We start from the raw sequence: 55,614 nt of genomic DNA, 5'->3' as shown, positions 1-55,614 counted from the left end.
TGACTCGTAGAATGTTCTGCCATTACGAGAAACTTCAATCAGATCCACAAAGGCATCTGCTTTTCCAGACATGGCACTTACCTCACAGATACTAAAAGTGGCGGGCTTCAAGCCCGCCACCTTAGATTACTCGGCCGATTTCAAGCCATCAGCCGATACGGCTTTAACGCCTTTGATATTTTTTGCTTTCTCAACAGCCAGCTCACGCTGAGCGTCTGTCGCAACGGTACCTGAAAGGGAGACTACACCTTTGTTGGTCTCGACCTTGATATCGGTCCCTTTGATATGATCATCAGCAAGGAAAGAAGATTTCACCTTTCCAGTGATCCATGTGTCGGAAACTGTTTCCTCTGCCTTCTCCACGTTGTCATTAGCGGCCAACGTCATCGTTTGATGGTTTGTGGCAGCAAACGCACCTCCGGCAAGCGGCATGCTTAGAGCGGTAACAGCGGCGGCGGCAAGAGCGAAATGGCTGAAAGTCTTCTTCATGGTGTGACTCCTGTTTTGAGTGTACGCCGTATCCTGGCGCTAGCACTAATCATGATCGCAATCAGCATGCCAAGTCGGCCTCATAAAAAAATCATTAAATATCAATAAGTTAACAATTTGGCTTTTTAATAAACCGTTGCACATTGCAATAAATCGTTCATGCAATACATGCAAGTTGCATGAACAACGGACATAAAAAAGCCCAGCCAAGGCTGGGCTTTCAACTTACTAACTATCAGGCGCCAGAAGCTTCAGCTGCTGCGACATCCTTGATAGAGAGCTTGATACGGCCGCGGTTATCCACGTCCAATACCAATACCTTCACTTCCTGTCCTTCTTTCAGTACATCGGAAACCTTCTCGATGCGCTGATCGCTGATCTGAGAAATGTGTACCAGACCATCTTTACCAGGCAGGATATTTACGAACGCACCGAAATCGACAATGCGCTCGACCTTACCAACGTAAATCTTGCCGATTTCAGCTTCTGCAGTAATACCCAGAACGCGCTGTTTGGCGGCCTCGGCAGCTTCACGGGTTTCGCCGTAAATCTTGACGCTGCCATCATCTTCGATGTCGATCGACGCCTTGGTTTCTTCACAGATTCCACGAATAACAGCGCCGCCTTTACCGATGACGTCGCGGATCTTGTCCGGCTCGATCTTCATAGCAATCATGGTCGGTGCATTGGCAGACAGCTCTGCACGCGGCTTGGCGATTACCTGATTCATTTGGGATAGGATATTGAGGCGAGCCTCTAGAGCCTGAGCCAAAGCGACTTCCATGATCTCTTCGGTAATACCGTTGATCTTGATGTCCATCTGCAGAGCGGTAACGCCCTTGTCAGTACCGGCCACCTTGAAGTCCATATCGCCAAGGTGATCTTCATCACCTAGAATATCGGTCAGAACAGCAAATCTGTCGCCTTCCTTTACCAGGCCCATCGCAACGCCAGCAACCGGAGCGCGAACTGGAACACCAGCATCCATCAATGCCAACGAGGCACCGCAGACAGAAGCCATGGAGCTTGAGCCGTTTGACTCAGTGATCTCTGAAACAACACGAATGCTGTAAGGAAACTCTTCCTGAGAAGGCAGCATAGCCTGCACACCACGGCGTGCCAGACGGCCATGACCGATTTCACGGCGGCCTGGGCTACCCATACGTCCGCACTCACCGACCGAGAAAGGCGGGAAGTTGTAGTGCAGCATAAAGGTGTCACGGCGCTCGCCTTCCAGCATGTCGAGGATCTGAGCATCGCGGGCAGTACCCAGGGTAGTCGCTACCAGCGCCTGAGTTTCACCACGCGTAAACAATGCGGAGCCGTGAGTCTTGGGCAGCACACCCACTTCAATATTCAGCGGACGAACAGTACGGGTATCACGACCATCGATACGCGGCTTACCGCCTACGATGTTCTCACGTACAGTGCGATATTCCAGCAGGCCAAAAATTTCCTTGACCTCGGCGGTACTGTACTGACCCTCTTCCTCACCCGCAAACTTGGCCACAGCCTGATCGCGCAGCTCACCCAGAGCCGCATAACGGTCCTGCTTGATGGTAATGGTATAAGCCTGAGAAATTGCCTCACCAAATTCGGCACGCAGCTGGTTAACCAAAGCTGTGTTCTCGACCGGAGCTTGCCAGTCCCACGTAGGCTTGCCTGCTTCAGCAGCAAATGCCTTGATTGCCTCGATGACAACCTGGAACTCTTCATGGGCAAACAGTACAGCGCCCAGCATCTGGTCTTCAGTCAGCTCGTCCGCTTCGGACTCAACCATTAGAACCGCGTCAGAGGTACCTGCGACAACCATGTCCAGGCTGGAACTCTGAAGCTGCTCATAGCTTGGGTTGATGATATAGCCCAGCTCTGGGTGGAACCCTACGCGTGCAGCACCAATCGGGCCTGCGAACGGAATGCCGGAAATAGCCAGAGCGGCAGACGTACCGATCATGGCAGCAATATCCGGATCAGACTTCTTGTTGGTAGAAACTACAGTACAGACAACCTGTACTTCGTTCATGAAGCCTTCGGGGAATAGAGGACGAATCGGGCGATCGATCAGGCGGGAGGTCAATGTTTCCTTTTCGCTTGGACGACCTTCACGCTTGAAATAGCCACCGGGGATACGACCTGCCGCATACGTCTTTTCCTGATAGTGGACAGACAGCGGGAAGAAGTCACGGCCTTCTGCTGGAGACTTGGCACCCACAACAGTGACCAGAACGCTAACGTCTTCAGTACTGACAAGTACTGCACCACTGGCCTGACGCGCAATACGGCCCGTCTCCAGGGTTACGGTCTGCTGACCGAATTTGAATGTCTTGATTACTGGATTCACAGTATTTCCTTCTTGTATTGCCCTTGGGGAAATCTTGAGAGCGGCGGGGTATCGGACCCGGCGCGATCTCAGGGGACGCATGAAGCAAAAAAGCTGGAAACCGGCATAGCCGACCCCCAGCTTTTAAGCGACTAGCGTCCAGCTTGCATCGTGATCAACGACGCAGGCCCAGACGGCTGATCAGGTCACTGTAACGAGTAGTGTCCTTGGCCTTCAGGTAGTCCAGCAGCTTACGACGCTGGTTAACCATACGGATCAGACCACGACGGCTGTGGTGGTCCTTGCTGTTGGCCTTGAAGTGACCCTGCAGCTTGTCGATATTGGCAGACAGCAGAGCAACCTGCACTTCCGGAGAACCGGTATCGCCTTCGCCGCGCTTGTAGTCGCTAACGATCTGGGCTTTTTCTTCAACGCTAAGTGCCATGATAGGGCTCCTAGATATAACAGGCCGAGGGAACTACCCCCGTGTTCAGAGAAGAGGAATGACCATGCCTGTTAACAGCCACCCTCATATCAGTCTTACGACCGAACCAAACGACGCGGCGCAATACGCCCGTCGTCAGTCACCTCACCGATACCGATGAAGCGACCTTCATTATCCTGTACTCGCATCCAGCCAAATTTGGGCGCGTTCGCCGCTCGCACTGGCTGACCATGCAACCAATAGTAGGCTGTGTGCTCGGTCAGTTGTAGCAGCGGCCAGTGCTCCAGACCACTATCAACCGGGAGCAGGAAGGCATCCAACGCTTCTGCACCACCTTCTTCGTGCGCTTTTTCAAGCACCTCAAGGCTTACAGACTGAGCCAGAGCGAAGGGGCCTGCCTGGGTTCTGCGTAGTTCCGCTACATGAGCTCCGCAACCAAGCGTCTGGCCTAAGTCTTCGACCAGGGACCGAATGTAGGTGCCCTTGCTACAGTGCACATCGAGTGTAGCGCGATCCGTTGTCAGCGCCAGCAGCTCGAGACGGCTAATAGTAACAGAACGCGGTTCACGCTCCACCACCTCGCCTGCACGAGCCAGCTTATAGAGCGGCTGACCGTCTCGCTTCAGCGCCGAATACATAGGCGGAACCTGTAGGATATCACCTCGAAACACTGGCAGGGCTGCTTCTACGGCCGAGGCGTAAAGGTTCACCTCTCGACGGTCAACGATTTCTCCCTCGGCATCACCTGTCGTTGTAGTGACACCTAGCTGCATAACCGTTTCATACCCTTTATCCGCATCAAGCAGATACTGGGAGAACTTTGTTGCCTCACCAAAGCACAACGGCAAAACACCTGTTGCCAATGGATCAAGGCTACCGGTATGCCCCGCTTTTTCAGCATTAAGCAACCAGCGTACCTTCTGCAGGGCCGCATTAGAGGTCAGGCCTCTCGGCTTGTCGAGTACCAGAATACCGTTAACCGATCGACGGATTCGTTTCACTTGCGCCACGCTTACTCTCCATCCTCGTGACGACGATCTTCAGATACTGCACGCTCGATCAACGCAGACAGTTCCGCTCCGCGACGGATGCTCTCATCATAATGAAAGCGCATTTGCGGGATCGTCCTAAGCTTCATTGCGCGTCCTAACTGCTGACGCAAAAAGCCAGAGGCTTCATTCAGAATCCCTAAATTCTGGGCAATATCCTCAGACGAATCTTTACCCAAAACAGTAATAAATACTTTGGCGTGGGAAAGATCACGCGCCACATTGACGTCAGTAATCGTTACCAGGCCCAGACGAGGATCTTTAATTTCCCGCTGAATCAAAAGCGCTAACTCACGCTGCATCTGATCACCGATGCGCTGAGTACGAGTGTATTCTTTAGCCATCTTCGCTCTCTCTTAAAGCCAGGTGCTGTTAAAAAGACGAAGCTGGAAGCTGCCTTGCGGCACCTTCCAGCTCCTGGCTTTTCGCTTGCGTGAATTACAGCGAGCGTGCTACTTCGACCTTCTCGAAAACTTCGATCTTATCGCCGACCTTAACGTCGTTATAGCTCTTCACACCGATACCGCATTCCATGCCGGCACGAACTTCAGCCACGTCATCTTTGAAGCGACGCAGAGATTCAAGTTCACCTTCAAAGATCACAATATCTTCACGTAGAACACGAATCGGACGATTGCGATGGACCATGCCTTCAACAACCATACAGCCTGCAACAGCGCCAAACTTCGGCGAGCGGAAGACGTCACGAACTTCTGCAATGCCCAGAATGTTCTCGCGAACATCGCTGCCCAGCATACCCGTTAGCGCTTTCTTAACATCTTCGATAATGTCGTAGATCACGTTGTAATAACGTAGATCCAAACCTTCCTGCTCAATGATCTTACGAGCACCAGCATCGGCACGAACGTTAAAGCCGAAGAGAACCGCATTAGAAGCCAGCGCTAGGTTCGCATCACTTTCAGTGATACCCCCTACACCACCAGCAACAACACGCACCTGAACTTCATCGTTACCCAGACCACTTAGCGAGCTTTGTAGAGCCTCTAGAGAACCGCGCACATCGGACTTGAGAACGATGTTAAGCGTCTTTTTCTCGTCCTGGCCCATGTTTTCGAAAATATTTTCGAGCTTGCCTGCCTGAGCACGTGCCAGCTTGACCTCACGGAACTTACCCTGACGGAACAAGGCAACTTCACGCGCTTTTTTCTCATCGGTCAGAACAGTCAGCTCATCACCGGCATCCGGCGTGCCATCCAAGCCAAGAATTTCGACGGGGATGGATGGACCTGCCTCTTTGATCGGCTTGCCGTTCTCATCGAGCATGGCACGGATACGACCGAAGTTAACACCGACCAGGGCCATATCACCCTGACGCAGAGTACCGTTTTGCACCAGAACAGTAGCAACCGGTCCGCGACCCTTATCAAGGCGCGACTCAATTACTACACCACGACCTGGAGCCGAAGGTGTTGCAGTCAATTCAAGAACTTCAGCCTGCAGAAGAATGGCTTCTAACAGCTCATCAACGCCAGTACCTGCTTTGGCAGATACATGAACAAACTGAGTATCACCGCCCCACTCTTCTGGGATGACATCACGCCCAGCCAGATCATGTTTAACACGGTCCGGATCTGCATCAGGCTTGTCGATCTTGTTTACTGCAACAACAATCGGTACACCAGCAGCCTTAGCGTGCTGGATAGCTTCTTCTGTCTGTGGCATGACACCGTCATCGGCAGCGACAACCAGAATTACAATGTCGGTTGCCTGAGCACCACGAGCACGCATGGCGGTAAATGCTGCGTGACCAGGGGTATCCAGGAACGTCACCATGCCACGATCAGTGTTTACATGGTAGGCGCCGATATGCTGGGTAATGCCACCCGCTTCGCCTGCTGCAACCTTGGCGCGACGGATGTAGTCCAGCAAGGAAGTCTTACCATGGTCAACGTGACCCATGACCGTAACCACCGGCGCACGGTGAACCTGCTCGCCCTCGAACTTGAGGGACTCAGCCAGCTGCTCTTCCAACGCATTTTCGCTAACCAGCTTAACCTTGTGACCAAGCTCCTCAGCAACCAGCTGAGCGGTTTCACGATCCAGCACCTGGTTGATCGTGGCAGGCGAGCCCATCTTAAACATGAACTTGATGACTTCAGCTGCCTTGACAGACATCTGCTGGGCCAGCTCGGCAACAGTAATTGTTTCGCCTAAAGCGACTTCACGAACAACCGGCCCTGTAGGGTTCTGGAAGCCATGCTGGTTACGCTTTTTGAGCTTGGACTTGTTTCGGCCGCCACGGCGACCGCCAAAACCATCATCTTCATCATCGCCGGCGCTACGAACAACGCGCGGACTACTAACCTTATCCTTCTCCTTCAAGGAAGGACGGTGCTGTGCATGCTTGCGATCGCGACGCTCATCCTCATCCCGCTTGCCTGCTACAGGCGGCGCTACGGGACGACGCGGTTCTTCGCGCTTACGCTCATCAGATGCAGCTGCCGGCGCTGCCGGTGCTGCTTTATTTGCAACCACTTCTTCCACTACTTCCTCGGGCTTGGTTTCTGTAGCGGCTTTCGCAGCCGCTTCTGCCACTTCTTGAGCGGCCTTGGCAGCAGCCTGCTGGCGAGCTTCTTCTTCAGCTTTAAGGCGAGCTTCCTCTTCGGCCTTCAAGCGAATCTCTTCTTCTGCTCGCTGGCGAGCTTCTTCTTCGGCCTTCAAGCGAGCAGCCTCTTCGGCCTCGCGCTGCGCCTCAAGCTCACGCTGCTGTTCGGTCGCCAACTCATCGGGACTTTGCTTGACGTAGGTCTTCTTTTTACGGACTTCGACATTAACCGTCTTGCTTCCAGACACCTTCAATGTCGTTTGAGTCTTGCGCTGGAGCGTTATTTTACGCGGTTCGTCCAGCTTGGTGTTTCCTTTCAGATGAGACAGCAGTTTTTGCTTTTCAGTGTCGGTCACAACCTGGTCTGCACTGCTATGGGACAGACCCGCTTCCCGCATTTGCTGCAGCAGGCGTTCAACCGGTGTATTGACCGTTTGGGCCAGTTCTTTCACCGTGACTTGCGTCATGCACTCTTCTCCTCAGGCAGCACCGCTCACTCAAACCAATGGGCACGGGCAGCCATGATCAACTTGCCGGCACGCTCTTCATTCATGCCGTTAATATCGAGCAGGTCATCAATGGACTGCTCGGCAAGATCTTCGCGATTGGCAACGCCTCGCTGCGCCAGCTCAAGCGCGAGTTCCTCAGTCATGCCTTCGAGACTAAGCAAATCTTCTTCCGGCTTCTTGTCAGCCAGTTGTTCTTCCGTCGCGATGGCACGGGTTAACAGGCGGTCCTTAGCCCTATTACGAAGCTCATTGACGATGTCTTCATCGAAACCATCAATATTGAGCATTTCCTCCATGGGAACGTAGGCGATTTCTTCGAGCGTGGTGAAACCTTCTTCAACCAACACCTGAGCCAACTCTTCATCTACGTCCAGTTCGTCTACAAACTGCTGAAGAATATCGCCCGTCTCTGCCTGCTGCTTGGCCATGATGTCCTCTTCGGTCATCACGTTCAGCGTCCAGCCTGTCAATTGACTTGCAAGGCGAACGTTTTGGCCACTACGACCAATAGCCTGAGCTAAATTATCAGCGGCAACTGCGATATCCATGGTGTGGGTATCTTCATCAACAATGATTGACGCAACCTCAGCAGGCGCCATGGCATTGATAACGAACTGAGCAGGGTTGTCATCCCACAAAACGATGTCTACTCGCTCACCGCCCAATTCGCCAGACACGGCCTGGACACGCGATCCCCGCATGCCGATACAGGCACCCTGCGGATCGATACGCTTGTCTTTCGAGCGCACGGCAATTTTTGCACGCGAGCCTGGATCCCGAGCAGCGGCCATAACATCAATCAGCTGCTCAGATATTTCCGGTACTTCAATCCGGAACAGCTCAATCAACATTTCAGGCGCTGTGCGCGACAGGATTAGCTGAGGGCCACGATTTTCCGTACGGATTTCCTTGAGCAGTGCACGAACCCGAACGCCAACACGGAAGTTTTCCCGTGGGATGATCTGATCACGGGCCAGTAAGGCTTCTGCATTGTTGCCCAAGTCGACGATTACATTGTCTCGCGTAACTTTTTTGACTGTACCAGAAATGATCTCACCCACTTTCTCGCGGTAAGCATCAACAATCTGAGCACGCTCAGCTTCACGCACTTTCTGGACAATAACTTGCTTGGCTGTTTGAGCCGCAATGCGGCCGAACTCTATGGATTCGATCTTTTCTTCAATCAGATCGCCAATTTTGGCATCTGGATTGATTTCCTGAGCCTCATCGAGCGTCAGGTTTGCTGCTGGATTATCAAAGTCTTCATCTTTGACAACTGTCCAGCAGCGAAACGTTTCATAACTACCGTTGTGGCGATTAATAGCCACACGCAGCTCTACATCTTCTTCGTAGCGTTTCTTTGTGGCAGTGGCCAGGGCTAGCTCCAATGCCTCGAAAATGACACCGGGCGGAACACCTTTTTCATTGGAAACCGATTCCACTACCAGTAGAACTTCTTTACTCATCGTACGCCTCGCCTGTCGCAATCCTTTGGGATCCGCGGATTTGCGCTTATTCAAATCGGGGAATGACATTAGCCTTATCGATCATCTCGACGGGAAGCAGATATTCATGGTCATCAACCTGAACCACGACATCCTGTTCTTCCACACCGCGCAAAAGGCCTTGAAAATTGCGGCGGCCTTCATAAGGCGAACGAAGCCTTATTTTTACTTGCTCACCGACAAAAGCGTTGAATTGCTCAAGAGTGAATAAAGGTCTATCCATACCTGGAGATGAAACCTCCAAGGTGTATTCGCCCGGAATAGGATCTTCTACGTCTAAAATCCCGCTAACTTGACGACTGACTTTTTCACAGTCCTCAACCAGAATTCCGTTTGAATGATCGATATAGACCCTTAGCAGAGAATGCCGGCCCTGGGAAATGTACTCGATGCCCCAGCATTCATAGCCAAGCGCTTCGATGACGGGGGCCAGCATGGCTTGCAACTGTTCTAGCTTGCTCGACACCTGGTTGCCTCACGCATGCTGTGCAAATAAAAAATGGGCGATAACGCCCATCCCTTGTGGTCGCTGCAAGAACGCACGACCTGATTGTTTAGCTAACAAAAAGCCCCTATAAAGGGGCCTTTGTTGACTGGTTGCGGGGGCAGGATTTGAACCTACGACCTTCGGGTTATGAGCCCGACGAGCTACCAGACTGCTCCACCCCGCGTCAAAGCTGGAGCGAAAGTATAAGAAAGAGTCTCTTTCAGGTCAATCTACTTACGCTCACGACACTATTTTCAGTGTTTAGATATGGTGCCGAAGATGGGACTCGAACCCATACAGCCGTTGGCCACTACCCCCTCAAGATAGCGTGTCTACCAATTCCACCACTTCGGCAAAAACTTCTTACTATTTCTGATTTCCCGGAACATCACCTTCTGAGGATGTCAAAGGTTTCTGCTGTGACATGGGAACATCATCATTTGCCGCAGGCTTCTGAACTTCAGGCGCCTGCTGCATGGCTGCAGGCTTAGGAAGTCCCACTTCCTGCAACGCGTTGGCTTTTTCCTTAGCGAAATAAGCCAAACCTAAACTAGTAGCAAAAAAAACCGCCGCCAGTATAGCAGTAAAACGACTCAAAAAGGTAGCAGAGCCTTGGCTTCCAAAAACAGTACCCGAAGCACCTGCACCAAAAGAAGCACCAGCGTCCGCACCTTTACCCTGCTGAAGAAGAACCAGGACAACCAGCCCCAGCGCCATTAGCAGATGCACGACAACAACTAGAGTTTCTAACATCATTTACTTCCAGCAGCGTGATAAATCACGCCAAATTCATTCGCATTTAGGGAGGCTCCACCTACAAGCCCACCATCGATATCAGGCATACCGAACAATTCGGCAGCATTACCGCCCTTTACACTTCCACCGTATAGCAGCCGAACTTTATCAGCCACAACACTGCTATAAGAGCGGATAAACTGTCGCAGTTCCTGATGCACCGCCTGAGCTTCATCAGGAGTTGCTGTCAATCCTGTACCTATCGCCCATACAGGCTCATAGGCTACAACCGCAGACTCAAAAGCCTCGATACCCAGCACATCTATTACAGATTTGAGCTGCCCTTTAACAACGTCAAAGGTTTTACCAGCTTCTCGCTGCTCTCGAGTCTCACCAACACAAAGGACCGGCACTATACCCATCTTTTGGGCTGAAGCAAACTTTTTTGCAACCGTATCGTCATCTTCCAGCAAGATCAAACGACGCTCGGAATGCCCTACAAGGACATATCCACAGCCCACATCACGCAACTGAGAAGCTGCTACCTCACCAGTGAGCGCACCTTGCTCAGGCTGCACGGCACAATCTTGTGCGCCGAGGCCTATACTACTATCCGCAAGGCCTACCTCTACCTGATCAATAAACAGAAATGGCGGAAACACTACCATCTCAACTTCATCAGACAAGGCGAGCTTACTCAACCCTTCTATCAGCTCGGCTACATCTGCACGTGTTCCGTGCATTTTCCAGTTACCAGCGACCAAAGGCTTGCGCATGCTAATGCCTCAGTGAGCGAAGTGGGCGCAGATATTATCTAAGTTCTTTTGCTTTGACAAGCCAAATCAAGCACATACCTCACTTACCAGCTTAGCCAAGGCTTCTGCATGCTTGTGAACCTGGCGTTCGTCGCTGCCTTCAACCATTACTCGAACAAGCGGTTCTGTTCCCGACTTACGCAGTAAAACACGCCCTTTACCCGCCATTTGCTCAGTCACTTCTGTACATGCTTTTTGTACGTCAGGATGCGCCAAGGGATCTACGTCTCCGGAGTAGCGCACATTGATAAGCACTTGAGGATACTTTTTGAGGCCCTTACGCGCCTCTGCCAATGTTTGCCCAGCGCGCCTCAATGCCATCAAAACCTGCAAAGCGGAAATAATGGCATCGCCCGTTGTGGTGTACTGGCAACATACAATGTGACCAGAACTCTCGCCACCTAGCGTCCATTTCTTGGACAAGAGCTCAGCCATGACATAGCGGTCGCCGACCTTGGCCCTGGCAAATGGAATTCCCAACTCAGCCAGACCAAGCTCCAACCCCAGATTGCTCATCTGAGTACCCACGACCCCACCATCAAGGCGATTGCGGCCCTTGAGATCCTTCGCAATCAGGAACAAGAGCTCGTCCCCATCAACGATTGCGCCTGTATGATCAACCATCAACACACGATCACCATCGCCATCAAAGGCAATACCAAGATCAGCATGCTGATCCCGCACAGCCTTCTGCAGCTCGCCTAAATGAGTAGAGCCGCAATTTTTGTTGATATTGAGACCATCTGGCTGAGCACCGATAACACTAACCTGAGCACCCAGCTCACGGAAGACACTTGGGGCAATCTTGTAAGTCGCACCGTGAGCACAGTCGACTACGATCCGCATACCAGCAAAACTGGTACCCGCTGGCACGCTACTTTTGCAGAACTCTATATAGCGCCCTGCGGCATCATTGATACGAGACACTTTACCGATGCGAGCAGACTCCACAACAGTCATCGGCTGATCCAGTAACTCCTCAATCATCAGCTCTACCTCATCAGGCAACTTAGTGCCCAACCCGGAAAAGAACTTGATCCCGTTATCGTAGAACGGGTTATGGGAGGCACTGATAACAATGCCGGCATTAGCCTGGAATGTACGTGTAAGATAAGCGATACCTGGCGTTGGCATCGGCCCTAAAAGCATGACATCTGCGCCAGCGGCTGAAAGGCCGGCCTCAAGTGCAGATTCGAACATATAACCAGAGTTACGCGTATCCTTACCTACTAAGACACGACAGATACCCTGACTACGAAACGCAATGCCCGCAGCCCATCCCAACTTCAACATAAAGTCAGGCGTAATGGGATACTCACCTACGCGACCACGAATTCCATCTGTTCCAAAATACTTTCTAGCCATTGCTATCGCCTTGCCTTAAGCCTGCTCTACCGCAGCAATCATTTTTATAACATCAACCGTCTGCTCTACATCATGCACCCGGATAATACTGGCTCCCTTGGCAACCGCGAGTGCAGCTAAAGCGAGACTGCCATATAAACGCTCTTCGACAGGTTTGGTCAGGACCGCCCCGATCATGCTCTTACGTGAAACGCCTACTAACAGCGGCAACGCCAGCTCAAACAACTCTGGCATACGCTTGAACAGAACAAGGTTATGCTCAAGCGTTTTGGCAAACCCGAAGCCAGGATCAAGAATAAGTTGGTCGCGACGAATTCCCTCATTTTCACAAGCAGCAACCCGCTTACTCAAGAAGGCAATCACATCGGTAACCACATCCTCATAATGAGGGTTTTGCTGCATTGTCCCAGGCTCACCCTGCATATGCATCAGACAGACAGGTAGGCCTGTTGCAGCGGCAGCCTCAAGCGCACCGGGACGCTTCAAGGCACGCACGTCATTAATCAGTCCCGCCCCCACCTTTGCACTTTCAAGCATCACCTGAGGTGAAGAGGTATCAACCGAAATGATAACGTCCAATTCTTTGGATATAGCTTCAACTACAGGCACTACCCGACTGAGCTCTTCGTCCTCTGAAACAGCAGGAGCTCCAGGCCTTGTTGACTCGCCGCCAATATCAACAAGGGTGGCACCTGCCAATACCAAAGCACGCGCATGAAACAGCGCGCTATCCAAGGTATTGAACCGGCCGCCATCAGAAAAGGAATCAGGGGTGACATTAAGGATCCCCATAACATGGGGATGTGATAAATCAAGAACCCGACTGCCGCAAAGCAGTCGGGTTTGGATTGAAACAGGAATCATGGAGAAATTAGTGCTCGCCTGCCGGTCCACCTATTGGTGTTTCGGGACGACTATCTCCTTGAGTAGCATTAGTGCCGGTAGGACCTGAACCGTCCTGCCAATCACGCGGCTCCCTCGGTACACGACCTGCCATGATGTCGTCGATCTGATCAGCATCAATTGTCTCGTACTTCATCAAAGCGTCAGACATCATTTCCAGCTTGTCTCGATTCTCATCCAACAGACGCTTGGCTGTGTTGTAACAGTCATTGATGATTCGCCGGATTTCAGAGTCGATCTCTTTGGCTGTCTCACCTGACATGCTGCCGCTACCACCACCCGAACCACGACCCAGGAAGCTTTCACTTTCTTCCTCACCGTAGAGTAGCGGGCCGAGCTTTTCAGACAAGCCCCACTTGGTGACCATATTGCGAGCCAACTGAGTAGCGCGCATGATGTCATTCGAAGCGCCAGTAGTGACACCTTCGAAGCCAAGCGTCATCTCCTCAGCGATTCGTCCTCCAAACAGCGAGCAGATCTGACTCTCCAACGCCCGCTTGGACAGACTGTAACGATCCTCCTCAGGCAGGAACATGGTTACACCTAAAGCGCGTCCACGAGGAATAATCGAGACCTTGTAGACAGGGTCATGCTCAGGCACCAGGCGACCTACGATAGCGTGCCCCGCCTCGTGATAAGCAGTGTTGCGCTTCTCCTTCTCGGACATGACCATTGTCTTGCGCTCTGCGCCCATCATGATCTTGTCTTTGGCCAACTCGAATTCACGCATATCTACAGTGCGCTTATTGGAACGCGCTGCAAATAGAGAGGCTTCGTTTACCAGATTGGCAAGGTCAGCGCCCGAAAACCCCGGGGTGCCACGCGCAATAACAGCGGCATCCACACGATCTCCCATTGGAACTTTCCGCATGTGAACCTTAAGGATTTGCTCACGACCACGAATATCTGGAAGACCTACTACGACCTGACGATCGAAGCGACCCGGGCGTAGTAAAGCAGGGTCAAGTACATCAGGACGGTTGGTAGCAGCTATGACGATAATACCGTCATTCATTTCGAAGCCGTCCATCTCAACCAGCAATTGGTTCAGGGTCTGCTCACGCTCATCATGACCACCGCCCATACCCGCTCCACGGTGGCGGCCAACCGCATCGATCTCGTCGATAAAAATAATGCAGGGCGCATGTTTTTTCGCCTGATCAAACATGTCACGAACGCGGCTAGCACCAACGCCCACGAACATTTCAACGAAGTCGGAACCTGAAATAGTGAAAAAAGGTACCTTGGCCTCACCGGCAACAGCCTTTGCCAACAGGGTCTTGCCTGTACCGGGCGGACCTACCATCAGCACACCACGAGGAATACGTCCACCCAGACGCTGAAACTTACCGGGGTCACGCAGAAACTCTACCAGCTCGGTAACTTCTTCTTTCGCCTCATCACAGCCAGCAACGTCTGCGAACGTTGTTCGCACCTGATCTTCAGATAGTAGTCGAGCCTTGCTCTTGCCGAAGCTCATGGGGCCGCCGCGTCCACCTGCGCCGCCTTGCATCTGCCTCATAAAGAACATGAACACGGCAATGATCACCAGAATCGGGAAGCTCGCTACAAGTAGCTGCGTCCAGATGCTCTGCTGTTCAGGCATTTTGCCTTCAATGACCACATTATTGTTGACCAGATCACCAATCAGACCGTTGTCCTGAATAGCAGGCCGAACCGTCTTGAACGTATCGCCGCCACGATGTTTCCCCGTGATGACGTAACCGTCGACAGTCACACGCTCAACCTGACCGTCCTTCACTTGTTGAATGAAGTCAGAATAATTGAGCGTTTGCGGCTCATTGGGACTGGAGAAATTGTTCATCACCGTGACCAGTACGGCCGCGATGATGAGCCACAGAATCAGATTCTTTGCCATATCGTTCAATTGACTACCCTCTGAGCCGGCTTCGCTTGGAACCGTTCGTATCGAAACCGGCTATTGGCCGGTAAGTTACTACACAACGCTGACGCTGAGCAGCGGCCGTCTGTAACCCTTTATGAGATCCGTCGCTCTTCTCACTTTAGCTGAGACTTTCAGAAGAGTCTGCCGTTGCATCTGACTGCGCGTTACCTTTAAGCCTCGCACCAGCAAATACTGCTCATGCAGACGATCTTGTGACGCAGAAGACGTGCGCATAACAACCTTGTCGAAGTTCTCCCGCTCCAGCTTCAGGTAACTGCCAAACCCCTCGTCTTGAAATATTTTGATTAAGAATTCACCAGCCGGACGCAGTAGACACTGCGCAAGATCAGGCGCCAGCTTACAAAATATTTAGCTTGCAGCTGACTTACTGCACTCAAACCCCACATATTGGGGCCCTATCAGAAATAACAAGGTCTTCGGAAGCTCCACTAGTCGCCTTGCCAATTCGTTCAAAACTTTATGTTGCGCGAAAACACTCTGAACAATGTTACCTGAGCAAAAACACGCTGCTTTTCTGATCGAGCCACGCGTACTTTATCCTGTCCTTCTGGGCTATACCTAGCCGCTAGGGTACAATAGATACCTTTTCTCTGGGGTTTAATTATGGCTCTCAATCAAGAGCAGAAAAAGCAATTCAAATCTATCGGACACCATTTAAAGCCTGTATTGATAGTAGGTGAAAATGGTCTTACTGAAGGTGTACTGGCTGAGCTTGAGCGGGCACTCAACGATCATGAACTCATCAAGGTCAAGTTCAATTTAAGTGAGCGCGAAGATCGGCGAACCCTAATGGAAGAACTTTGCCAGTCCGCCAAATGCGACCTGATTCAGACCATTGGCAAAATGGCACTTATCTATCGCAAGGCTCAGCCGCAGAACCGTTCGCTTTCAAACGTAGTCCGCCACAGCCTGTAATGCCCGGGACGAATCAGGCATACAGATAACTGCATTCTGTCTGATGGGAAGAGAAAGCAGGCCCACCTTGGGCAGACCTCTCACCTTAATGCTTGTTCGGCAAGTCATCTTTTGACAACCTGCCTACCCGCCTCCAATCGCTACCTCAAGGGAAGCGATTGGACAGCTGGCTACCTACATCAGATATGACGCACTTCGACGATTTCGTATTCAACATCGCCACCCGGGGTCTTGACGATCACCGCGTCGCCCTCTTGCTTGCCGATTAATGCGCGAGCAATTGGAGAACTAACCGAGATCTTGCCAGACTTTATATCTGCCTCGTCGTCACCAACGATCTGATACGTCACCGACTCGTCCGTATCAACGTTTATGATCTCAACGGTTGTACCAAAAATCACCTTGCCCGAGCGCGGAATCGTTGTGATATCGATTACCTGGGCATTGGATAAACGCCCTTCGATATCACGAATACGCGCCTCGACCATACCCTGCTGCTCGCGAGCCGCATGATATTCCGCATTTTCTTTCAAATCACCCAGCTCGCGCGCCTCGGCAATCGCCTGTGTAATTTGGGGACGAAGCTCCGTCTTGAGATGCTTGAGCTCTTCCTCCAGGGCGCGAGCGCCCTGGATTGTCATAGGATATTTGTTCATGCCTTGATTCCTGCATGTAAATCTTGAAGCCGGCGCACAGTCTTTTCTGCACCAAACTTCAAAGCTTCACAAATCGCCTGGCCGCCTGCAAGCGTTGTCGTGCAGCAGATCTTGTGTTGAAGCGCATTCCGGCGAATTGAGTAGGAGTCAGCAATAGACTGACGACCTTCGGTTGTATTGATCACCAATGTAATTTCATCATTCTTGATCATGTCGACAACGTGTGGGCGACCTTCAGTCACCTTGTTAACACGGCGAACCGGCAGGCCAGCTTCCTCAATGACACGGGCCGTACCAGCCGTAGCAACAACCTCAAAGCCCAGCTCAACCAGCTCTTTAGCCACTTCAGCGACAAAAGGCTTATCGTCATCCCGAACACTGATAAAGGCACAACCACTATTGGGAAGGATCTCACTCGCACCCAACTGGGCTTTCGAGAATGCCTCGGCGAAGCTGTCGCCTACGCCCATGACCTCTCCGGTAGATTTCATTTCTGGGCCGAGAAGCGGATCGACGCCAGGGAATTTGGCGAAGGGGAACACTGCCTCCTTAACACTGTAATAAGGCGGAATGATCTCCTTGGTAAACCCGATCTCTTCCAGGGTTTTACCCGCCATTACACGTGCCGCTACCTTGGCCAGTGACTCGCCAATGCACTTGGAAACGAATGGCACTGTACGGGAGGCACGCGGGTTTACTTCCAGCACATAAACATCGTTCCCCTGAAGGGCCAACTGCACGTTCATCAGTCCGACCACGCCAAGCTCCAGCGCCATTTTCCGGATCTGCTCACGCATTTCATCCTGTATGTGTGCCGGCAGGGAGTACGGAGGCAATGAGCACGCCGAATCACCCGAGTGGATACCTGCCTGCTCGATGTGCTGCATGATAGCGCCAATGACTACGTCCTTGCCGTCACATACTGCATCCACGTCTACTTCTATCGCGCAGTTCAGGAAGTGATCCAGCAACACTGGGCTATCATTGGACACCTGCACCGCTTCGCGCATGTAGCGCTTGAGCTCTTCTTCTTCGTAAACGATTTCCATGGCACGGCCACCCAACACATATGAAGGGCGAACCACCAACGGATAACCGATACGCTTGGCACCAGCAATCGCTTCTTCTTCGCTGCGAGCAGTAGCATTCGGCGGCTGGCGCAGATTCAAACGCTCGATCATCTGCTGGAAGCGCTCACGATCCTCAGCACGATCGATTGCATCGGGACTGGTACCGATAATCGGAACCCCGGCCTCCTCCAGCGCGCGAGCCAGCTTCAACGGTGTCTGGCCACCGAACTGAACGATTACACCCTTAGGCTGCTCGACACGCACGATTTCCAACACGTCCTCAAGCGTAACCGGCTCAAAATACAGGCGGTCAGACGTGTCGTAATCCGTCGACACGGTTTCGGGGTTGCAGTTGATCATGATGGTTTCGTAACCATCTTCACGCATAGCCAGAGCCGCATGAACACAGCAGTAGTCGAACTCGATACCTTGTCCGATACGGTTGGGGCCACCCCCAATCACCATGATCTTGTCACGGCTGGATGGGTTGGCCTCACACTCCTCCTCATACGTGGAGTACATGTACGCAGTGTCGGTCGCGAACTCTGCGGCGCAGGTATCGACACGCTTGTAGACCGGGAGCACTTCCAGCTTGTAGCGATGGCGACGCAGGCTTTTTTCCGTCACACCGAGCAGCTTGGCCAGACGTGCGTCCGAGAAGCCCTTGCGCTTGAGCTTCCACATGAGATTACGATCGACATCCGCCAACCCCAGGGTTTTGACCTTTTCTTCATCCTTGATCAGGTCCTCGATCTGCACCAGGAACCACGGATCGATCTTGGTCAGCTCAAACACACGCTCAACGCTCAGACCACGACGGAACGCATCTCCGACGTACCAGATACGCTCTGCGCCAGGCACTGTAAGTTCGCGCTTGAGAATGCTATCGGCTTCAGGATCTTCTGGATTGAGCTTGGGATCAAATCCATTTACGCCAACCTCCAGGCCACGCAATGCTTTTTGGACCGATTCCTGGAAGGTACGACCGATCGCCATTACCTCACCCACTGACTTCATCTGGGTAGTCAGGCGAGCATCAGCCTTAGGGAATTTCTCAAAGGCAAAGCGCGGTATCTTGGTTACGACATAATCGATAGCCGGCTCGAACGATGCCGGGGTGCGCCCACCGGTAATGTCGTTCTGCAGCTCGTCCAGCGTGTAGCCAACTGCGAGTTTGGCTGCAATTTTGGCAATCGGGAAACCAGTGGCCTTGGATGCCAGCGCTGAAGAGCGGCTGACACGTGGGTTCATCTCGATGACAACCATGCGACCTGTATCAGGGCAGATACCGAACTGCACGTTGGAGCCACCGGTTTCTACACCAATTTCACGCAGCACCGCCAGGGAGGCGTTACGCATGATCTGGTATTCCTTATCGGTTAGCGTCTGCGCAGGCGCAACGGTGATGGAGTCGCCCGTATGCACCCCCATAGGATCGAAGTTTTCGATGGAGCAGACGATGATGCAGTTGTCCTTTTTGTCGCGGACAACTTCCATTTCGTATTCTTTCCAACCGATCAGAGACTCATCGATCAAAAGCTCGTTGGTTGGTGAAAGGTCCAGACCGCGAGAGCAAATCTCTTCGAATTCTTCACGGTTATAGGCAATACCGCCACCACTGCCACCCATAGTGAAGGATGGGCGGATGATGCAAGGGAAACCAACCTGCTCCAGCACGCCGTACGCCTCTTCCATGCTGTGGGCAATACCCGAGCGCGGACAGGCCAGGCCGATGGCACGCATGGCCTTGTCGAAACGGGAGCGGTCCTCTGCCTTATCAATCGTATCAGCATTGGCACCGATCATTTCGACGCCAAACTTTTCCAGGACGCCATGACGCTCAAGGTCCAGCGCACAGTTCAACGCTGTCTGGCCACCCATGGTAGGCAGCAGCGCGTCAGGGCGCTCTTTCTCAATGATTTTAGCTACCGTCGCCCACTTGATAGGCTCGATGTAGGTCGCATCAGCCATGGATGGGTCAGTCATAATGGTGGCCGGATTGGAGTTCACCAGAATGACGCGGAAACCTTCTTCTTTCAGGGCCTTACAGGCCTGTGCACCGGAGTAATCGAATTCGCAGGCCTGGCCGATAACGATAGGGCCGGCACCGAGGATCAGGATGCTCTTTATGTCTGTACGCTTGGGCATGGGATTCTCGTTGCAGTAATCAAGTCAGAGTTGCGGTCGCCAGCTTCACACCAAAGCCAACGAATAATGCGCCTACACCAGTATTGGCACTGGCGGCGAGCCGCTGCCGCTGGCGGAACCAGGCCGCCAAACGCACACCGGTAAAAATCAGAAAACTGAGGTATATCGCGCTAATCACTTCAAGAATCAGCCCGAGCACCCCGAATGCCAACCCTGGATGAGCGTACCCGGGATCGACAAACTGTATGAAGAAAGACACAAAGAACAAAATGGCCTTTGGATTCGACAAACTCAATAGAAGTGCCTTTCTAAAAGGCTTGTCGATGCCCTCTTCTTGAGTCTGCTGCTCAATGGGCGACAGGGGATAACGCCACTGACGCCAAGCGCCACGTAATATTCCTACACCTAGATACAGTAGATAAGCTGCGCCCAGGTACTTGAGTCCCATGAAAAACAGGGGCTCGGCTTTCAGGAGTGAGGCTACTCCCAACGCGGATAGCGTCATAAGCAACGCATCCCCAAAGAAGACGCCAAAGGCAGCACGATAACCGGCTGCCACGCCTCTTCTTGCAGAGGACGCCAGCACAAAGAGGGAGTTGGGACCGGGCAGCAATACGACGAAAATCACACCCGCTATATATGTCCAAAGGTCAGTGATACCCAACTCCGACCAGGCCATTTATTAACGCCGCCCCGCCATGGCATTGATGAAGCGATCAAACAGTGGCGCCACATCATGCGGCCCCGGACTTGCTTCCGGATGACCCTGGAAGCTGAACGCGACCTTATCAGTACGCTCGATGCCCTGGAGGGTACCGTCGAACAGCGACTTGTGAGTTGCACGAACGTTGCCCGGCAATGTCGCTTCATCTACAGCAAAGCCGTGGTTTTGACTGGTGATCATCACAACACCCGTATCGAGGTCCTGCACCGGGTGGTTTGCACCATGGTGCCCGTTAGGCATTTTCACTGTACGCGCACCAGAGGCCAACGCTAAAAGCTGATGCCCCAAGCAGATACCGAAAACGGGAATGTCTGTTTCGAGCACTTCCTGAATAGCCTGGATTGCATAATCACAAGGCTCAGGATCTCCCGGACCATTGGCTAGGAATATACCATCAGGATTTAACGCCAAGGCTTCGCTGGCTGGGGTTTGCGCGGGCAGAACAGTAATTCGGCAGCCGCGAGCAACCAACATCCTGAGGATGTTGTATTTGACACCGTAGTCAAACGCAACCACATGGTAAGGCAACTGGTCAGCCGGAATCTCTGGAGCACTATCTGTCTCCAGCCCCCAAACAGAGCGGCGCCATTCGTAGGACTGCTTGACGCTCACCTCTTTGGCAAGATCCATTCCCTTGAGGCCTGGGAACGCACGGGCTGCTTCAAGCGCCTGCGCCTCAGTGATGTCATCACCTGCAAGAATGCAGCCGTTTTGAGCGCCCTTTTCACGCAGAATCCGGGTCAGCTTGCGGGTATCAATTCCAGCAATGGCTACGGTCTGATTGGCACGAAGATAGTCAGGAAGTGACTGCTTGTTACGCCAGTTGCTGGCTACCAGGGGAAGATCACGAATAATCAGGCCGGAGGCCCATACCTGATTGGCCTCACTGTCTTCAGGTGTCGTACCGGTGTTGCCAATGTGAGGATAAGTAAGGGTTACGAGTTGCTTGGCATAGGAAGGATCGGTGAGGATTTCCTGATAGCCGGTCATAGCGGTATTAAACACCACCTCACCGACTGTAAGACCGTCGGCACCGATGGATTCTCCGTGGAAAATCGTGCCATCGGCAAGTGCGAGAATGGCTGGCTTAGTCAAGAGACCTCCCAAAATCTAGTCTGAAGAGGCAAACGCAGGTTGTAAAAAAGCGGGATGTGGTATGAACCGCATCCCGCTTTTTTATTAGATCATGCTGCGCTGGCTTTAGTGGACACACTAAAGCTGCATGATACGGAAATTACTTGAGAAAATCCATACTTATTGATGCAGCTCATCGCCTTAGATGCCAAAACGAAACTAGATAATCTAAAGCACCTCTAAGCGCATCCCATAAGTGCCTAGCGAAAAGATAACTCAACGCAGCCCTAAAACATCCTGCATATCGTAAAGGCCAGGCTCTTTCCCCTCCAGCCACAGCGCCGCGCGGACCGCACCCTTTGCAAAGGTCATGCGACTTGACGCCTTGTGGGTAATCTCGACTCGCTCGCCCTCGGCAGCAAACAATACCGTATGGTCTCCAACCACATCTCCCGCCCGCACAGTAGCAAAACCAATTGTCTTGCGGTCACGTGCTCCGGTTTGACCTTCACGACCGTATACAGCCACCTCATTCAGATCTCGGCCCAAGGCCTGCGCAACGACTTCGCCCATACGCAACGCTGTACCGGAAGGAGCATCAACTTTATGCCGGTGGTGAGCCTCAATGACTTCAATGTCAACTTCATCTCCAAGCACACGAGCAGCCGTGTCAAGAAGCTTCAAACACAGGTTGACGCCTACACTGAAATTGGCTGCAAACACGATCGGAACCTGTTTACTCGCCTCCATGAGCATAAGTTTCTGCTCTGCAGTAAAGCCGGTGGTCCCAATGACCATGGCTTTGCCTGCCTGACGGCAATAAGTCAGATTCTGTAGCGTTACGGTTGGATGAGTAAAATCAATCAGCACATCGAACTCATCGGCAACCCGCGCCAGATCGCCAGATAAAGGCACACCGATACGACCAATGCCAGCCAACTCACCGGCATCCGCTCCAACCAAGGTACTGTCAGGACGATCCACCGCTGCCGTCAGTCCCGCCGCGCCACTGGTTTGCTGCACGGCTTCAACCAGCGTCTTACCCATGCGCCCGGCGGCGCCCATTACTGCTATACGTCGCATTGTTATGCTCCATGCCGCTAGCAACAGGCCGACACGCCGCCAGGCCTGTGCCCGCCTAGCTTATAGATCGTCGAAAAACCGCTTCATACCATCGAACCACCCACTGGCACGCGGCGAGTGCGAGCTATTGCCTTGAAGTGTATTACGGAACTCTTCGAGCAGCTCACGCTGGCGCTTGTCCAGATTAACAGGCGTCTCGACCACCACACGGCACATCAGATCACCCGCACCACCCCCGCGCACAGGCACAACACCCTTACCGCGCAAGCGGAACATTTTGCCTGTCTGGGTGGCTTCTGGAATCTTGAGCTTCACGCGGCCGTCGAGCGTTGGCACCTCTAGTTCGCCTCCCAGCGCCGCATCGGCAAAGCTGATCGGCACTTCACAATAGAGATGCTTACCGTCACGTTGGAAGATGGCATGCTCACGAACGTTCACAACCACGTATAGATCGCCGGCCGGGCCACCCATTGTTCCCGCCTCGCCCTCGCCAGAAAGGCGGATGCGGTCACCGGTATCAACACCTGCCGGAACCTTGACCGACAGCGTCTTCTGCTCTTCGATACGCCCCTGACCATGACAGGTCTGGCATGGCTCAGGAATGATCTTGCCAGTGCCATGACACCGCGGACAGGTCTGTTGAACCGAAAAGAAGCCTTGCTGCATGCGAACCTGACCAATACCACCACAGGTCGTACAGGTAGTTGGCGACGTGCCGGGCTTTGCACCGCTGCCATCACAGGTCTTACACCCGACCAGTGTTGGGACACGGATCGTGACATTAGTGCCACGTACAGCCTCTTCAAGGTCTAGATCCAGCGTATAACGCAGGTCTGCGCCACGCTGCGGACCACCACGTCCGCCTCCACGAGCGTTACCAAAGAAATCACTAAACACATCGCCAAATATGTCGGAGAAGCTGGCGCCTGCTGCTCCGGCGCCGAAGCCACCAGCCCCCATGCTGGGATCAACCCCTGCATGCCCATATTGGTCGTATGCAGAGCGCTTACCCGCATCAGACAGCACTTCATAGGCCTCATTGGCCTCTTTGAATTTTTCCTCAGCGGCCTTATCGCCCGGATTACGGTCCGGGTGATATTTCATCGCAAGGCGCCTGTAAGCCTTTTTCAGGTCAGCATCACTAGCGCCACGCTCGACACCAAGAATCTCGTAATAATCACGCTTGGCCATAAGTTTCCTGCACCTTCATTTTTCAACCCTCCAGACACGCCAACGCGGGAGGCAGGCTCCCGCGCAGCGGATCAGGCAGGTCAAGTGACCTGCCGGGGCTCAAGCAAGCGCGAGGCTTACTTATTGTCCTTGACCTCTTCGAACTCGGCATCCACAACGTCATCGCCGGCAGGCTTGTCGCTGTTGGTATCTGCCTTGGCTGCGCCTTCTGCATTTGGAGCAGGCTGCTCAGCATACATCTTCTGAGCCAACGGAGCAGAAGCCTGAGACAAAGCGTTCATCTTGGCCTCGATGGCCTCTTTGTCATCACCCTTCACCGCTGCTTCAAGCTCACCAAGCGCTTTTTCGATGGCCGCTTTTTCGTCAGCGCTCGCCTTGTCACCCGCTTCGGTAAGCATCTTGCGAGTGCCGTGCGCCAGCGCATCGCCCTGGTTACGTGCAGTTACCAGCTCTTCGAACTTACGGTCCTCATCAGCATTGGCCTCGGCATCACGAACCATCTGCTGGATCTCTTCTTCGGAAAGACCAGAAGACGCCTTGATGACAATGGACTGCTGCTTACCAGTGGCCTTGTCCTTGGCAGACACATGCAGAATGCCGTTGGCATCAATATCGAATGTGACCTCGATCTGCGGTACGCCGCGGGGTGCTGGCGGAATCTCAGCCAGGTCAAACTTACCCAGGGACTTGTTCTGTGCAGCCTGCTTACGCTCACCCTGCAGCACATGAATAGTCACAGCGCTCTGGTTATCATCTGCCGTCGAGAACACCTGCGACTTTTTGGTTGGAATCGTAGTGTTTTTCTCGATCAGCGGAGTCATCACGCCGCCCATGGTTTCGATGCCCAGCGTCAGCGGACTTACGTCCAGCAGCAGAACATCTTTAACGTCACCTGCCAGTACGGCACCCTGAATCGCAGCGCCGATAGCTACCGCTTCGTCAGGATTGACATCTTTACGTGCTTCTTTGCCAAAGAACTCAGCTACACGCTTCTGAACCAGAGGCATACGCGTCTGACCACCAACCAGGATCACCTCATCGATGCTGGACACATCGATACCGGCATCCTTCAGTGCCGTACGGCAGGGCTCGATGGTGCGCTCGACCAAGTCCTCAACCAGCGACTCCAGCTTGGCACGGGAGATCTTCACGTTCAGGTGCTTGGGACCTGTTGCGTCTGCGGTAATGTACGGCAGGTTCACATCAGTCTGTTGAGCAGAAGAAAGCTCGATCTTGGCTTTCTCAGCAGCTTCTTTCAGACGCTGCATAGCTAGCGGATCACCCTTGAGGTTGATGCCGCTTTCTTTTTTGAATTCGTCTACCAGATAGTCGATCAGACGAATATCGAAGTCTTCACCACCCAGGAAGGTATCACCATTGGTCGCCAGTACTTCGAACTGGTGTTCCCCATCCACTTCCGCGATTTCAATCACGGACACGTCGAAGGTACCGCCACCCAGATCGTACACGATAACGGTGTGGTCGCCCTTGGCCTTGTCCAGGCCATACGCCAGCGCAGCAGCCGTCGGCTCGTTGATGATTCGCTTAACATCCAAGCCTGCGATACGACCGGCATCCTTGGTAGCCTGACGCTGGCTATCATTGAAGTAGGCCGGAACGGTAATTACCGCTTCGCTTACTGTCTCGCCCAGGTAATCCTCGGCGGTTTTCTTCATCTTCTTCAGCACTTCGGCAGAAATCTGCGGAGGAGCCATCTTCTGGCCCTTCACTTCTACCCACGCATCACCATTGTCTGCCTTGACGATGCTGTAAGGCACCATCTGGATATCTTTCTGTACCACATTCTCTTCGAAGCGGCGGCCGATCAGACGCTTGACGGCGTACAGCGTGTTTTGCGGGTTAGTCACCGCCTGACGCTTAGCAGGCTGACCTACCAGTGTTTCGCCATCGTTGGTGTAGGCAATAATGGACGGCGTGGTGCGAGCGCCTTCAGCGTTCTCAAGCACCTTTACATTGCCGTTTTCGAGGATGGCCACGCAGGAGTTGGTCGTCCCCAGGTCGATACCAATGATCTTACCCATGTTCACTCTCCAGAAATCTTGATTCCGTGCGATCCGTCTGCGGATCTTTTTTGCTCGGTTGTTTCACCAAATGGGGATCGAGCAGATTATTTCAAGCCTTTTCGTTAATTGTCGGCTGCTGACTCGAAGGCGCCTTGCTGACAACCACCATGGCCGGACGCAACAGGCGTCCATTGATGGAATAGCCCTTCTGGAAAACTTTCAGCACACTGCCCGGCTCGACATTGGCACTTTCCTCCATTGCCATAGCCTGATGATGCTCTGGATTAAAGGGCGCACCATGCGGATCAATAACCTCTACCTGGTAACGCTTGAGCGTGTCCTGGAAAACCTTGAGCGTCAGCTCCATGCCTTCACGCATAGGGCGCAGCGCCTCGTTGTTGGCATCCGACATCTCAAGACCACGCTCAAGGCTATCGATCACAGCCAATAGGTCGCCCGCGAACTTTTCCAAGGCAAACTTGTGCGCTTTCTCGACATCCTGCTCAGCGCGGCGACGGACGTTCTGCAACTCAGCTGCGCTACGCAGCATCTGATCTTGTGCAGCCGCTAGCTGCTCTTCCAATGACGCTACGCGAGCAGCCAGGTCATCTCCCTGAGAAGCCTGGGCGTCTTGATTGGTTTCAGGCTTTTGAATATCTGGATTTTGTTCGTCAGCCATGTCGTCCTCCTGTCGAATCAGTTGGCAGGCGAGGCACCATATAAAGCGCTGCAAAGCCTGCGGTTCTGCCCGCTATATGGGGCCGGCATTTAAAGCTTCAAGGGTTGAGCTTATTGCCAGAACGAAAAGAAAAACTGTATAAATGAACATCACTGAATAAATAACCAGATCAACAGATTTCGGAGCCCACCCACATGCTGGTGCATCTGTCCGTCCGTAATTACGCGATTGTTGAACATCTCGATCTTGAACTTGAGCGTGGCATGACAGTGATTACCGGCGAAACGGGCGCCGGCAAATCGATCATGCTCGATGCGCTCGGCCTTACCATGGGCGACAGGGCAGATAGCGGCGTAGTACGCCCTGGCGCTGACAAGGCGGACATCCTGGCCACCTTTGATCTGAAACGCATCCCCGAGGCGCAAAGCTGGCTGGCCGAGCGAGACCTTGATAATGATGGGCTGTGTATTTTGCGTCGTGTTATTACAGCCGAAGGTCGCTCGCGGGCCTACATCAACGGGTCGCCCTGCCCTCAAGGGGATCTTAAGGCATTGGGCAGCCTGCTCATCGACATCCATAGCCAGCATGAACATCAGTCACTGCTGAAAACGGATACCCATCGCCGCTTGCTGGATGAATTTGCCGAGGCAAAAGAGCTGGCACGCCAGGTACAGCTGGCTTCACAGCGGTGGCGCCAGACCAAGCAAACCCTTGAGCGACTGTCGAGTAGCAGTGAAGAACAACGAGCTCGCTATCAGTTGCTGAGTTACCAGCTTGAAGAGCTGGCAAATCTCGCTTTGAGCGAAGGGGAAATCGAAGCACTTGAACAGGAGCAGAAGACACTAGCCAGCGCAGAGCAGCTTCTTGTTGCCTGTCGTCAGGTCATCGACCTATGCAGTGAGGGTGAAGGCGGCAACGTCCTGTCGGCCCTGAACACAAGCACTCACCGCCTGGGCGGATTCAGTCATGCGCCCAAAGCGCTGGAGGAAGCGACAAACCTGATTGGTTCGGCGCAGATACAGATCGAAGAAGCCGTGTCCGAACTCAACCGCTTTATCGATAACTTCGAGGCCGATCCAGAGCGCCAACAGGTAGTACAGGAGCGCCTGGATGCCATTTACACCATGGCGCGTAAACATCGCGTACAGCCCGAAGAGCTTGTTCACTTGCAGACACAACTTCAGAGTGAGCTCGAGTCGCTTAATGCTGATGATGCAGCGGTTGAGCGCCTCCAGGAAGAGCTGGCAGCGTATGCACGTCATTATCAGGAAAAGGCCAATGAACTGAGCGAACGGCGACAAACCCGTGCGCCCGAATTGGCGGCAGCCGTAGAGACAGAGATGCAGCGCCTCGGCATGCCTGGCGGTCGCTTCTCTATTACGCTACAGCCTGAATCCTCAGACGACCTGCAACCTTACGGTCAAGAAACGGTGGAGTTTCGCGTAAGCGCAAACCCAGGTCAGCCCTTGAAACCTCTGGCCAAGGTAGCGTCAGGAGGCGAGCTGTCTCGTATCAGCTTGGCCATTCAGGTCATCACAGCCCAGACGTCACGCGTCCCTACGCTTGTATTCGACGAAGTGGATGTAGGGATCGGCGGGCCTACCGCTGAAATTGTAGGTCAATTGCTACGACGCCTCGGCGAAGATGGACAGGTTTTAACCGTTACTCACCTACCACAAGTAGCGGCTCAGGGACATCACCACCTCTTTGTTCACAAGGAGCGTGGCGTCAGTGAAACACGGACGGCGGTTGCGATACTCGACAAACAGCGCCGCATTGAGGAAGTGGCCCGCATGCTAGGGGGCATCGACCTGACGCGCGAATCCCTTGCGCATGCCAAAAAGATGGTTACAGCGAAATAACAGCGTTAAGACGAAACAAAAACAGCGGCAAAGGCCGCTGTTTTTTATTGCGCAGCAAGGCTTATTTTCTTTTTTTGACGTACAGCACAAGATTGTGATCGACCAGCTCATAGCCGTGCTCTTCAACAATCTCACGCTGACGCTTTTCGATTGAGGCATCTGTGAACTCGATGACCTCGCCTGAGTCTACACACACCATGTGATCGTGATGTCCCGTATCTGCCAGCTCAAACACAGCATGGCCACCATCGAAATTGTGGCGATCCACCAGTCCAGCGGCTTCAAACTGGGTCAATACACGATAAACAGTAGCGAGCCCGACATCCTCGCCGGCCTCCATTAACGCCTTGTATACATCTTCAGCACTCATATGGCGCTGACCGGCGGAATCCAGCATTTGCAGGATCTTGACCCTTGGAAGAGTCACTTTTAGCCCGGCTTTACGGAGCTCGTTATTTTCAACCATGTTCTTTCTCGGCTTCGAACGCTTCGCAGCACTTCGGAATGCAGGTATGATCAGAGTTCATTGCCTAGCAAGATAGTGGAAGTCTTCCCCCGATGCAAAACCTCAAGCTAACGCTGACCGGGCTTACCTTTCTGAGCCTCGCCACGCTCGCCGGATGTTCTTTTCCGGGGGTCTACAAAATTGATATCCAGCAGGGCAACGTTGTCACGCAGGACATGATAGACCAGCTTCGCCCAGGAATGACCCGACGACAAGTAAGGTTTATCATGGGGAGCCCCCTGATTACCGATACTTTTCACGCTAATCGCTGGGATTACCTCTATAGCATGCAGCCGGGTGGCGGTCAGCGCCAGCAGGAGCGTGTGAGCCTGGTTTTCGATGACAGCGATCATCTTGTAGGCCTCGCCGGCGACTTCAAACCGGGTGTTACCCGGGAGCAGGAAATCATGGGCACAGACGGTCAAACCGCTGCTCCAGAGACTTCCAGCCCAGCGGACCAGCCCGCTCAACAACAACCTCAGCAGCCGGTTGATCAACCGCCAGCACCTGGCTCAGTTGAAGAGCAGATCCAGCAGGAAATCGATAGAACACAGTCGACTCCAGTCCCTACGCCAGCCCCTATTGATACACAGAACGAATAGATTCCATTATCTATTTCAAATAAAAAAGCCCCGGTTGACGGGGCTTTTTTATGGGGCGCCATGGTTAGCTGTCTGTCTTTAACAACAGGCTCAGCCCCTCACGCATAGACGTAACGTGATCAAAAGTGAAATATGCCTTGAGACGCGAGTTATCTGCTTTTGAATGACGGATATCACCTGCGCGTGTTGCTGCATGTGTGATCTTGGGAAGACCGCCTACTAAGTCGCCAACTTCCTGTAACAATTGATTCAGGCTAACGACTTGGCCGTGTCCTACGTTGACAGGCCCAACCACGGGTTCAGCGCTTTCAAGACCCTGGACAATAAGCCCTACCAGATCGCCCACATATACAAAATCGCGGGTCTGCTCGCCATCGCCGTAAACGGTTATTGGCTCTCCCTGACGTGCTCGATCCGTAAAAATACTGATGACCCCCGAATATGGTGAAGACGGATCCTGCCGAGGGCCATATATATTGAAGAACCGGAAGACGACCGGCTCCAGAGCGTGCTCACGGCGGTAGAAATCAAAGTAATACTCGCCAGCCAGCTTATCAGCTGCATAGGGCGTAAGCGGCGCCTTGGGCGTTTCCTCGGCAATGGCCTGCCCTTCTCCGTTCGGCCCATATACCGCAGCACTTGAAGCAAAAACCACACGGCGAACATGATGCTTGCGCATGGCTTCGCAGACATTCAACGTGCCTATAAAATTGCTCTGATGTGTACTAACTGGGTTGTCTACCGACGCCTGAACCGAGGCGACAGCTGCCAAATGCACAACAGCACAGCAACCTGTCATCGCTTGGTGAACCGTATCGGTATCGGCCACGTCCCCTTGAATGATTTCCAACCAAGCATTATCTGCTGGGAGATTGTCCCGTTTACCGGTAGAGAAATCGTCCAGTACCCGGACATGTTTGCCTTTGGCTAGTAGCACATCAACCAGATGAGAACCGATGAACCCGGCTCCGCCCGTTATGAGAATTGGTTGCTCAGTCATGGCGACTTCCTGTTTGCCGATAATAACGGTCCAGCAAAGCGGACATTCCGCTACGCCAGTTACGCGGCTTGACGCCAAACGTGTTCAAAATCTTTCTGCAAGCTAACACTGCATTTTGCGGCTCTTCAGAAGCATCAAGAGTCGCGCCATGAGCTCTTGGCTCAAGGTTCGGCTCTGGCATCCCGTGCAGAGTCAGGGCCTCGGCAATAATCGCCTGTCCCAGCGTCAATTGAGTAACAGCCTCAATACCGCCGTAATGATAGGTCCCCCACAGAGGAGCACTGCAATCCAGTTGCTTGATGACGGCTAGGATAACCCGCCCGGCGTCATCGACAGGGGTTGGGCTTCCACGACGGTCATCAGCAAGCGGCATCAATTGCCCTACCTCAGCCCGCGACAGGAAACGGTCCAGTTCACCTTGCGGGCTTTCATCCAGAAGCCATCCCAATCGCAACAGAACATGCTGGGGGCACAAGGCACGTACTGTTTGCTCTATAGTCAATAGCGCCTGTCCGCGCACACCAAGAGGATTGGGCTCATCTTTCTCGCTATACGCACTCGCTCTACTCCCATCGAAAACACGGTAGCTGGAGGGCTGTATCAAGGCAATTGAGTAATGTTGGCAGAGTTCAGCCAGCCGCTCGATAGCGCTGGCCTGCCGAGAGAGCTGGTCATCATCGACGTGCTCGGCCTGAAACCAGTCGAAATAATAGGCCAGGTTGATAATTACATCGGGACGGGTGTCATCAAGCAACTGAGTCAGGTGGCTGGCGTTCCAGCCCTGCGCTGGCGGACGAGGTGCAAGAAAGTGAATATCTTCTTCAGCACCCAGACGGATCAGCGCCTGACCCAGGGCATTACCGCCGCCCAACAGCATGAGGCGCATGCGCATGGAGTTCGGGTATCTTCCAAAATCTAATCATAAATGGCGTGCCTGAAAACAGGCACGCCGACAGTGTCATCATTGTGCAGCATAGCGGAAGCTTTCGTCATCCGCGTCAGGATGGGACAGCCTCAACGGTTGTCTCATCTTCGGTATTTTCTTTTGGCGCACGTAGCACATAGGCCGCTGCGCTCTTGAGGTTGGGTAGCAGACGGCTGATCAAGGCCAATTGGGTCAGTACCAGACGATGCCCATCGTCAAGATCATCCGGAAACTGTTCCAGCTCATCAGCCAAGGCATTTTCTTCTTCTGCCGTAGGCACCAGAGAACGCCGCTCATTGAGCGCTTGGGCTATTTCAAGCAGCCCTGCGCTCAAGCGGTCCATGGCTTTTTCAATCAGGACATCTACGGGATGCTCAGCCAGCTGTATACGGTGAGCCCCTAATGCTGAGAGATAACCCAACAAGGTATTGGATAACGCCAGAAAGCGAAACCCTGCCTCTAAATTACGGCGAAAATGCCCAGGCTCTCGCAACATGTTAGCCAGTGCTGCCGATAACGTCGCGTCTGCGTTGTGTACGTTACGCCGCGCCACCCGGTAGTTCAGATCATCCCGCTTGCCGTGGCGATACTGGTCGATAACGCTACGCAGGTAGTTATTGCTGGTCAGCAGTGTGTTGGCCATCACCTGATGCAAGCGTCTTCCCTGCCAGTCGGGCAAGATAAAGAAGACAGCCAATACTGCAATTAGGCAACCGATAAGGGTATCGATCAGACGCGGCCAGATCAGGCCGAAACCATCGCCCACCTGGTTGAAGCAGAACAGCACCATGACCGTGATAGCCGCTGTGGCGATGGTATATCGATCGGTCCGGGTCACGAAAAAGACCGTACCTGCGATAACCGCCAACGACAGCTGAGCCTCGGTACTGCCAAAAAGCTGCAGCAAGGCATTTCCCAACAATAGACCTATGACGGTACCCACTATTCGCTGAACCAGGCGCACCCGTGTAGCGCCATAATTTGGACGGCATACGAAAACAGTCGTGAGCAATATCCAATAGCCGTAGTTCGGGTGAATCAGATGCAAGATGCCATAGCCGGCAGCCAGAGCAATAGCCATTCTCAGCCCATGGCGAAACAGAAGCGATGTTGGCGTAAGTTGCAGCCGTATGCGTTGCAACATGTCCTTGAGGGAGCGCGGCGTTGGATCAAGCAGGCTGGTATCCAACTCTCCTATATTGACATCAGGCTGGCTGGCATTGGAAAGCTGGCGCTCCAGAGTCGTCAGATTGGTGGATAACGAATCCAGAGAACGTAACAGCCCACGCCAACGGGGGTTGTTCTGCTGTTTGAGGTGTTCGATCGATGCGTGCAGATCAGCCATAGCCTGATGACTCTGCTGGCCATACTCAAAGGGCTGACGCAATCGAGTAGCCTCACCTAGCAAGGCACAAGCCTTTGCCTGCAGACTCAGCAAGCGCTGGCAACGAAACAGCACATCGCTATGGAAAAACGCCTCGGTCAATGCGCTATAAGGATAATGGGAAGAGCTGGCCCGCTCGTGAATATCCTGAGCCATGAAATAGAGCTTGAAATAGAACCCCGAACGTACGCCTGGTCTACCTGAGCGGCCAAAGCGAATCAGAATAGTGGCCTTGGCCTTGTTCAGTGCATCGACAACACGCCCATTCTGCTGCGCCAGTTTCAAACGGCGCTCATGGAGATCTACCTGACGCACCGGCTCAAGCAGATCAGCCTTGTAGCGTAGAAAGAGACCCAGTTCATAATACAAAGCTGCTAGGTGCTGCCGCACCGGCTGATGCGCAAACAAGGCACACCATAGCACCGATAGAAAGCCGTACCACGTGGCACCCGCCAACAGAAGCGCGGGCTCATGCCAGATCGGCACCTCGCCTCCAAGCCGCTGATCCACACCGATCATTCCGTAGATGGACAAGATCACTGTTGCTTGGGCTATTGAGCCATACCTCTCGCCAAGCGCGCCCAGCAACGTCAACAAGAATGTAGCCAGCGCCAGCCCGCAGACAAAGATCCAAGGATAGGGGAACAGTATCTCCACAGAAAATGCAGCGATGGCAAAGCAGACCAGCGTTACCAGCAGGGACTTCAGTCGTCCCAGCCAATTGTCATCGGTCTCAGCCAGGGCACTGGCAATAATTCCGAGAAAGACAGGAGAAATGGAGCGTAGATCCCCTAGATACCAGCATACGGCCATAGCCCCTGTCAGGGCGACAAACACACGAACACTGTAGCTGGCCTTATCATGGGCCCACAAATGACGCAGAGGTTTGCCGAATAAAGTCATAGTGAGGCTTCGTTAGCTCCGTTGTGCCTCTTCAGCGAGGCTGTTACCAATAGACGCTGGGCAAAGAGGAAAAGACATCCTACAGATGAAAGTGTTTTTATTGTTTCCAGGCCAATCCACCAATACAAGGACAAGCAGCCTCAAAGATCGGCTCGAACAGGAATAACTGAAGCACACGTCTTGAGCGGTAAAAATAAAAAAGCCCAACTCTTTCAAGTCGGGCTTTTCGTTCAGAACCAGCTCAATACGTATCAGAACGGGATATCGTCATCAAAGCTGTCGTAGTCTGGTGCCGGCTGCTGCGGCGCAGGTGCCGGACGGTTTTCACGCTGAGGCGCCGCAGCTTGCTGGGGACGAGGTGCCCGAGGCGCCTGTTGAGTCTGATTGTATTCATCGCCACCACCAGCAGACGCGCCACCACGGCCGCCCAGGAGCTGCATGGTACCGTTGATATCTACCACGATCTCGGTGGTATAGCGGTCCTGTCCGTCCTGGCCCTGCCACTTACGGGTGCGCAAGCTACCTTCCACATAGACCTGTGAGCCTTTACGCAGGTATTCCCCGGCAATTTCAGCCAACTTGCCAAAGAAAACCACGCGGTGCCACTCGGTACGCTCTTGCTGCTGGCCGGTCTGCTTGTCTTTCCAGCTATCACTGGTTGCCAGCGTGACATTGGTCACTGCATTGCCATTGGGCATATAACGAGTTTCCGGGTCGCCGCCGACGTTCCCGACCAGGATTACTTTATTAACACCACGAGCCATTTACTTCTCCTGAAATCTTCATCAATCAATGAGCTGCCGGCGCGGGATTTACCAACCGCTCCAAGGCCTCACGATTGACCTGTTTGGTATCTATTTTAACGTAGACCGCAGCTTCTTCCGCTACGACTACCGCGTCGGTAACGCCGGGCAAAGCCATTAGCCTATCAGTCAATGCCGCATCTTGGGCAACGGATGGCGCCAACGGCATGCGCAGACTGGTGACATAAGGGGGTTCGCGCATCGTAACAGCTATTAGCAGCCAAACGACACAAAGCGCCGCACACCCTAGAAAAACGGTATTCAACCCTCCATGCTGGAACAGCCAGCCACCTAAAATGCCACCGGCCGCCGAACCTAGAAACTGACTGGTGGAATAGATGCCCATTGCCGTCCCCTTTCCTCCAGCAGGGGCCACCTTGCTTACTAGCGAGGGCAGTGAAGCCTCCAACAGATTAAAGGCAGCAAAGAACACAACGATGCCAATTACCAGTGCCGTCAGACTTTCATCAAAGGCAAAGAAAAACAGCTCACACAAAGCCAGTACCGCAATAGCGCCCACGAGCACCCGCTTCATCTGCCGCTTCTTTTCGCCATAGATGATAAAGGGCACCATGGCAAAGAACCCTACGACCAAGGCAGTCAGATAAACCCACCAGTGCTGCTCCTTGGGCAACCCGGCATGCTCAGCCAGCGCCAATGGCAGCGCTACAAAGCTGGACATCAGCACGGCATGCAATACGCCAATGCCAAGGTCCAGCCGCAAAAGATCCTTGTTGCGCAACGTTTTGCCCAATGCCTGTTTGGCAACACTGGACTCGCGATGTTGCATGACGCGCGACCCCTTGGGCACGAGGAAAAGAATCAACAGGAGTCCAATCAGCGCCAACGCAGAAGTCGCCCAGAAGAGACCTGACAAACCAAACGAGCGCGTCAGCAGAGGACCGGACACCATTGCAACCGCAAAGGACACGCCAATACTCATTCCAATGGTAGCCATGGCCTTCGTACGATGCTGTTCGCGAGTCAGATCGGACAGCAGTGCCATCACAGCGGCAGAAATAGCTCCGCCCCCTTGAATGACACGACCCAGAATAACACCCCATATGCTGTGCGCATTAGCAGCCACTGCAGCACCTGCAGCAAATACCAGCAGGCCGGCAATGATAACCGGCCGCCGACCAATACGATCAGAAAGCGTACCGAAGGGAATTTGCAGTACAGCCTGGGTCAAACCATAAGCACCGATTGCCAAACCGATGAGGGCTGGCGTCGCATCTGCCAGCTCCTGACCATAGGTGGCCAGCACCGGTAACACCATGAACATACCAAGCATGCGAAAGGCAAACACAAGGGCCAGTCCGACCGCCGCGCGGCGCTCTAAAGCGCTCATGCGGTCGCTGAGCTTATCGTGCATGAATACTCCTCTTGTCGGCACCTCAAAATTCATCGTGCCGGATAACTTTAAAAATAGCGAAAGAATGACCACATATAGGAAAGCGGGACGAAGCCCAAGCATGCCGACTTATACCCCAGACATGCTGTCCCTTGGCTGTACCGTTGCCAATTTGGCAACGCGGCAATTACTGCTGAAGAGCACTCACAATTTTACCAGTCTTGACCTGTCCGGCACAGGCGCGACGTTTCGACGCGCACCCGGCCGACGTCGTACAATTGCGGGTTCTCAGATGCCCGCCAAGCGAGGCCATAACATACGTGGATAAGATCCTTATCCGTGGGGCGCGAACCCACAATCTAAAAAATTTCGACCTTACCCTACCCCGCGATCAGCTCATCGTCATTACAGGCTTGTCCGGCTCGGGCAAATCGTCTCTGGCATTCGATACGCTTTATGCCGAAGGGCAGCGCCGCTACGTCGAATCATTATCGGCTTATGCTCGCCAATTCCTGTCAATGATGGAAAAGCCTGAGGTCGATAGCATAGAAGGCTTATCACCTGCGATTTCCATTGAGCAGAAGTCTACCTCGCATAACCCTCGCTCAACGGTAGGGACTATCACCGAGATCTACGATTACCTGCGCCTGCTTTACGCGCGTGTAGGCACGCCACGGTGTCCCGATCACGACGTGCCTCTGGAAGCACAGACCGTCAGTCAGATGGTCGATCAGGTCGTCAGCATGCCGGAAGGTCGCCGCCTTATGTTGCTGGCTCCTGTCATCCGTGAGCGCAAGGGTGAGCATCAGGCTATCTTCGAAGAGATGCGTGCGCAGGGCTTTGTTCGTGCTCGGGTAGATGGTCGCCTGTACGAATTAGACGACCTGCCCAAGCTAGACAAGCAAAAAAAGCACACCATCGAAATCGTGGTCGATCGCTTTAAAGTACGCGGCGACATCCAGCAGCGCTTGGCAGAATCGTTTGAGACAGCGCTTAAACTGGCCGATGATATTGCTGTAATCGCTCCCTTGGAGGGCGAGGACGGTGGAGAAGTACTCTTTTCAGCTCGCTTCTCCTGCCCGATTTGCGGATTCTCCATCGGCGAGCTTGAGCCCAAGCTATTCTCGTTCAACAACCCGGCCGGTGCCTGCCCTACCTGTGACGGCCTGGGCGTTAGGCAGTTTTTCGATGCACGCCGAGTTGTAAATAGCGAGCTTTCCCTGGCAGAAGGGGCCGTACGCGGGTGGGATCGCCGCAACGTCTATTACTTCCAAATGCTGGGTTCACTTGCAGCCCATTACGGCTTCAGCCTTGAAGAACCCTTTAAGAACCTCAGCGCCAACCATCAGAAAGCGGTGCTCAACGGCTCTGGTCGTGAGGGCGTAGAGTTTCGCTATCTCAACGATCGCGGAGACATCGTCAAGCGCTCTCACCCATTCGAAGGCATTCTGCCGAATCTGGAGCGACGCTATCGTGAAACCGAATCACAAAGCGTACGGGACGAGTTGGCCAAATACCTGAGCACACAGCCGTGTTCGGAGTGTAATGGTACACGTCTGCGCCGTGAGTCACGTCACGTATGGGTCGGGGACAAAACGCTACCTGCCGTGACGCGCTTACCGGTAGGAGATGCAACCAGCTACTTTGCGGACCTGACCCTGGCCGGACATAAAGGCCAGATCGCAGACAAGATTCTCAAGGAAATCCGCGAGCGCTTGCAGTTCCTGGTCAATGTAGGACTGGACTACCTCACCCTGGACCGCAGCGCCGACACACTTTCCGGGGGCGAGGCTCAACGTATTCGCCTCGCCAGCCAGATTGGCGCAGGCCTTGTCGGGGTCATGTACATTCTTGATGAGCCTTCTATTGGCCTGCATCAACGGGACAACGAACGCCTGTTAGGAACACTTACGCACCTGCGTAACCTGGGTAATACTGTCATCGTCGTAGAGCACGATGAGGATGCAATCCGCCTTGCCGATTATGTTGTAGATATTGGCCCAGGGGCAGGCGTACACGGTGGCCAGATCATTGCCCAAGGTACACCGGCAGAAGTCATGGCACACCCAGAGTCCGTAACGGGTATGTATCTTTCAGGACGAAAGAAAATCGTCGTGCCTGCCGAGCGCACCAAGCGTGACAAGAAGAAAGAACTGGTCATTAAAGGTGCCCGCGGCAATAACCTACAGAACGTTGAGCTGCGTATTCCAGTAGGCTTGTTCACATGCATTACAGGTGTTTCAGGCTCAGGCAAGTCAACCCTCATCAATAATACCCTGTTCCCTATTACAGCTACCGCACTCAACGGCGCCACTACGCTGGAAGTAGCACCCTATGATTCGTTCGATGGCCTGCAGCATATCGACAAAGTTGTCGATATCGACCAAAGCCCTATTGGACGCACTCCTCGATCAAACCCGGCGACTTATACGGGCATTTTCACACCCATACGTGAGCTGTTCGCGGGTGTGCCAGAGGCGCGCTCCAGAGGATACGGGCCGGGCCGCTTCTCCTTTAACGTGAAAGGTGGCCGCTGTGAGGCATGTCAGGGTGATGGCGTTATCAAGGTAGAGATGCACTTCTTGCCCGACATTTATGTGTCATGCGATGTCTGTAAAGGCAAGCGCTATAACCGTGAAACACTTGAGGTCAAATACAAGGGTAAGACCATCACAGAGGTGTTGGACATGACCATCGAAGAAGCGCGTGAGTTCTTTGATGCAGTGCCTGCCCTGGCGCGTAAGCTTCAAACCCTGATGGATGTCGGCCTGTCGTATATCCGCCTAGGCCAAAGCGCAACCACGCTCTCTGGTGGAGAAGCACAGCGTGTCAAACTGGCTCGAGAGCTATCCAAGCGTGATACAGGCAAGACACTCTATATCCTTGACGAGCCCACAACCGGTCTTCACTTTGCGGATATCCAGCAATTGCTTGACGTACTTCACCGCCTACGTGACCACGGCAATACCGTCGTAGTGATCGAGCATAACCTGGATGTTATCAAGACGGCAGACTGGCTGGTGGACCTAGGACCTGAAGGCGGCTCGAAGGGCGGTCAGATCATCGCGACAGGTACACCAGAAGACGTAGCCGAGAATCCAGCCTCGCATACCGGACGGTTTCTGCAACCATTGCTGGAGCGTGACCGAGCGTGATGCCCCCTACTAACCTTTATAGGTTAGTAGGCTTTGCATCTACAACTTGGAGCTCTGTCGGCCTACTTTGCTGGCAGCGCTCCAACTCCTTTGCATCATGACTGCAAAAAAGCTCCACCTCACTCTTATGTGTCAACGAAAGCTCACGCAGCCGCTGCTGATTACGCAGACGTAGCTCTCGGTTAACTTCCATCATCGTTTGATAAAAACGCAAACCTGGCGTACAGGAACGCTTCGGCTGCCCGACTTCTTCACGATAAAAGTAAGCATCACCAGCGTGAAGCAACCAACCTGTCGGTGTCTGAATGGCAATCCCCGCATGCCCCCAGGTATGGCCTGCCAATGGAATCATGAGAATTTCTGGAGGCAGACCTTTCAAATCCCGAACTGCAGAAAAGCCATACCATGCCTCGCCTTGAGGCTCATATAGTTCCCAGCGCCTTACCTGGTCCCATTGATGAAAACGGTAGCGTCGCTTGCCTATATAGCCATGAGGCAAACGAGCCATACTTATCTCACGCTCTAGCACATGAACCGTGGCGTCTGGAAAATCCTCCAGACCACCCGCATGGTCGAAGTCCAGATGGGTAAGCACAATATGGCGTACATCGCTGGCCTGGAATCCAAGCAGCCGAATTTGCTCGATAGCGGTATAACGCATCTCAAACTGGATATTGTTGAACCCAATGAAAAATCTGCTAAGACGCTTGTGCGGTGCATGAACATCACGGGCACCAAACCCTGTATCAACCAAGACAAGGCCATCGTTGTCTGTCTCAATCAACAGACAATGACAAACAAGATGTCCTGTCAGGCCTTTGCTAAATCCATCAAAAAGCGCACCGCCCCACGGACACATACAACCGCAGTTAAGATGATGTATACGCATGAGATCAATCCCAGTGTGGTTCTTTTATTGCGACACACCGCGGGCGTCAGGTGTTTCCTCTATCTGTACATTTATTTGCAGACAATAAAAAAGCCCCTCGTAGGAGGGGCCTTCTGAACTGACGATACTTATTCCACTTCGCTTAAGGACACACCCAAACCACTGGCGATCCCCTCACCATAAGCGCGATCCGCCTTAAGGAAATGAGCAATCTGGCGGCATTGAACGTCACGCGTAACAGAACGCATAGCACCAGTGATGTTATCGATCAACAATGCCTTTTGCGCATCGGACATCAGGCGGAACAACGCTCCTGCTTGAGAGTAATAATCCTCGTCCAGGCGATGATCATGACGATCCGCTGCACCACTCAATGCCATTGCAGGCTCACGGTACTGAGGGGCCTCCTTGGGTGCATTGCTAAAGCTGTTTGGCTCATAGTTGGGCGCTGCCCCACCATTACCATCAAAACGCATGGCACCATCACGTTGGTAGTTCTGGTAAGGCGAACGCGGAATATTTACAGGCAGCTGCTGATAGTTGGTTCCGACACGATAACGCTGAGCATCAGCATAAGCGAACACGCGCCCCTGCAACATTCGATCAGGCGACAGACCAACCCCTGGCACTACGTTACTAGGAGCAAAAGCTGCCTGTTCAACCTCTGCAAAATAATTAAGTGGATTACGGTTAAGCTCCAGGTCACCCACCTCAATCAACGGAAACTCTTTTTGCGACCATACCTTGGTGACATCGAACGGATTCTCTGTACGGCTAAACGCTTCAGCTTCGTCCATCACCTGAATGCAAACGCGCCATTTCGGAAAGTCACCCCGCTCGATTGCATCGAACAGATCACGCTGAGCATAATCTGGATCAGTACCGGCCAACCTCGTAGCTTCCGCCGGAGATAGATTCTTGATGCCCTGCTTGCTCTTAAAATGCCACTTCACGAAGCGCCGCTCACCCGCTTCATTGATAACGCTAAACGTGTGGCTCCCAAAGCCATGCATGAAGCGATAGCCGTCAGGAATACCACGATCAGAGAACAGAATGGTTACCTGGTGCAGTGACTCCGGAGAATGCGACCAGAAGTCCCACATCATTTGCGGGCTCTTTAGGTTAGTCTGCGGGTTGCGCTTCTGGGTATGAATGAAATCGGGAAACTTCAGTGGATCACGCAGGAAGAAAACAGGCGTGTTGTTACCAACGATATCCCAGTTGCCCTCTTCCGTGTAAAACTTCAAGGCAAAACCACGAGGATCACGTTCGGTATCTGCCGAGCCACGCTCACCGCCAACAGTAGAAAAGCGCAAGAATACCGGCGTCTGCTTACCTACGCTTTCAAAAAGCCGAGCAGAGGATAGATGGGTAATATTTTGAGTAACGGTAAAAGTACCGTAAGCCCCAGAACCTTTTGCATGTACACGACGCTCAGGAATCACTTCACGGTTGAAGTGAGCCAGCTTTTCAACAAGATGAAAATCATCTAACAGCAACGGGCCACGCTCACCGGCAGAGCGAGAGTTTTGATTGTCGGCAACTGGAATGCCGCTAGCAGTAGTGAGCGTATTGTTCTGGCTCATGAAAAACTTCTCCCTTGGAATTGCGCTTCAGCGCGTCTTGCAGAGAAGTATGTTAAAAGCGGGACGGTAGATCTAATTTATTAGATCTAGCCTTGTGATAGAAAACCCAACTACTTTAAGCATAAAAAAGCCGGACACTAGGCCCGGCTTTTGATAACACTCACTGTTTATTCAGCAGAGTCAGCCTCAACTGTGCCGCCAATAGGACGGTCAACCAGCTCAACATAGGCCATAGGAGCGTTATCACCAGCACGGAAGCCGCACTTGAGAATACGCAGGTAACCACCTGGACGATTTGCATAACGCTTGCCCAGATCGTTAAACAGCTTGCCGACAGCAGCTTTCGAACGAGTACGGTCGAAAGCCAGACGACGGTTGGCAACGCTATCTTCTTTGGCCAGAGTGATCAGCGGCTCGGCAACGCGACGCAGTTCCTTGGCTTTCGGAAGAGTAGTTTTGATCAGTTCATGCTCGAACAGCGACACAGCCATGTTCTGGAACATAGCCTTGCGGTGTGCGCTCGTGCGGTTCAGGTGACGACCACTTTTACGATGACGCATGGTTAAATTCCTTACCAAACTAACGTTCGGTGACTAATAACGATCAGGCTGTAGCCTTATCGTCCTTCTTAAGACTTGCCGGGGGCCAGTTGTCCAGGCGCATGCCAAGCGACAAACCACGTGAAGCTAGGACATCCTTAATCTCGGTAAGCGACTTCTTACCTAGGTTAGGCGTCTTGAGCAGCTCTACTTCGGTACGCTGAATCAGATCACCGATATAGTAGATATTCTCAGCTTTCAAGCAGTTAGCCGAACGGACGGTCAGTTCAAGGTCATCAACCGGACGCAGCAGAATCGGATCAATTTCGTCTTCCTGCTCAACGACAACAGGCTCACTGTCACCTTTGAGATCAACGAAAGCAGCCAATTGCTGTTGCAAGATGGTTGCAGCACGACGGATAGCTTCCTCAGGATCTAGAGTACCATTGGTCTCAAGATCAAGAACCAGCTTATCCAGGTTAGTACGCTGCTCAACACGAGCGTTTTCGACCACATAGGCCACACGGCGAACCGGGCTAAAAGAGGAATCGAGCTGCAGGCGACCAATGGCACGCGTCTCGTCTTCTTCACTCTGGCGAGCATCAGCCGGCTCATAGCCACGGCCACGAGCAATCTTAAGCCGCATGTTCAGCGAACCGTTATCAGCCAGATGAGCAATGACATGATCGCCGTTGACGATTTCAACGTCATGCTCAAGCTGAATATCGGAAGCCAGAACGGGACCTTGACCTTTCTTGGAAAGGGTCAGAGTCACCTCGTCACGACCATGAAGCTTGATAGCCAGACCTTTAAGGTTAAGCAGGATTTCAATAACGTCTTCCTGCACGCCTTCGATTGCGCTGTACTCGTGTAGTACGCCATCAATTTCGGCTTCGACCACCGCGCAGCCAGGCATGGAGGACAACAAGATGCGACGAAGCGCGTTGCCCAAGGTATGACCAAAACCGCGCTCGAGAGGCTCGAGCGTGATTTTGGCGCGGGTTGGACTGACCGCCTGCACATCAATGTGCCGGGGGGTCAGGAACTCATTTACCGAACTCTGCATGGATGCACCTATTTTCTAGCCCTTACTTGGAGTAGAGCTCGACAATCAGGTTTTCGTTGATGTCGGCGGAAAGGTCGCCACGAGCCGGAACGCTCTTGAACGTACCAGACTTCTTCTCGGAGTCGACTTCTACCCACTCAACACGACCGCGCTGGGCGCAAAGCTCGAGAGCTTGGGCGATACGCAGTTGATTCTTTGCCTTCTCGCGTACTGCTACCACATCACCAGGCTTAACTTGGTAGGACGGGATGTTTACAGTCTGACCATTAACAGTAATGGACTTGTGAGAAACCAGCTGGCGAGACTCTGCACGAGTAGCACCGAAACCCATACGGTAAACAACGTTATCCAAACGAGTTTCTAGCAGCTGCAGCAGGTTTTCGCCTGTTGCACCTTTGCGACGAGCAGCTTCTTTGTAATAACCAGCAAACTGACGCTCCAGGACGCCGTAGATACGACGAACTTTTTGCTTCTCACGTAACTGCAGACCATAGTCGGATAGACGACCACGACGCTGACCGTGAGCTCCAGGAGCAGTTTCAATATTGCACTTGGATTCAATCGCGCGCACACCGCTCTTCAGGAAGAGATCGGTGCCTTCACGGCGGGACAGTTTGCACTTGGGACCAATGTAACGAGCCATTTCTTACTGTCTCCTATTACACGCGACGCTTCTTCGGCGGACGGCATCCATTATGCGGGATGGGCGTCACGTCGGTAATGCTGGCGATCTTGTAACCACAGGCGTTCAATGCACGCACTGCAGACTCACGGCCCGGGCCTGGGCCTTTGACGTTTACGTCAAGGTTCTTGAGACCGTACTCAAGAGCTGCCTGTCCGGCACGCTCAGCTGCAACCTGGGCAGCGAACGGAGTGCTCTTACGGGAGCCACGGAAACCGGAACCACCAGAAGTAGCCCAGGACAACGCATTACCTTGACGATCAGTAATGGTTACGATGGTGTTATTGAAAGACGCATGGATGTGGGCGATGCCATCAACCACTGTCTTTTTGACTTTCTTACGAGGACGAGCAGCAGGTTTTGCCATGACTAAATTCCTGTCGATTCGCGGATGCGATTACTTGCGGATCGGCTTACGCGGGCCCTTACGGGTACGCGCGTTGGTCTTGGTACGCTGACCACGAACCGGCAGACCGCGACGATGGCGAAGGCCACGGTAGCAACCCAGGTCCATCAAGCGCTTGATGTTCATGTTGAGTTCGCGACGCAGGTCACCTTCAGTGACGAGCTTAGCGACTTCATTACGCAGCTGATCGATCTGCTCGTCGCTCAGATCCTTGATTTTGGCGGACGGGCTGATGCCTGTGGCCGCACAGATATTCTGAGCAGTAGTGCGACCAATACCATAGATATAGGTCAGCGAGATAACAGTATGCTTGTTATCCGGAATGTTAACGCCTGCAATACGGGCCATTCTAGAAAAACTCCATGTGACAGCAACCCACGCCCTGGAAGCCAAGAAAAGGGCGCGAGATATTAACGCTGTAATAAAAAATGATCAACCCGACAGCACACTAGCTGTCGGGTTATACGCGTGTATTCACACTCAGCCTTGGCGCTGCTTGTGACGCGGCTCCGCGCTGCAGATCACCCGAACGACGCCGTCGCGACGGATGATTTTGCAGTTACGGCACAGCTTCTTGACCGATGCACGAACTTTCATCACCAACTCCTTAACCTTACGGGTACTGATCAGCGGAGCATTCCGCCGCCGTAGCCCTTCAGGTTGGCTTTCTTCATCAGAGACTCATACTGGTGGGATACAAGATGCGATTGGACCTGGGACATAAAGTCCATGACCACCACAACTACGATCAGCAGCGAAGTCCCGCCGAGGTAAAACGGCACGTTGGCTGCAACCACCAGAAACTGGGGCAACAAGCAGACCGCCGTCATATACAGGGCGCCGAACATGGTCAAACGCGTCAACACACCATCTATATAGCGTGCAGACTGCTCACCAGGACGGATTCCTGGAATAAACGCACCAGACTTCTTTAGGTTCTCGGCAACGTCTTTGGGGTTAAACATCAAGGCTGTATAGAAGAAGCAGAAGAATATGATCCCTGCACTAAACAGCAAGATATTAAGCGGCTGTCCTGGAGCAATGGCCTGAGCCACATCCTGAAGCCAACCGAGCCCTTGAGACTGACCGAACCACGAGCCTAGCGAGGCCGGGAATAGCAAAATGCTACTTGCAAAGATAGCAGGTATGACACCCGCCATATTTACTTTCAGTGGCAAATGACTATTTTGCGCTGCAAACACCTTGCGGCCTTGCTGGCGCTTAGCATAATGAACAGCGATACGACGCTGGCCGCGCTCGATGAAGACCACGAACGCAATGATAGCAACAGCAACAAGGCCCACCGCTATCAGAGCGAAGATATTAATATCGCCTTGACGAGCAGACTCGAAGGATTGACCAATCGCTCGCGGTAAGCCAGCAACGATACCCGAGAAGATCAGCATGGAAATTCCATTACCAACACCTCGCTCGGTTATCTGCTCACCCAGCCACATCATAAAAAGTGCGCCTGCAACAAACGTGGTTACAGCAACAAAATAGAAGCTGAACCCTGCTGAAAAGGCTACACCTTGACTCGCCAGTCCTACAGACATACCCGTAGCCTGAACCAGCGCAAGCACGAGCGTACCGTAACGAGTGTACTGACTGATCTTGCGGCGACCAGACTCGCCTTCTTTTTTCAACTGCTCTAGCTGTGGGCTGATAGCAGTGAGAAGCTGCATGATGATCGACGCCGAGATATACGGCATGATCCCAAGTGCAAATATACTCATCCGCTCCAGCGCACCGCCAGAGAACATGTTGAACAGGCTAAGAATGGTCCCCTCGTTCTGCCGAAACAGTGCAGCCAATTGATCAGGATTTATACCTGGAACTGGAATATGCGCACCAATTCGATAAACGATGATTGCCAGAAACAGGAAGCGCAAGCGCGCCCACAGTTCCGACAAACCGCCATTGTTGAGCGCAGAGAGAGAACCTTGCTTAGCCATTTATTCCTCGATCTTACCGCCAGCTGCTTCGATAGCCGCGCGAGCGCCCTTAGTGGCAGGAATGCCCTTCAAGGTAATAGCGTGACCGATTTCGCCAGAGAGAACGACCTTAACGCGCACAACGCTACGATTGATAACATTGGCATCTTTCAGCGCTTGCAAAGTGATCACGCCGCCTTCTACCTTTGCCAGCTCTGAAGTACGAACCTCAGCGCGATCAAGGGCTTTCAGCGATACGAAACCAAACTTCGGCAGACGACGGTGAAGGGGCTGTTGACCACCCTCGAAACCAGGAGCAACCTTACCGCCGGAACGGGAAGTAGCACCCTTGTGGCCACGGCCGCCAGTCTTACCAAGACCGCTACCGATACCACGACCTGGACGCAGCTTTTCACGACGTGCACCAGGAGCGGAACGTAGATCGTTAAGTTTCATAACTTAACCCTCCACACGCAGTAAATAGTAAGCCTTATTAATCATGCCGCGGTTTTCTGGAGTATCCAGAACTTCAACGGTATGACCGATGCGACGCAGGCCGAGACCCTTGACGCAGGCTTTGTGATTAGCCAAACGGCCATTCACGCTTTTGATCAGCGTAACTTTAACAGTTGAAGTAGCCATGATCAGAGAATCTCCTCGACGCTCTTGCCACGCTTGGCCGCGACCGACTCAGGCGACTGCATGTGCTTCAAACCCTCAAACGTTGCATAGACAACGTTTACTGGATTAGTGGAGCCATAGCACTTAGCCAGAACGTTCTGAACGCCAGCCACCTCTAGAACGGCACGCATGGCACCGCCGGCAATGATACCCGTACCTTCAGAAGCAGGCTGCATGAAAACTTTGGATGCGCCATGAGCAGACTTCACTGGGTATTGAAGTGTGTTGCCGTTCAGATCAACCTGAATCATGTTACGGCGCGCAGCTTCCATAGCCTTTTGAATAGCTGCAGGAACTTCGCGCGCCTTACCACGGCCAAAACCAACACGACCCTTACCATCACCCACCACGGTTAGTGCAGTGAAAGCGAAGATACGGCCACCTTTAACGGTTTTAGCAACACGGTTAACTTGAACGAGCTTCTCGATGTAACCTTCGTCGCGCTTTTGATCGTTGTTTGCCATGACTTAGAACTCCAGCCCGCCTTCACGAGCGGCATCGGCCAGCGCCTTAACGCGACCATGATACTTGAAGCCAGAACGATCAAACGCTACTTGAGTAACGCCAGCCGCTTTGGCACGCTCTGCTACCAGCTTGCCGACCTTTTGCGCCGCTTCGATGTTGCTGGTTGCGCCTTCGCGCAGGTCTTTGTCCAGCGTAGACGCACTGGCCAGAACCTTGCTGCCGTCGGCCGCGATGACCTGGGCATAGATGTGCTGAGAGGAACGGTAGACGCACAGGCGTACAGTTTCCAGCTCGCGCATTCTCAGGCGTGCCTTGCGAGCGCGACGCAGTCGAGTTTCTTTCTTTACGCTCATTTGCTATGCCCTACTTTTTCTTGGCTTCTTTACGGCGAACGACTTCATCGGAATAACGTACACCTTTGCCCTTATAGGGCTCTGGCGGACGGAAATCACGAATCTCTGCTGCCACCTGTCCAACGAGCTGCTTATCAATACCCTTAATCAGGATATCAGTCTGGCTCGGGGTCTCAGCAGTAATGCCTTGCGGCAATTCATAGTCGACCGGATGAGAGAAACCCAGGGAAAGCGAAAGAACCTGGCCCTTGGCCTGAGCTTTATAACCAACACCAACCAGCTGAAGCTTGCGCTCAAAGCCTTGGCTCACGCCAATGACCATATTGTTGACCAGCGCACGGGTAGTACCAGCCATGGCACGAGTCTGCTGATCACCATTACGAGCGGCGAAACGAAGCTCACCGGACTCTTGAGAGACTTCAACAGAAGGATGAACCTTAAGCTCAAGAGAGCCTTTGGAACCCTTAATAGAAAGCTGTTGACCAGCCAGGTTAATTTCAACACCGGCAGGAAGCTTAACGGGGTTTTTAGCAACGCGAGACATGCTTCTTCCCCTTAGAAAACAGTGCAGAGCACTTCGCCGCCAACACCAGCAGCACGGGCTGCACGATCAGTCATCACACCCTTGTTGGTGGACACGATCGATACACCCAAACCGCCGCGCACTTTCGGCAACTGGTCAACAGATTTGTACTGGCGAAGGCCAGGACGGCTAGAACGCTTAAGCTCTTCGATTACAGGCTTACCTTCGAAGTACTTCAGCTCGATGGACAGCAGCGGCTTAACTTCCGTGCTGACCTGAAAACCCGCGATGTAACCTTCGTCCTTAAGGACTTTAGCTACCGCCACCTTCAGCTTGGAGGAAGGCATGCTTACGACGGACTTTTCAGCCATCTGGGCATTACGGATACGAGTTAGCATATCTGCTAACGGGTCCTGCATACTCATGGGCTTGTAGCTCCTAAATGCATAAATGAGCCTATAGCTCTGAAACTGCCCAGCCGAAAACATGCCGACTCGGGCGAGCCGGATATTCTAGTAGGCATACAAAAACGAATCAAGCCCCAAAAGGGGCTTGATTCGCATACTTACTGCAAATTGCTATGAAATTACCAGCTGGCTTTAACCAGACCAGGAACATCACCACGCATTGCAGCTTCGCGCAACATAATACGCGACAGACCGAACTTACGGTATACACCGTGCGGACGACCAGTCAAACGGCAGCGATTACGCAGACGACTGGCGCTAGCGTCGCGAGGCTGCTTTTGAAGTGCAACCTGTGCAGCCCAACGATCTTCCGGAGAAGTGTTGGGATTGGCAATAGCTGCCTTTAACTCAGCGCGCTTAGCTGCAAACTTAGCAACCGTTTGCTGACGCTTCAGCTCACGGTTCTTCATGCTTTGCTTAGCCATACGTAGCTCCTATCAGTTACGGAACGGGAAGTTAAATGCACGAAGCAGTGCACGACCTTCCTCATCCGTACGAGCAGTTGTAGTCAGAGTAATATCCATACCGCGGAGCGCATCGATTTTATCGTAATCGATTTCCGGGAAGATGATTTGCTCTTTAACACCCATGCTGTAGTTACCGCGACCATCAAAGGACTTGGCATTCAGACCACGGAAGTCACGAACGCGCGGCAAAGAGATAGCCAGCAGACGATCCAGGAACTCGTACATGCGATCGCTACGCAGAGTTACCTTGACGCCAATCGGCCAACCATCACGGATCTTAAAACCAGCGATCGACTTACGCGCATAAGTTACAACCGGCTTCTGACCAGCAATTTTCTCAAGGTCAGCCAGCGCATTGTCGATAATCTTCTTATCGCCTACCGCCTCACCAACACCCATATTCAGAGTGATTTTAGTGATACGCGGAACTTCCATCACGTTAGCCAGCTGAAGCTGTTCTTTCAGCTTGGGCGCGATGTCCTTCCGATAAACTTCTTTCAATCGTGCCATGGTGATCTACCTAGCAACCTTAAGCCTGAACCGCTTTCTGGTTCGACTTAAAGATACGAATTTTTTTACCGTCCTCTACCTTGAAACCTACGCGGTCAGCCTTGTTAGTTTCAGGGTTGAAGATAGCAACGTTGGAGACATGCAGAGGAGCTTCCTTCTCAACAATGCCACCTTGCGCGCCCAGCATGGGGTTAGGCTTGGTGTGACGCTTGACAAGGTTAACACCACCAACAACCAAACGGTCATCAGCTAGAACCTTGAGCACCTTACCGCGCTTGCCCTTGTCCTTGCCTGCGATGACGATTACTTCATCGTCACGACGAATCTTTTGCATGACGGCTACTCCTTACAGCACTTCGGGGGCAAGGGAGACGATCTTCATGAACTTCTCAGAGCGAAGTTCACGCGTCACCGGCCCAAAGATACGGGTACCGATAGGCTCCTGCTTGTTGTTCAACAGAACAGCCGCGTTACCGTCGAAGCGAATGATGGAGCCGTCAGTACGACGCACACCGTGCTTAGTACGTACCACAACAGCCGTCATCACCTGGCCCTTCTTCACCTTTCCACGAGGAATGGCTTCTTTTACGGTGACCTTGATGATGTCGCCAATACCTGCGTAGCGGCGATGCGAACCACCCAGCACCTTGATGCACATAACACGACGAGCGCCGCTGTTATCGGCCACATCGAGCATGGATTGAGTCTGAATCATGGCTCTTCACCCTTACACTTGTACGGCGCGCTCAACGACATCAACCAGCGTCCACGCCTTGGTCTTTGCCAGAGGGCGGGTTTCACGAATGGTGACCAGGTCACCAGCGCGGCACTGATTGTTTTCGTCGTGGGCGTGCAGCTTAGTGGAACGCTTGACGTATTTACCGTAGATCGGGTGCTTAACGCGACGCTCGATCAATACAGTGATGGTTTTGTCCATTTTATCACTGACCACTCGGCCGGTCAGTGTACGGACGGTCTTTTCAGCTTCAGCCATGATCACTTACCTGCTTGCTGGTTCAGCACAGTCTTGACACGAGCAATGTCGCGCTTCACTTGCGAGAGCATGTGAGACTGCCCCAATTGGCCAGTTGCCTTCTGCATACGCAGATTAAACTGGTCACGCAGCAGGCTAAGGAGCTGCTCGTTCAGCTCCTCGACGGATTTCTCACGTAATTCTTGCGCTTTCATTACATCACCGTCCGCTTAACAAAGGAGGTTTCAACGGGAAGCTTGGCAGCCGCGAGCGCAAAAGCTTCACGAGCCAGAACCTCAGAAACACCCTCGATCTCGTAGAGGACCTTGCCCGGCTGGATCTGGGCTACCCAGTACTCAACACTACCCTTACCTTTACCCATACGCACTTCAAGGGGCTTCTTGGTAACAGGCTTGTCCGGGAACACACGGATCCAGATTTTACCGCCACGCTTAACGTGACGAGTCAAGGCACGACGAGCTGCTTCGATCTGGCGAGCAGTAAGACGGCCACGGCCAACAGCTTTCAGCGCATATTCGCCAAAGCTTACTTTACTACCGCGATGAGCCAAGCCACGGTTGTGACCAGTCATCTGCTTGCGGAATTTTGTACGCTTAGGTTGCAGCATGATGCGTACTCCTTACTTAGCAGCTTTTTTACGCGGAGCAGGAGCTACAGGCTTAAGCTCTTCCTGGCGGCCACCAATGACCTCGCCCTTGAAGATCCAAACCTTCACACCGATCACACCATAAGTGGTGTGCGCTTCCGCAGTTGCGTAGTCAATATCGGCACGCAGTGTGTGCAGCGGCACACGACCTTCGCGATACCACTCGGTACGAGCAATTTCTGCCCCGCCAAGACGACCACTCACCTGAATCTTGATGCCTTTGGCACCTAGACGCATCGCACTCTGCACCGCGCGCTTCATTGCACGACGGAACATAACGCGACGCTCGAGCTGCTGAGCCACGCTTTGCGCAACCAGCGCACCGTCGAGTTCCGGCTTACGGATCTCTTCGATGTTGATGTGCACAGGCACACCCATTTGCTTGGTCAGGTCCTGACGCAGCTTTTCTACATCCTCACCCTTCTTGCCGATAACGATACCGGGACGAGCAGTGTGGATGGTAATGCGTGCAGTTTGCGCCGGACGATGAATATCGATACGGCTTACGGACGCGCTTTTTAGTTTGTCTTGGAGGTACTCACGAACCTTCAGGTCGGAGAGCAGATAATCAGCGTAAGTGCGTTTATCTGCATACCAAACGGAAGTATGCTCCTTGACGATGCCCAGGCGAATGCCATTGGGATGTACTTTCTGACCCATCTGATCGACTCCGTTACTTGTCCGCAACCTTGACCGTGATATGGCAAGACCGCTTCACGATGCGATCAGCACGACCTTTGGCGCGCGGCATGATGCGCTTCAGCGAACGCCCTTCGTTGACGAAAACCGTGGAGACTTTTAGGTCATCCACGTCTGCGCCTTCGTTGTGCTCGGCATTGGCAACAGCCGACTCCAACACTTTTTTCATGATCTCGGCAGCTTTCTTACTGCTGAAAGCCAGGAGGTTGAGCGCCTCGCCCACCTTCTTCCCGCGAATCTGGTCGGCGACCAAGCGGGCTTTCTGGGCGGAGATTCGAGCGCCCGACAGCTTAGCGGCTACTTCCATCTTTCCTTACCCCTTAACGCTTGGCTTTCTTGTCAGCCGCATGACCGCGATAAGTGCGGGTAGCAGCGAACTCGCCGAGTTTATGACCAACCATGTCTTCGTTGACTAGCACCGGGACATGCTGACGGCCGTTGTGTACAGCGATGGTCAGGCCGACCATCTGCGGAAGAATCATCGAACGACGCGACCAAGTCTTAATTGGCTTACGATCGTTCTTCTCTACCGCAACTTCGATCTTCTTCAGTAGGTGAAGATCGATAAAAGGACCTTTCTTAAGAGAACGTGGCACAGTCGTATCCTCAATTCGTTACTTGCGGCGACGGACGATCATCTTGTCAGTGCGCTTGTTCGCACGGGTCTTCGCGCCCTTGGTCGGGAAGCCCCATGGAGACACCGGATGACGGCCACCGGAGGTACGACCCTCACCACCACCATGCGGGTGATCAACAGGGTTCATCGCCACACCGCGGACGGTTGGACGAATACCACGCCAGCGCTTAGCACCTGCTTTACCCAGGGAACGCAGACTGTGCTCGGTATTGGATACTTCACCCAACGTTGCGCGACATTCACTTAGAACCTTGCGCATCTCGCCGGAGCGTAGACGCAGCGTTACATAAGCGCCTTCACGGGCAACTAGCTGGGCGGAAGCACCAGCTGAGCGGGCGATCTGTGCGCCTTTGCCTGGCTTGAGCTCAATACCGTGAACAGTACTACCTACCGGGATATTGCGCAGAGGCAAGCTGTTACCTGCTTTGATTGGAGCACCAGCACCAGAGATCAGCTGATCACCTGCTGTCACACCTTTCGGAGCGATGATGTAACGACGTTCGCCATCAGCATACTTCAGCAGCGCGATGTGAGCAGTACGGTTTGGATCGTACTCAACGCGCTCAACAACAGCCGGGATACCATCCTTATCGCGACGGAAATCAACCAGACGATAGTGCTGCTTATGACCACCACCCTTGTGACGAGTGGTGATACGACCGTTGTTATTACGGCCACCGGACTTACCCTGCTTCTCCAGAAGAGGAGCATACGGGGCGCCCTTGTGCAGATCAGCATTGACAACCTTGACCACGAAACGGCGGCCAGCGGAGGTCGGCTTGCATTTTACGATTGCCATGATGCCCCCTTACTTACTCAGCATTGCTGGAGAAATCGAGGTCTTGGCCCGGCTGGAGAGCAATATATGCCTTCTTCCAATCGTTACGCTTGCCCAGACCACGTGCGGTACGCTTAGTCTTACCCTTTACATTCAGGGTGCTAACACTGCGCACTTTAACGTCGAACAACTGCTCGACCGCCTTCTTGATTTCCAGCTTGGTTGCATCAGTAGCAACCTTAAAAATAAACTGCTTTTGGTTTTCCGCTAGCACAGTTGCCTTCTCGGAGATGTGCGGACCAAGCAGTACCTTGAATACACGTTCCTGGTTCATCCCAGCAGCTCCTCGAATTTCTTCACGGCAGACACTGTGACCAAAACCTTGTCGTAAGCGATCAGGCTAACAGGGTCAGAACCCTGTACATCACGAACGTCAACGAAAGGCAGGTTGCGGGCAGCCAAGTAAAGGTTCTGATCGACGTTATCAGTCACAATCAGGACATCTTTCAGGCCAAGGCCGTCAAGCTTGTTTACCAACCCTTTAGTCTTAGGGGCATCGATAGAAAACTCGTCCACTACGACCAGACGATCCAGACGTACCAGCTCCGCCAGAATAGAGCGCAGCGCAGCGCGATACATCTTCTTGTTGAGCTTCTGCTCATGGTTCTGCGGCTTAGCAGCAAAAGTGGTACCACCGCCACGCCAGATAGGGCTACGAATAGTACCTGCACGGGCACGACCGCTACCCTTTTGACGCCAGGGCTTTTTGCCGCCGCCAGATACTTCGGAGCGAGTCTTTTGAGCGCGAGTACCCTGACGACCGCCAGCCATGTAGGCGACTACTGCCTGATGGACCAGCGTCTCGTTGAATTCGCCACCAAAGGCGCGCTCAGAGACTTCAATAGCCTGCGAGCCATTTACATTTAGTTGCATGTTCCGTTCCCCTCTTAACCGCGAGCCTTGGCTGCAGGACGAACAACCACATCACCGCCAGGCGCGCCAGGAATGGCACCCTTGACCAGAAGCAGGTTGCGCTCAGCATCAACACGGACAATTTCAAGGGACTGCACAGTTACACGCTCAGCACCCAGGTGACCGGACATCTTCTTGCCCTTGAACACTCGACCAGGAGTCTGGCACTGGCCGATAGAGCCAGGTGCGCGGTGAGAAACGGAGTTACCGTGAGTATTATCTTGGCCACGGAAGTTCCAACGCTTAATGGTACCGGCATAGCCTTTACCTTTGGACTGACCAGTCACATCGACCAGCTGTCCAGCTTGGAAAATATCAACCGTGATCTGATCACCAGCGTTGTACTCGCCTTCTTCAAGACGAAACTCCAGAACGCTACGACCAGCAGCAACGCTCGCTTTGGCAAAGTGACCTGCCTGAGCCTTGCTAACACGAGAAGCACGACGCTCACCCACTGTCACTTGAACAGCACGATAGCCATCAGTCTCTTCTACTTTCATCTGTGTTACACGGTTCGGCTCAATCTCGATGACTGTAACCGGAACGGAAACACCTTCCTCGGTGAAAACGCGGGTCATGCCGCACTTACGACCGACTACACCAATAGTCATTGTATAAACCTCTTGAGTGTACGGGGCTTTCACCCGCTATGGCCGCCCATTTCAGAGCGTTACACGACTAAAACCCCAAGGTTTTAGCCGAGGCTGATTTGTACTTCTACACCAGCAGCAAGGTCGAGCTTCATCAGCGCATCAACGGTTTTATCCGTTGGCTGGACGATATCCAGCACACGCTTGTGAGTACGAATCTCGTACTGGTCACGTGCATCCTTGTTGACGTGCGGAGAAATCAGCACTGTGTAACGTTCCTTGCGGGTAGGCAGAGGAATCGGACCACGCACCTGAGCACCAGTACGTTTCGCGGTTTCCACGATTTCCTGGGTGGACTGATCAATCAGGCGATGATCAAAAGCCTTCAACCGAATACGGATTTGTTGGTTTTGCATTTGACCTCAGACTCCAAGCTTTCCCCTCAGGCAGAATATGCCCGATAAAAGGAGGCGCAATTCTATAGAGACGCCAGAGGGGTGTCAATAATAGACAAAGCAGAAAAGGCCCCGAAGGGCCTTCTCTGGACGAACGTCGATA

63 protein-coding genes and 2 tRNA genes (1 of these 65 only partly in view) are annotated in these 55,614 nt (G+C 53.0%); 4 read left to right on the top strand and 61 right to left on the bottom strand.

What is annotated here, in order from left to right; genetic code table 11:
- From PLU01S_RS18500 to PLU01S_RS26685, 17 genes are all read right to left on the bottom strand, one after another.
- Positions 1–72 carry the beginning of a PA2169 family four-helix-bundle protein gene (locus tag PLU01S_RS18500; protein ID WP_010796816.1) on the bottom strand. 372 nt of this gene lie to the left of the window's left edge, so 72 of the gene's 444 nt are visible here — the first part of the coding sequence; the start codon lies at positions 70–72; its stop codon lies off the left edge, out of view.
- A 54-nt stretch (positions 73–126) separates the two neighbouring features.
- Entirely contained in the window at positions 127–489 is a 363-nt protein-coding gene (locus PLU01S_RS18495; protein WP_010796815.1) for a BON domain-containing protein, read from the bottom strand.
- 235 nt (positions 490–724) lie between these two features.
- Positions 725–2,830, bottom strand: a complete 2,106-nt coding sequence (gene pnp, locus PLU01S_RS18490; protein ID WP_074829466.1) for a polyribonucleotide nucleotidyltransferase — start codon at positions 2,828–2,830, stop codon at positions 725–727.
- Between the two features lie 154 nt (positions 2,831–2,984).
- Complete coding sequence (gene rpsO / locus PLU01S_RS18485; RefSeq protein WP_074829470.1) at positions 2,985–3,254, bottom strand: 30S ribosomal protein S15; 270 nt, start codon at positions 3,252–3,254, stop codon at positions 2,985–2,987.
- Positions 3,255–3,349: 95 nt separating this feature from the next.
- Entirely contained in the window at positions 3,350–4,264 is a 915-nt protein-coding gene (gene truB / locus PLU01S_RS18480) for a tRNA pseudouridine(55) synthase TruB (RefSeq protein WP_074829471.1), read from the bottom strand.
- Positions 4,265–4,266: 2 nt separating this feature from the next.
- Positions 4,267–4,647 carry a 30S ribosome-binding factor RbfA gene (gene rbfA, locus PLU01S_RS18475; RefSeq protein ID WP_019366080.1) on the bottom strand — a complete coding sequence of 127 codons (381 nt, stop codon included), beginning with the start codon at positions 4,645–4,647 and terminating at the stop codon, positions 4,267–4,269.
- Positions 4,648–4,741: 94 nt separating this feature from the next.
- On the bottom strand, positions 4,742–7,336 hold the full coding sequence (gene infB, locus PLU01S_RS18470; protein WP_010796810.1) for a translation initiation factor IF-2: 2,595 nt from the start codon (positions 7,334–7,336) through the stop codon (positions 4,742–4,744).
- A 26-nt stretch (positions 7,337–7,362) separates the two neighbouring features.
- On the bottom strand, positions 7,363–8,844 hold the full coding sequence (nusA, locus tag PLU01S_RS18465; RefSeq protein WP_010796809.1) for a transcription termination factor NusA: 1,482 nt from the start codon (positions 8,842–8,844) through the stop codon (positions 7,363–7,365).
- Between the two features lie 46 nt (positions 8,845–8,890).
- Positions 8,891–9,349 carry a ribosome maturation factor RimP gene (gene rimP, locus PLU01S_RS18460; RefSeq protein WP_010796808.1) on the bottom strand — a complete coding sequence of 153 codons (459 nt, stop codon included), beginning with the start codon at positions 9,347–9,349 and terminating at the stop codon, positions 8,891–8,893.
- A 128-nt stretch (positions 9,350–9,477) separates the two neighbouring features.
- Positions 9,478–9,554: transfer RNA gene (locus tag PLU01S_RS18455), tRNA-Met, on the bottom strand.
- 84 nt (positions 9,555–9,638) lie between these two features.
- Positions 9,639–9,724: transfer RNA gene (locus tag PLU01S_RS18450), tRNA-Leu, on the bottom strand.
- Positions 9,725–9,736: 12 nt separating this feature from the next.
- On the bottom strand, positions 9,737–10,123 hold the full coding sequence (gene secG / locus PLU01S_RS18445; protein WP_074829474.1) for a preprotein translocase subunit SecG: 387 nt from the start codon (positions 10,121–10,123) through the stop codon (positions 9,737–9,739).
- On the bottom strand, positions 10,123–10,881 hold the full coding sequence (gene tpiA / locus PLU01S_RS18440) for a triose-phosphate isomerase (protein ID WP_074829477.1): 759 nt from the start codon (positions 10,879–10,881) through the stop codon (positions 10,123–10,125). The genes secG and tpiA overlap by 1 nt, the downstream gene beginning before the upstream one ends.
- 66 nt (positions 10,882–10,947) lie before the next feature.
- Complete coding sequence (gene glmM, locus PLU01S_RS18435; protein ID WP_010796805.1) at positions 10,948–12,285, bottom strand: phosphoglucosamine mutase; 1,338 nt, start codon at positions 12,283–12,285, stop codon at positions 10,948–10,950.
- Positions 12,286–12,300: 15 nt separating this feature from the next.
- Entirely contained in the window at positions 12,301–13,149 is an 849-nt protein-coding gene (gene folP / locus PLU01S_RS18430) for a dihydropteroate synthase (RefSeq protein ID WP_074829480.1), read from the bottom strand.
- Between the two features lie 7 nt (positions 13,150–13,156).
- Entirely contained in the window at positions 13,157–15,067 is a 1,911-nt protein-coding gene (ftsH, locus tag PLU01S_RS18425) for an ATP-dependent zinc metalloprotease FtsH (RefSeq protein WP_019366086.1), read from the bottom strand.
- 78 nt (positions 15,068–15,145) lie between these two features.
- Entirely contained in the window at positions 15,146–15,451 is a 306-nt protein-coding gene (locus tag PLU01S_RS26685; protein WP_376748341.1) for an SAM-dependent methyltransferase, read from the bottom strand.
- A 267-nt stretch (positions 15,452–15,718) separates the two neighbouring features.
- Between PLU01S_RS26685 and yhbY the strand changes: the two genes are divergently transcribed.
- Positions 15,719–16,030 carry a ribosome assembly RNA-binding protein YhbY gene (yhbY, locus tag PLU01S_RS18415; protein WP_010796801.1) on the top strand — a complete coding sequence of 104 codons (312 nt, stop codon included), beginning with the start codon at positions 15,719–15,721 and terminating at the stop codon, positions 16,028–16,030.
- A 179-nt stretch (positions 16,031–16,209) separates the two neighbouring features.
- Here the strand turns inward: yhbY and greA are convergent, their stop codons facing one another.
- The 8 genes from greA to grpE all read right to left on the bottom strand — a co-directional run bounded on the left by greA (position 16,210) and on the right by grpE (position 26,679).
- Positions 16,210–16,686, bottom strand: coding sequence for a transcription elongation factor GreA (gene greA, locus PLU01S_RS18410; protein ID WP_010796800.1), 477 nt, complete (start codon positions 16,684–16,686; stop codon positions 16,210–16,212).
- Positions 16,683–19,904: a carbamoyl-phosphate synthase large subunit gene (gene carB / locus PLU01S_RS18405; RefSeq protein WP_010796799.1), complete on the bottom strand. Its 3,222-nt coding sequence runs from the start codon at positions 19,902–19,904 to the stop codon at positions 16,683–16,685. The genes greA and carB overlap by 4 nt, the downstream gene beginning before the upstream one ends.
- A 19-nt stretch (positions 19,905–19,923) precedes the next feature.
- Positions 19,924–20,583 carry a leucine efflux protein LeuE gene (gene leuE, locus PLU01S_RS18400; RefSeq protein WP_010796798.1) on the bottom strand — a complete coding sequence of 220 codons (660 nt, stop codon included), beginning with the start codon at positions 20,581–20,583 and terminating at the stop codon, positions 19,924–19,926.
- A gap of 3 nt (positions 20,584–20,586) precedes the next feature.
- Positions 20,587–21,723, bottom strand: a complete 1,137-nt coding sequence (gene carA, locus PLU01S_RS18395; protein WP_074829484.1) for a glutamine-hydrolyzing carbamoyl-phosphate synthase small subunit — start codon at positions 21,721–21,723, stop codon at positions 20,587–20,589.
- A gap of 255 nt (positions 21,724–21,978) precedes the next feature.
- Positions 21,979–22,785, bottom strand: coding sequence for a 4-hydroxy-tetrahydrodipicolinate reductase (gene dapB / locus PLU01S_RS18390; protein ID WP_010796796.1), 807 nt, complete (start codon positions 22,783–22,785; stop codon positions 21,979–21,981).
- A 60-nt stretch (positions 22,786–22,845) separates the two neighbouring features.
- On the bottom strand, positions 22,846–23,976 hold the full coding sequence (gene dnaJ, locus PLU01S_RS18385; protein WP_010796795.1) for a molecular chaperone DnaJ: 1,131 nt from the start codon (positions 23,974–23,976) through the stop codon (positions 22,846–22,848).
- A 116-nt stretch (positions 23,977–24,092) separates the two neighbouring features.
- Positions 24,093–26,018: a molecular chaperone DnaK gene (dnaK, locus tag PLU01S_RS18380; RefSeq protein ID WP_010796794.1), complete on the bottom strand. Its 1,926-nt coding sequence runs from the start codon at positions 26,016–26,018 to the stop codon at positions 24,093–24,095.
- A 91-nt stretch (positions 26,019–26,109) separates the two neighbouring features.
- Positions 26,110–26,679 (bottom strand): nucleotide exchange factor GrpE, encoded by a 570-nt coding sequence (gene grpE, locus PLU01S_RS18375; RefSeq protein WP_010796793.1) that lies wholly within the window; start codon positions 26,677–26,679, stop codon positions 26,110–26,112.
- 194 nt (positions 26,680–26,873) lie between these two features.
- Between grpE and recN the strand changes: the two genes are divergently transcribed.
- Positions 26,874–28,541, top strand: coding sequence for a DNA repair protein RecN (gene recN, locus PLU01S_RS18370; RefSeq protein ID WP_074829489.1), 1,668 nt, complete (start codon positions 26,874–26,876; stop codon positions 28,539–28,541).
- A 61-nt stretch (positions 28,542–28,602) separates the two neighbouring features.
- Here recN and fur read toward each other — a convergent pair whose 3' ends face one another.
- Positions 28,603–29,007, bottom strand: coding sequence for a ferric iron uptake transcriptional regulator (gene fur / locus PLU01S_RS18365; RefSeq protein WP_010796791.1), 405 nt, complete (start codon positions 29,005–29,007; stop codon positions 28,603–28,605).
- A 92-nt stretch (positions 29,008–29,099) separates the two neighbouring features.
- Here fur and PLU01S_RS18360 point away from each other — a divergent pair, with 92 nt between their 5' ends.
- Entirely contained in the window at positions 29,100–29,648 is a 549-nt protein-coding gene (locus tag PLU01S_RS18360) for an outer membrane protein assembly factor BamE (protein ID WP_010796790.1), read from the top strand.
- Between the two features lie 64 nt (positions 29,649–29,712).
- Here the strand turns inward: PLU01S_RS18360 and PLU01S_RS18355 are convergent, their stop codons facing one another.
- The 5 genes from PLU01S_RS18355 to PLU01S_RS18335 all read right to left on the bottom strand — a co-directional run bounded on the left by PLU01S_RS18355 (position 29,713) and on the right by PLU01S_RS18335 (position 36,038).
- Positions 29,713–30,648 (bottom strand): NAD-dependent epimerase/dehydratase family protein, encoded by a 936-nt coding sequence (locus tag PLU01S_RS18355; RefSeq protein ID WP_074829494.1) that lies wholly within the window; start codon positions 30,646–30,648, stop codon positions 29,713–29,715.
- A complete protein-coding gene (locus PLU01S_RS18350; protein WP_010796788.1) occupies positions 30,641–31,540 on the bottom strand; it encodes a sugar nucleotide-binding protein in 900 nt (299 codons plus the stop codon). The genes PLU01S_RS18355 and PLU01S_RS18350 overlap by 8 nt, the downstream gene beginning before the upstream one ends.
- 106 nt (positions 31,541–31,646) lie before the next feature.
- Positions 31,647–33,860, bottom strand: coding sequence for a YccS family putative transporter (gene yccS / locus PLU01S_RS18345; protein WP_173869134.1), 2,214 nt, complete (start codon positions 33,858–33,860; stop codon positions 31,647–31,649).
- Positions 33,861–34,111: 251 nt separating this feature from the next.
- Positions 34,112–34,624 carry a single-stranded DNA-binding protein gene (gene ssb, locus PLU01S_RS18340; protein ID WP_019366098.1) on the bottom strand — a complete coding sequence of 171 codons (513 nt, stop codon included), beginning with the start codon at positions 34,622–34,624 and terminating at the stop codon, positions 34,112–34,114.
- Positions 34,625–34,649: 25 nt separating this feature from the next.
- Positions 34,650–36,038, bottom strand: a complete 1,389-nt coding sequence (locus PLU01S_RS18335; protein WP_074829497.1) for an MFS transporter — start codon at positions 36,036–36,038, stop codon at positions 34,650–34,652.
- Positions 36,039–36,337: 299 nt separating this feature from the next.
- Between PLU01S_RS18335 and uvrA the strand changes: the two genes are divergently transcribed.
- Positions 36,338–39,172 (top strand): excinuclease ABC subunit UvrA, encoded by a 2,835-nt coding sequence (gene uvrA / locus PLU01S_RS18330; RefSeq protein ID WP_074829503.1) that lies wholly within the window; start codon positions 36,338–36,340, stop codon positions 39,170–39,172.
- 16 nt (positions 39,173–39,188) lie between these two features.
- On the opposite strand, the gene PLU01S_RS18325 is transcribed toward uvrA, so the two are convergent.
- The 30 genes from PLU01S_RS18325 to rpsJ form a co-directional block, all read right to left on the bottom strand.
- The gene (locus PLU01S_RS18325) at positions 39,189–40,061 is read right to left on the bottom strand and encodes an MBL fold metallo-hydrolase (protein ID WP_074829504.1); all 873 of its coding nucleotides are present in this window, start codon (positions 40,059–40,061) and stop codon (positions 39,189–39,191) included.
- A gap of 128 nt (positions 40,062–40,189) precedes the next feature.
- Positions 40,190–41,647, bottom strand: coding sequence for a catalase (locus PLU01S_RS18320; protein WP_074829506.1), 1,458 nt, complete (start codon positions 41,645–41,647; stop codon positions 40,190–40,192).
- 167 nt (positions 41,648–41,814) lie between these two features.
- Positions 41,815–42,207, bottom strand: a complete 393-nt coding sequence (gene rplQ, locus PLU01S_RS18315; RefSeq protein ID WP_074829509.1) for a 50S ribosomal protein L17 — start codon at positions 42,205–42,207, stop codon at positions 41,815–41,817.
- 43 nt (positions 42,208–42,250) lie between these two features.
- Positions 42,251–43,252, bottom strand: coding sequence for a DNA-directed RNA polymerase subunit alpha (locus PLU01S_RS18310; protein WP_010796771.1), 1,002 nt, complete (start codon positions 43,250–43,252; stop codon positions 42,251–42,253).
- Positions 43,253–43,274: 22 nt separating this feature from the next.
- Positions 43,275–43,895 (bottom strand): 30S ribosomal protein S4, encoded by a 621-nt coding sequence (rpsD, locus tag PLU01S_RS18305; protein WP_010796770.1) that lies wholly within the window; start codon positions 43,893–43,895, stop codon positions 43,275–43,277.
- A gap of 16 nt (positions 43,896–43,911) precedes the next feature.
- On the bottom strand, positions 43,912–44,301 hold the full coding sequence (rpsK, locus tag PLU01S_RS18300) for a 30S ribosomal protein S11 (RefSeq protein ID WP_003093689.1): 390 nt from the start codon (positions 44,299–44,301) through the stop codon (positions 43,912–43,914).
- A 30-nt stretch (positions 44,302–44,331) separates the two neighbouring features.
- Entirely contained in the window at positions 44,332–44,688 is a 357-nt protein-coding gene (gene rpsM / locus PLU01S_RS18295) for a 30S ribosomal protein S13 (protein WP_010796769.1), read from the bottom strand.
- Between the two features lie 132 nt (positions 44,689–44,820).
- Positions 44,821–44,937 carry a 50S ribosomal protein L36 gene (gene rpmJ, locus PLU01S_RS18290; protein WP_003281814.1) on the bottom strand — a complete coding sequence of 39 codons (117 nt, stop codon included), beginning with the start codon at positions 44,935–44,937 and terminating at the stop codon, positions 44,821–44,823.
- A 29-nt stretch (positions 44,938–44,966) separates the two neighbouring features.
- Positions 44,967–46,295: a preprotein translocase subunit SecY gene (secY, locus tag PLU01S_RS18285; RefSeq protein ID WP_010796768.1), complete on the bottom strand. Its 1,329-nt coding sequence runs from the start codon at positions 46,293–46,295 to the stop codon at positions 44,967–44,969.
- Positions 46,296–46,730: a 50S ribosomal protein L15 gene (gene rplO, locus PLU01S_RS18280; protein WP_010796767.1), complete on the bottom strand. Its 435-nt coding sequence runs from the start codon at positions 46,728–46,730 to the stop codon at positions 46,296–46,298. It abuts the gene before it with no gap.
- Positions 46,731–46,733: 3 nt separating this feature from the next.
- Complete coding sequence (gene rpmD / locus PLU01S_RS18275) at positions 46,734–46,916, bottom strand: 50S ribosomal protein L30 (RefSeq protein ID WP_010796766.1); 183 nt, start codon at positions 46,914–46,916, stop codon at positions 46,734–46,736.
- A 2-nt stretch (positions 46,917–46,918) separates the two neighbouring features.
- Complete coding sequence (gene rpsE / locus PLU01S_RS18270; RefSeq protein ID WP_010796765.1) at positions 46,919–47,419, bottom strand: 30S ribosomal protein S5; 501 nt, start codon at positions 47,417–47,419, stop codon at positions 46,919–46,921.
- Between the two features lie 3 nt (positions 47,420–47,422).
- The gene (rplR, locus tag PLU01S_RS18265) at positions 47,423–47,773 is read right to left on the bottom strand and encodes a 50S ribosomal protein L18 (RefSeq protein WP_010796764.1); all 351 of its coding nucleotides are present in this window, start codon (positions 47,771–47,773) and stop codon (positions 47,423–47,425) included.
- Positions 47,774–47,783: 10 nt separating this feature from the next.
- Positions 47,784–48,317, bottom strand: a complete 534-nt coding sequence (rplF, locus tag PLU01S_RS18260) for a 50S ribosomal protein L6 (protein ID WP_010796763.1) — start codon at positions 48,315–48,317, stop codon at positions 47,784–47,786.
- A gap of 11 nt (positions 48,318–48,328) precedes the next feature.
- On the bottom strand, positions 48,329–48,721 hold the full coding sequence (rpsH, locus tag PLU01S_RS18255) for a 30S ribosomal protein S8 (protein ID WP_010796762.1): 393 nt from the start codon (positions 48,719–48,721) through the stop codon (positions 48,329–48,331).
- A gap of 161 nt (positions 48,722–48,882) precedes the next feature.
- Entirely contained in the window at positions 48,883–49,188 is a 306-nt protein-coding gene (gene rpsN / locus PLU01S_RS18250; RefSeq protein WP_010796761.1) for a 30S ribosomal protein S14, read from the bottom strand.
- A gap of 12 nt (positions 49,189–49,200) precedes the next feature.
- Positions 49,201–49,740, bottom strand: a complete 540-nt coding sequence (gene rplE / locus PLU01S_RS18245) for a 50S ribosomal protein L5 (RefSeq protein WP_010796760.1) — start codon at positions 49,738–49,740, stop codon at positions 49,201–49,203.
- 19 nt (positions 49,741–49,759) lie between these two features.
- Positions 49,760–50,074, bottom strand: coding sequence for a 50S ribosomal protein L24 (gene rplX, locus PLU01S_RS18240; protein WP_010796759.1), 315 nt, complete (start codon positions 50,072–50,074; stop codon positions 49,760–49,762).
- Positions 50,075–50,086: 12 nt separating this feature from the next.
- Positions 50,087–50,455, bottom strand: coding sequence for a 50S ribosomal protein L14 (gene rplN / locus PLU01S_RS18235; protein ID WP_007161241.1), 369 nt, complete (start codon positions 50,453–50,455; stop codon positions 50,087–50,089).
- 12 nt (positions 50,456–50,467) lie between these two features.
- Positions 50,468–50,734, bottom strand: a complete 267-nt coding sequence (gene rpsQ / locus PLU01S_RS18230) for a 30S ribosomal protein S17 (protein WP_010796758.1) — start codon at positions 50,732–50,734, stop codon at positions 50,468–50,470.
- Between the two features lie 2 nt (positions 50,735–50,736).
- Positions 50,737–50,928, bottom strand: a complete 192-nt coding sequence (gene rpmC / locus PLU01S_RS18225; protein ID WP_010796757.1) for a 50S ribosomal protein L29 — start codon at positions 50,926–50,928, stop codon at positions 50,737–50,739.
- Entirely contained in the window at positions 50,928–51,341 is a 414-nt protein-coding gene (gene rplP, locus PLU01S_RS18220) for a 50S ribosomal protein L16 (RefSeq protein ID WP_010796756.1), read from the bottom strand. The genes rpmC and rplP overlap by 1 nt, the downstream gene beginning before the upstream one ends.
- Before the next feature lie 12 nt (positions 51,342–51,353).
- Entirely contained in the window at positions 51,354–52,040 is a 687-nt protein-coding gene (rpsC, locus tag PLU01S_RS18215) for a 30S ribosomal protein S3 (RefSeq protein ID WP_010796755.1), read from the bottom strand.
- Between the two features lie 13 nt (positions 52,041–52,053).
- Positions 52,054–52,386 (bottom strand): 50S ribosomal protein L22, encoded by a 333-nt coding sequence (gene rplV / locus PLU01S_RS18210; RefSeq protein ID WP_003103908.1) that lies wholly within the window; start codon positions 52,384–52,386, stop codon positions 52,054–52,056.
- 13 nt (positions 52,387–52,399) lie between these two features.
- A complete protein-coding gene (gene rpsS / locus PLU01S_RS18205; RefSeq protein WP_010796754.1) occupies positions 52,400–52,675 on the bottom strand; it encodes a 30S ribosomal protein S19 in 276 nt (91 codons plus the stop codon).
- Between the two features lie 18 nt (positions 52,676–52,693).
- The gene (rplB, locus tag PLU01S_RS18200; RefSeq protein ID WP_010796753.1) at positions 52,694–53,515 is read right to left on the bottom strand and encodes a 50S ribosomal protein L2; all 822 of its coding nucleotides are present in this window, start codon (positions 53,513–53,515) and stop codon (positions 52,694–52,696) included.
- Positions 53,516–53,528: 13 nt separating this feature from the next.
- A complete protein-coding gene (gene rplW, locus PLU01S_RS18195; RefSeq protein WP_010796752.1) occupies positions 53,529–53,828 on the bottom strand; it encodes a 50S ribosomal protein L23 in 300 nt (99 codons plus the stop codon).
- On the bottom strand, positions 53,825–54,427 hold the full coding sequence (gene rplD, locus PLU01S_RS18190; protein ID WP_010796751.1) for a 50S ribosomal protein L4: 603 nt from the start codon (positions 54,425–54,427) through the stop codon (positions 53,825–53,827). Before rplD ends, rplW begins: the two co-directional genes overlap by 4 nt.
- 14 nt (positions 54,428–54,441) lie before the next feature.
- Positions 54,442–55,077 (bottom strand): 50S ribosomal protein L3, encoded by a 636-nt coding sequence (gene rplC / locus PLU01S_RS18185; protein WP_010796750.1) that lies wholly within the window; start codon positions 55,075–55,077, stop codon positions 54,442–54,444.
- A gap of 83 nt (positions 55,078–55,160) precedes the next feature.
- Positions 55,161–55,472 carry a 30S ribosomal protein S10 gene (gene rpsJ, locus PLU01S_RS18180; protein ID WP_003243886.1) on the bottom strand — a complete coding sequence of 104 codons (312 nt, stop codon included), beginning with the start codon at positions 55,470–55,472 and terminating at the stop codon, positions 55,161–55,163.
- Between the last annotated feature and the right edge of the window lie 142 nt (positions 55,473–55,614).

The organism is Pseudomonas luteola NBRC 103146 (assembly GCF_002091675.1).
Taxonomy (GTDB): Bacteria; Pseudomonadota; Gammaproteobacteria; order Pseudomonadales; family Pseudomonadaceae; genus Chryseomonas; species Chryseomonas luteola.
The sequence above is the reverse complement of the archived record's forward strand: the minus strand, read 5'-3'. Positions and strand labels throughout refer to the sequence as shown.

What these genes read in the sequence shown, in the direction of transcription:
- ssb (WP_019366098.1), bottom strand. Translation starts at nt 34,624, where the DNA reads ATGGCTCGTGGTGTTAATAAAGTAATCCTGGTCGGGAACGTCGGCGGC.
- rpsH (WP_010796762.1), bottom strand. Translation starts at nt 48,721, where the DNA reads ATGAGTATGCAGGACCCGTTAGCAGATATGCTAACTCGTATCCGTAAT.
- PLU01S_RS18495 (WP_010796815.1), bottom strand. Translation starts at nt 489, where the DNA reads ATGAAGAAGACTTTCAGCCATTTCGCTCTTGCCGCCGCCGCTGTTACC.
- rplR (WP_010796764.1), bottom strand. Translation starts at nt 47,773, where the DNA reads ATGAGCGTAAAGAAAGAAACTCGACTGCGTCGCGCTCGCAAGGCACGC.
- rpsN (WP_010796761.1), bottom strand. Translation starts at nt 49,188, where the DNA reads ATGGCTAAGCAAAGCATGAAGAACCGTGAGCTGAAGCGTCAGCAAACG.
- recN (WP_074829489.1), top strand. Translation starts at nt 26,874, where the DNA reads ATGCTGGTGCATCTGTCCGTCCGTAATTACGCGATTGTTGAACATCTC.
- rplX (WP_010796759.1), bottom strand. Translation starts at nt 50,074, where the DNA reads ATGCAAAAGATTCGTCGTGACGATGAAGTAATCGTCATCGCAGGCAAG.
- glmM (WP_010796805.1), bottom strand. Translation starts at nt 12,285, where the DNA reads ATGGCTAGAAAGTATTTTGGAACAGATGGAATTCGTGGTCGCGTAGGT.
- rplQ (WP_074829509.1), bottom strand. Translation starts at nt 42,207, where the DNA reads ATGCGTCATCGTAAAAGTGGTCGTCACCTGAACCGCACGAGCGCACAC.
- PLU01S_RS18320 (WP_074829506.1), bottom strand. Translation starts at nt 41,647, where the DNA reads ATGAGCCAGAACAATACGCTCACTACTGCTAGCGGCATTCCAGTTGCC.
- PLU01S_RS18350 (WP_010796788.1), bottom strand. Translation starts at nt 31,540, where the DNA reads ATGCGCATGCGCCTCATGCTGTTGGGCGGCGGTAATGCCCTGGGTCAG.
- fur (WP_010796791.1), bottom strand. Translation starts at nt 29,007, where the DNA reads ATGGTTGAAAATAACGAGCTCCGTAAAGCCGGGCTAAAAGTGACTCTT.
- dnaK (WP_010796794.1), bottom strand. Translation starts at nt 26,018, where the DNA reads ATGGGTAAGATCATTGGTATCGACCTGGGGACGACCAACTCCTGCGTG.
- rplD (WP_010796751.1), bottom strand. Translation starts at nt 54,427, where the DNA reads ATGCAACTAAATGTAAATGGCTCGCAGGCTATTGAAGTCTCTGAGCGC.
- rplW (WP_010796752.1), bottom strand. Translation starts at nt 53,828, where the DNA reads ATGAACCAGGAACGTGTATTCAAGGTACTGCTTGGTCCGCACATCTCC.
- folP (WP_074829480.1), bottom strand. Translation starts at nt 13,149, where the DNA reads ATGATTCCTGTTTCAATCCAAACCCGACTGCTTTGCGGCAGTCGGGTT.
- rplP (WP_010796756.1), bottom strand. Translation starts at nt 51,341, where the DNA reads ATGCTGCAACCTAAGCGTACAAAATTCCGCAAGCAGATGACTGGTCAC.
- yhbY (WP_010796801.1), top strand. Translation starts at nt 15,719, where the DNA reads ATGGCTCTCAATCAAGAGCAGAAAAAGCAATTCAAATCTATCGGACAC.
- PLU01S_RS18325 (WP_074829504.1), bottom strand. Translation starts at nt 40,061, where the DNA reads ATGCGTATACATCATCTTAACTGCGGTTGTATGTGTCCGTGGGGCGGT.
- rplN (WP_007161241.1), bottom strand. Translation starts at nt 50,455, where the DNA reads ATGATTCAGACTCAATCCATGCTCGATGTGGCCGATAACAGCGGCGCT.
- tpiA (WP_074829477.1), bottom strand. Translation starts at nt 10,881, where the DNA reads ATGCGCAAGCCTTTGGTCGCTGGTAACTGGAAAATGCACGGAACACGT.
- rplB (WP_010796753.1), bottom strand. Translation starts at nt 53,515, where the DNA reads ATGGCAATCGTAAAATGCAAGCCGACCTCCGCTGGCCGCCGTTTCGTG.
- carB (WP_010796799.1), bottom strand. Translation starts at nt 19,904, where the DNA reads ATGCCCAAGCGTACAGACATAAAGAGCATCCTGATCCTCGGTGCCGGC.
- rpsQ (WP_010796758.1), bottom strand. Translation starts at nt 50,734, where the DNA reads ATGGCTGAAGCTGAAAAGACCGTCCGTACACTGACCGGCCGAGTGGTC.
- infB (WP_010796810.1), bottom strand. Translation starts at nt 7,336, where the DNA reads ATGACGCAAGTCACGGTGAAAGAACTGGCCCAAACGGTCAATACACCG.
- rpsE (WP_010796765.1), bottom strand. Translation starts at nt 47,419, where the DNA reads ATGGCAAACAACGATCAAAAGCGCGACGAAGGTTACATCGAGAAGCTC.
- rpsK (WP_003093689.1), bottom strand. Translation starts at nt 44,301, where the DNA reads ATGGCAAAACCTGCTGCTCGTCCTCGTAAGAAAGTCAAAAAGACAGTG.
- PLU01S_RS18335 (WP_074829497.1), bottom strand. Translation starts at nt 36,038, where the DNA reads ATGCACGATAAGCTCAGCGACCGCATGAGCGCTTTAGAGCGCCGCGCG.
- rplC (WP_010796750.1), bottom strand. Translation starts at nt 55,077, where the DNA reads ATGACTATTGGTGTAGTCGGTCGTAAGTGCGGCATGACCCGCGTTTTC.
- rpmD (WP_010796766.1), bottom strand. Translation starts at nt 46,916, where the DNA reads ATGGCTACTTCAACTGTTAAAGTTACGCTGATCAAAAGCGTGAATGGC.
- grpE (WP_010796793.1), bottom strand. Translation starts at nt 26,679, where the DNA reads ATGGCTGACGAACAAAATCCAGATATTCAAAAGCCTGAAACCAATCAA.
- rpmC (WP_010796757.1), bottom strand. Translation starts at nt 50,928, where the DNA reads ATGAAAGCGCAAGAATTACGTGAGAAATCCGTCGAGGAGCTGAACGAG.
- PLU01S_RS18360 (WP_010796790.1), top strand. Translation starts at nt 29,100, where the DNA reads ATGCAAAACCTCAAGCTAACGCTGACCGGGCTTACCTTTCTGAGCCTC.
- dapB (WP_010796796.1), bottom strand. Translation starts at nt 22,785, where the DNA reads ATGCGACGTATAGCAGTAATGGGCGCCGCCGGGCGCATGGGTAAGACG.
- rplO (WP_010796767.1), bottom strand. Translation starts at nt 46,730, where the DNA reads ATGAAACTTAACGATCTACGTTCCGCTCCTGGTGCACGTCGTGAAAAG.
- rplF (WP_010796763.1), bottom strand. Translation starts at nt 48,317, where the DNA reads ATGTCTCGCGTTGCTAAAAACCCCGTTAAGCTTCCTGCCGGTGTTGAA.
- rbfA (WP_019366080.1), bottom strand. Translation starts at nt 4,647, where the DNA reads ATGGCTAAAGAATACACTCGTACTCAGCGCATCGGTGATCAGATGCAG.
- rplV (WP_003103908.1), bottom strand. Translation starts at nt 52,386, where the DNA reads ATGGAAGTAGCCGCTAAGCTGTCGGGCGCTCGAATCTCCGCCCAGAAA.
- rpsC (WP_010796755.1), bottom strand. Translation starts at nt 52,040, where the DNA reads ATGGGTCAGAAAGTACATCCCAATGGCATTCGCCTGGGCATCGTCAAG.
- nusA (WP_010796809.1), bottom strand. Translation starts at nt 8,844, where the DNA reads ATGAGTAAAGAAGTTCTACTGGTAGTGGAATCGGTTTCCAATGAAAAA.
- rpsM (WP_010796769.1), bottom strand. Translation starts at nt 44,688, where the DNA reads ATGGCCCGTATTGCAGGCGTTAACATTCCGGATAACAAGCATACTGTT.
- rpsD (WP_010796770.1), bottom strand. Translation starts at nt 43,895, where the DNA reads ATGGCTCGTTACATTGGTCCCAAGTGCAAACTGTCCCGCCGTGAAGGC.
- yccS (WP_173869134.1), bottom strand. Translation starts at nt 33,860, where the DNA reads ATGACTTTATTCGGCAAACCTCTGCGTCATTTGTGGGCCCATGATAAG.
- PLU01S_RS18355 (WP_074829494.1), bottom strand. Translation starts at nt 30,648, where the DNA reads ATGACTGAGCAACCAATTCTCATAACGGGCGGAGCCGGGTTCATCGGT.
- greA (WP_010796800.1), bottom strand. Translation starts at nt 16,686, where the DNA reads ATGAACAAATATCCTATGACAATCCAGGGCGCTCGCGCCCTGGAGGAA.
- secY (WP_010796768.1), bottom strand. Translation starts at nt 46,295, where the DNA reads ATGGCTAAGCAAGGTTCTCTCTCTGCGCTCAACAATGGCGGTTTGTCG.
- dnaJ (WP_010796795.1), bottom strand. Translation starts at nt 23,976, where the DNA reads ATGGCCAAGCGTGATTATTACGAGATTCTTGGTGTCGAGCGTGGCGCT.
- leuE (WP_010796798.1), bottom strand. Translation starts at nt 20,583, where the DNA reads ATGGCCTGGTCGGAGTTGGGTATCACTGACCTTTGGACATATATAGCG.
- secG (WP_074829474.1), bottom strand. Translation starts at nt 10,123, where the DNA reads ATGTTAGAAACTCTAGTTGTTGTCGTGCATCTGCTAATGGCGCTGGGG.
- PLU01S_RS18310 (WP_010796771.1), bottom strand. Translation starts at nt 43,252, where the DNA reads ATGCAGAGTTCGGTAAATGAGTTCCTGACCCCCCGGCACATTGATGTG.
- rplE (WP_010796760.1), bottom strand. Translation starts at nt 49,740, where the DNA reads ATGGCACGATTGAAAGAAGTTTATCGGAAGGACATCGCGCCCAAGCTG.
- rpmJ (WP_003281814.1), bottom strand. Translation starts at nt 44,937, where the DNA reads ATGAAAGTTCGTGCATCGGTCAAGAAGCTGTGCCGTAACTGCAAAATC.
- rpsJ (WP_003243886.1), bottom strand. Translation starts at nt 55,472, where the DNA reads ATGCAAAACCAACAAATCCGTATTCGGTTGAAGGCTTTTGATCATCGC.
- rpsO (WP_074829470.1), bottom strand. Translation starts at nt 3,254, where the DNA reads ATGGCACTTAGCGTTGAAGAAAAAGCCCAGATCGTTAGCGACTACAAG.
- ftsH (WP_019366086.1), bottom strand. Translation starts at nt 15,067, where the DNA reads ATGGCAAAGAATCTGATTCTGTGGCTCATCATCGCGGCCGTACTGGTC.